The sequence below is a fragment of the Nocardiopsis algeriensis genome, from assembly GCF_014203695.1.
In the GTDB taxonomy this organism is placed as follows: Bacteria; Actinomycetota; Actinomycetes; order Streptosporangiales; family Streptosporangiaceae; genus Nocardiopsis; species Nocardiopsis algeriensis.
The window spans coordinates 114,922-172,592 of record NZ_JACHJO010000003.1 but is presented as its reverse complement, the minus strand read 5'-3'; the positions used below and the strand labels follow the sequence as shown (position 1 = coordinate 172,592).

Annotated in this window: 42 protein-coding genes (2 of these 42 only partly in view); 19 read left to right on the top strand and 23 right to left on the bottom strand. The window is 71.6% G+C overall.

The window, feature by feature from the left end; all coding sequences use genetic code 11:
• Both FHS13_RS05285 and FHS13_RS05280 read right to left on the bottom strand, forming a co-directional pair.
• Nucleotides 1–202, bottom strand: the 5' portion of a protein-coding gene (locus tag FHS13_RS05285; protein ID WP_184288388.1) for a DUF5998 family protein. The gene continues 392 nt to the left of window position 1, outside the view; the window shows 202 of its 594 coding nt (coding positions 1–202); the start codon lies at nt 200–202; its stop codon lies beyond the left edge, outside the window.
• A gap of 68 nt (nt 203–270) precedes the next feature.
• On the bottom strand, nt 271–2,991 hold the full coding sequence (locus FHS13_RS05280; protein WP_184288385.1) for a GNAT family N-acetyltransferase: 2,721 nt from the start codon (nt 2,989–2,991) through the stop codon (nt 271–273).
• A gap of 269 nt (nt 2,992–3,260) precedes the next feature.
• On the opposite strand from FHS13_RS05280, the gene FHS13_RS05275 reads away from it, so the two are divergent.
• Nucleotides 3,261–4,196, top strand: a complete 936-nt coding sequence (locus FHS13_RS05275; RefSeq protein WP_184288382.1) for a PfkB family carbohydrate kinase — start codon at nt 3,261–3,263, stop codon at nt 4,194–4,196.
• Nucleotides 4,197–4,353: 157 nt separating this feature from the next.
• Here FHS13_RS05275 and FHS13_RS05270 read toward each other — a convergent pair whose 3' ends face one another.
• Nucleotides 4,354–6,516 carry a RecQ family ATP-dependent DNA helicase gene (locus tag FHS13_RS05270; RefSeq protein WP_184288379.1) on the bottom strand — a complete coding sequence of 721 codons (2,163 nt, stop codon included), beginning with the start codon at nt 6,514–6,516 and terminating at the stop codon, nt 4,354–4,356.
• Nucleotides 6,517–6,711: 195 nt separating this feature from the next.
• Here FHS13_RS05270 and FHS13_RS05265 point away from each other — a divergent pair, with 195 nt between their 5' ends.
• From FHS13_RS05265 to cds1, 5 genes are all read left to right on the top strand, one after another.
• On the top strand, nt 6,712–9,555 hold the full coding sequence (locus FHS13_RS05265) for a glycosyl hydrolase (protein ID WP_184288376.1): 2,844 nt from the start codon (nt 6,712–6,714) through the stop codon (nt 9,553–9,555).
• A 191-nt stretch (nt 9,556–9,746) separates the two neighbouring features.
• Nucleotides 9,747–12,233, top strand: coding sequence for a DNA gyrase/topoisomerase IV subunit A (locus tag FHS13_RS05260; protein WP_184288373.1), 2,487 nt, complete (start codon nt 9,747–9,749; stop codon nt 12,231–12,233).
• A 79-nt stretch (nt 12,234–12,312) separates the two neighbouring features.
• Nucleotides 12,313–12,840, top strand: coding sequence for a carbonic anhydrase (locus FHS13_RS05255; RefSeq protein ID WP_184288370.1), 528 nt, complete (start codon nt 12,313–12,315; stop codon nt 12,838–12,840).
• 152 nt (nt 12,841–12,992) lie between these two features.
• Nucleotides 12,993–13,319, top strand: coding sequence for a tetratricopeptide repeat protein (locus tag FHS13_RS05250; protein ID WP_184288368.1), 327 nt, complete (start codon nt 12,993–12,995; stop codon nt 13,317–13,319).
• A 59-nt stretch (nt 13,320–13,378) separates the two neighbouring features.
• On the top strand, nt 13,379–14,503 hold the full coding sequence (gene cds1 / locus FHS13_RS05245) for an L-cysteine desulfhydrase Cds1 (protein ID WP_184288365.1): 1,125 nt from the start codon (nt 13,379–13,381) through the stop codon (nt 14,501–14,503).
• A 46-nt stretch (nt 14,504–14,549) separates the two neighbouring features.
• Here cds1 and FHS13_RS05240 read toward each other — a convergent pair whose 3' ends face one another.
• Nucleotides 14,550–16,655 carry a DNA gyrase subunit B gene (locus FHS13_RS05240; RefSeq protein ID WP_184288362.1) on the bottom strand — a complete coding sequence of 702 codons (2,106 nt, stop codon included), beginning with the start codon at nt 16,653–16,655 and terminating at the stop codon, nt 14,550–14,552.
• Nucleotides 16,656–17,157: 502 nt separating this feature from the next.
• Here FHS13_RS05240 and FHS13_RS05235 point away from each other — a divergent pair.
• Entirely contained in the window at nt 17,158–17,361 is a 204-nt protein-coding gene (locus tag FHS13_RS05235) for a DUF7455 domain-containing protein (RefSeq protein ID WP_184288359.1), read from the top strand.
• Between the two features lie 67 nt (nt 17,362–17,428).
• On the opposite strand, the gene FHS13_RS05230 is transcribed toward FHS13_RS05235, so the two are convergent.
• Entirely contained in the window at nt 17,429–18,100 is a 672-nt protein-coding gene (locus FHS13_RS05230; RefSeq protein ID WP_184288356.1) for a GNAT family N-acetyltransferase, read from the bottom strand.
• 129 nt (nt 18,101–18,229) lie between these two features.
• Here FHS13_RS05230 and yaaA point away from each other — a divergent pair, with 129 nt between their 5' ends.
• Entirely contained in the window at nt 18,230–19,021 is a 792-nt protein-coding gene (gene yaaA, locus FHS13_RS05225) for a peroxide stress protein YaaA (protein ID WP_184288353.1), read from the top strand.
• 399 nt (nt 19,022–19,420) lie between these two features.
• Here the strand turns inward: yaaA and FHS13_RS05220 are convergent, their stop codons facing one another.
• Together FHS13_RS05220 and FHS13_RS05215 are read right to left on the bottom strand one after the other, a co-directional pair.
• A complete protein-coding gene (locus tag FHS13_RS05220) occupies nt 19,421–21,112 on the bottom strand; it encodes an RNA polymerase sigma factor (protein WP_184288350.1) in 1,692 nt (563 codons plus the stop codon).
• A 303-nt stretch (nt 21,113–21,415) separates the two neighbouring features.
• Complete coding sequence (locus FHS13_RS05215) at nt 21,416–23,470, bottom strand: SpoIIE family protein phosphatase (protein ID WP_184288347.1); 2,055 nt, start codon at nt 23,468–23,470, stop codon at nt 21,416–21,418.
• 544 nt (nt 23,471–24,014) lie between these two features.
• Between FHS13_RS05215 and FHS13_RS05210 the strand changes: the two genes are divergently transcribed.
• Together FHS13_RS05210 and FHS13_RS05205 are read left to right on the top strand one after the other, a co-directional pair.
• A complete protein-coding gene (locus FHS13_RS05210) occupies nt 24,015–24,302 on the top strand; it encodes a hypothetical protein (RefSeq protein WP_184288344.1) in 288 nt (95 codons plus the stop codon).
• A 195-nt stretch (nt 24,303–24,497) separates the two neighbouring features.
• Nucleotides 24,498–26,099 carry a hypothetical protein gene (locus tag FHS13_RS05205; protein WP_184289160.1) on the top strand — a complete coding sequence of 534 codons (1,602 nt, stop codon included), beginning with the start codon at nt 24,498–24,500 and terminating at the stop codon, nt 26,097–26,099.
• A 581-nt stretch (nt 26,100–26,680) separates the two neighbouring features.
• Here the strand turns inward: FHS13_RS05205 and FHS13_RS05200 are convergent.
• The 4 genes from FHS13_RS05200 to FHS13_RS05185 all read right to left on the bottom strand — a co-directional run bounded on the left by FHS13_RS05200 (nt 26,681) and on the right by FHS13_RS05185 (nt 31,544).
• Nucleotides 26,681–27,478, bottom strand: coding sequence for a tyrosine-protein phosphatase (locus tag FHS13_RS05200; protein ID WP_184288341.1), 798 nt, complete (start codon nt 27,476–27,478; stop codon nt 26,681–26,683).
• Between the two features lie 23 nt (nt 27,479–27,501).
• Nucleotides 27,502–28,233 carry a nucleotidyltransferase family protein gene (locus tag FHS13_RS05195; protein ID WP_184288338.1) on the bottom strand — a complete coding sequence of 244 codons (732 nt, stop codon included), beginning with the start codon at nt 28,231–28,233 and terminating at the stop codon, nt 27,502–27,504.
• Between the two features lie 35 nt (nt 28,234–28,268).
• Nucleotides 28,269–30,695, bottom strand: a complete 2,427-nt coding sequence (locus tag FHS13_RS05190; protein WP_184288336.1) for an AAA family ATPase — start codon at nt 30,693–30,695, stop codon at nt 28,269–28,271.
• A 150-nt stretch (nt 30,696–30,845) separates the two neighbouring features.
• Entirely contained in the window at nt 30,846–31,544 is a 699-nt protein-coding gene (locus tag FHS13_RS05185) for a ribonuclease HII (protein WP_184288333.1), read from the bottom strand.
• 447 nt (nt 31,545–31,991) lie between these two features.
• Between FHS13_RS05185 and FHS13_RS05180 the strand changes: the two genes are divergently transcribed.
• Nucleotides 31,992–32,648 (top strand): hypothetical protein, encoded by a 657-nt coding sequence (locus FHS13_RS05180; protein ID WP_184288330.1) that lies wholly within the window; start codon nt 31,992–31,994, stop codon nt 32,646–32,648.
• Between the two features lie 141 nt (nt 32,649–32,789).
• Nucleotides 32,790–32,981, top strand: a complete 192-nt coding sequence (locus tag FHS13_RS05175) for a hypothetical protein (protein WP_184288328.1) — start codon at nt 32,790–32,792, stop codon at nt 32,979–32,981.
• A gap of 71 nt (nt 32,982–33,052) precedes the next feature.
• On the opposite strand, the gene FHS13_RS05170 is transcribed toward FHS13_RS05175, so the two are convergent.
• The gene (locus FHS13_RS05170; RefSeq protein ID WP_184288326.1) at nt 33,053–34,501 is read right to left on the bottom strand and encodes an SPFH domain-containing protein; all 1,449 of its coding nucleotides are present in this window, start codon (nt 34,499–34,501) and stop codon (nt 33,053–33,055) included.
• Nucleotides 34,502–36,196 (bottom strand): SPFH domain-containing protein, encoded by a 1,695-nt coding sequence (locus tag FHS13_RS05165; RefSeq protein WP_184288323.1) that lies wholly within the window; start codon nt 36,194–36,196, stop codon nt 34,502–34,504.
• A gap of 286 nt (nt 36,197–36,482) precedes the next feature.
• On the opposite strand from FHS13_RS05165, the gene FHS13_RS05160 reads away from it, so the two are divergent.
• A complete protein-coding gene (locus FHS13_RS05160; protein ID WP_184288320.1) occupies nt 36,483–36,788 on the top strand; it encodes a hypothetical protein in 306 nt (101 codons plus the stop codon).
• A gap of 138 nt (nt 36,789–36,926) precedes the next feature.
• Here FHS13_RS05160 and FHS13_RS05155 read toward each other — a convergent pair whose 3' ends face one another.
• Nucleotides 36,927–39,752, bottom strand: a complete 2,826-nt coding sequence (locus FHS13_RS05155) for a vitamin B12-dependent ribonucleotide reductase (RefSeq protein WP_184288317.1) — start codon at nt 39,750–39,752, stop codon at nt 36,927–36,929.
• Nucleotides 39,753–39,903: 151 nt separating this feature from the next.
• Nucleotides 39,904–40,386, bottom strand: a complete 483-nt coding sequence (gene nrdR / locus FHS13_RS05150) for a transcriptional regulator NrdR (RefSeq protein WP_184288315.1) — start codon at nt 40,384–40,386, stop codon at nt 39,904–39,906.
• Nucleotides 40,387–40,921: 535 nt separating this feature from the next.
• Here nrdR and lexA point away from each other — a divergent pair.
• Together lexA and FHS13_RS05140 are read left to right on the top strand one after the other, a co-directional pair.
• Nucleotides 40,922–41,614, top strand: coding sequence for a transcriptional repressor LexA (gene lexA, locus FHS13_RS05145; protein ID WP_221442443.1), 693 nt, complete (start codon nt 40,922–40,924; stop codon nt 41,612–41,614).
• A 157-nt stretch (nt 41,615–41,771) separates the two neighbouring features.
• The gene (locus FHS13_RS05140) at nt 41,772–42,836 is read left to right on the top strand and encodes an alpha/beta hydrolase family protein (RefSeq protein WP_184288309.1); all 1,065 of its coding nucleotides are present in this window, start codon (nt 41,772–41,774) and stop codon (nt 42,834–42,836) included.
• A 107-nt stretch (nt 42,837–42,943) separates the two neighbouring features.
• Here the strand turns inward: FHS13_RS05140 and FHS13_RS05135 are convergent, their stop codons facing one another.
• The 3 genes from FHS13_RS05135 to leuS form a co-directional block, all read right to left on the bottom strand.
• The gene (locus FHS13_RS05135; RefSeq protein ID WP_343064910.1) at nt 42,944–43,597 is read right to left on the bottom strand and encodes a hypothetical protein; all 654 of its coding nucleotides are present in this window, start codon (nt 43,595–43,597) and stop codon (nt 42,944–42,946) included.
• A complete protein-coding gene (locus FHS13_RS05130) occupies nt 43,594–44,172 on the bottom strand; it encodes a hypothetical protein (protein WP_184288306.1) in 579 nt (192 codons plus the stop codon). Before FHS13_RS05130 ends, FHS13_RS05135 begins: the two co-directional genes overlap by 4 nt.
• Nucleotides 44,173–44,254: 82 nt before the next feature.
• A complete protein-coding gene (gene leuS / locus FHS13_RS05125; RefSeq protein ID WP_184288303.1) occupies nt 44,255–46,753 on the bottom strand; it encodes a leucine--tRNA ligase in 2,499 nt (832 codons plus the stop codon).
• 338 nt (nt 46,754–47,091) lie between these two features.
• On the opposite strand from leuS, the gene FHS13_RS05120 reads away from it, so the two are divergent.
• Nucleotides 47,092–48,669, top strand: a complete 1,578-nt coding sequence (locus FHS13_RS05120) for a long-chain-fatty-acid--CoA ligase (RefSeq protein ID WP_184288300.1) — start codon at nt 47,092–47,094, stop codon at nt 48,667–48,669.
• Nucleotides 48,670–48,824: 155 nt separating this feature from the next.
• Here the strand turns inward: FHS13_RS05120 and FHS13_RS05115 are convergent, their stop codons facing one another.
• The 3 genes from FHS13_RS05115 to FHS13_RS05105 form a co-directional block, all read right to left on the bottom strand.
• Complete coding sequence (locus FHS13_RS05115) at nt 48,825–49,301, bottom strand: hypothetical protein (protein WP_184288296.1); 477 nt, start codon at nt 49,299–49,301, stop codon at nt 48,825–48,827.
• Between the two features lie 120 nt (nt 49,302–49,421).
• Nucleotides 49,422–50,708: a class I SAM-dependent methyltransferase gene (locus FHS13_RS05110; protein ID WP_184288294.1), complete on the bottom strand. Its 1,287-nt coding sequence runs from the start codon at nt 50,706–50,708 to the stop codon at nt 49,422–49,424.
• A gap of 61 nt (nt 50,709–50,769) precedes the next feature.
• Nucleotides 50,770–52,221 (bottom strand): FAD-binding oxidoreductase, encoded by a 1,452-nt coding sequence (locus FHS13_RS05105; RefSeq protein WP_184288291.1) that lies wholly within the window; start codon nt 52,219–52,221, stop codon nt 50,770–50,772.
• 225 nt (nt 52,222–52,446) lie between these two features.
• Between FHS13_RS05105 and FHS13_RS05100 the strand changes: the two genes are divergently transcribed.
• A complete protein-coding gene (locus FHS13_RS05100; RefSeq protein ID WP_184288287.1) occupies nt 52,447–53,253 on the top strand; it encodes an aspartate/glutamate racemase family protein in 807 nt (268 codons plus the stop codon).
• 218 nt (nt 53,254–53,471) lie between these two features.
• Here the strand turns inward: FHS13_RS05100 and FHS13_RS05095 are convergent, their stop codons facing one another.
• Entirely contained in the window at nt 53,472–55,007 is a 1,536-nt protein-coding gene (locus tag FHS13_RS05095) for a hypothetical protein (RefSeq protein ID WP_246404573.1), read from the bottom strand.
• 167 nt (nt 55,008–55,174) lie between these two features.
• Here FHS13_RS05095 and FHS13_RS05090 point away from each other — a divergent pair, with 167 nt between their 5' ends.
• Entirely contained in the window at nt 55,175–55,522 is a 348-nt protein-coding gene (locus FHS13_RS05090; protein WP_184288284.1) for a hypothetical protein, read from the top strand.
• 153 nt (nt 55,523–55,675) lie between these two features.
• Nucleotides 55,676–56,200, top strand: a complete 525-nt coding sequence (locus tag FHS13_RS05085) for a DUF6315 family protein (protein ID WP_184288282.1) — start codon at nt 55,676–55,678, stop codon at nt 56,198–56,200.
• Between the two features lie 51 nt (nt 56,201–56,251).
• Here the strand turns inward: FHS13_RS05085 and FHS13_RS05080 are convergent, their stop codons facing one another.
• Nucleotides 56,252–57,671: the 3' portion of an ATP-dependent DNA helicase gene (locus tag FHS13_RS05080; RefSeq protein ID WP_343064909.1), read on the bottom strand. Its footprint extends 644 nt past the window's final position; only the last 1,420 of its 2,064 coding nucleotides appear in the window; the start codon falls outside the window, past its right edge — the gene reads right to left on this strand; the stop codon is at nt 56,252–56,254.

The following is a 57,671-nucleotide window of genomic DNA, read 5'->3' as shown; positions in this document are numbered from 1 at the left end:
GGGTCCCGGTCAGCAGCATGACCGTGATGTGCCGCCTCATCTCCATGGCCGGGTCGAAGGTCGCCTCGTGGTGCACGATGAACGCCTCGGCGTTCTCGCCTCCCAGGGCCGCGGCGACGGCGTCGATCACCAGGGCGGGGTAGTACCCGCTCCGCTCGATCTCCAGTCGCCAGTCCGTGGGGACGGTGCGTGTTTTCCTCATACCCCTATCCTGCCTCTTCCTCCCGGTACTTCGCGACCACGGGGTGAGACGGGAGAGCCGGTCCCGGATCAGAACGTCACCCCTCGCAGCCTGCGGGGACCGGCGTCGGGCCGCACCTCGGGTGCCTCGCGCAGCCACATGCGGGCGCCCAGGACGTGGGCTCCGGTGGCGTTGACCAGAACCGGGTCCAGGTCGACGTAGCCGATCTCGGGGAAGGCCTCGACCATGCGGGACACCCGGATGAGGAGTTCCTCCAGGGCCTCCACGTTGGGCTGGTCGGCGAGCGAGGTCGCTCCGGCGGGCAGGCCGAAGAGCAGCGGCGCGGCCCGCACCGCGTGGATGAGGTCGGCGGCGTCCACGTCGGTGAGCGGGGCGAGGCGGAAGGACCGGTCGTCGAGGAGCTCGGCGGTGACGTCGGCCAGGCCGAAGGAGATGACCGACCCGAAGGACTGGTTGTCGCCGGCCCGGACGACCGTGGGGACGCCGGGCGCCACCATGCGCTGCACGACGAGTGTGGCATCGGCACCGAAGCGGTCGTCGAGGGACAGGAAGGCGCTGCGCACGTCGTCGGGGGTGCGCAGGTCGGCGCGGACGAACGTGCCCCCCGAACGCACCCGCAGGTCCGGGGAGTCGGCCTTGACCACGACGGGGTAGCCGAGTTCCCCGGCGGCGACCACCGCCTCCTCCGGAGAGGTGACGCGGATGTCGGGGTAGGCGTCGATGCCGTAGCAGGCGAGCAGCTCGCGGGCGTCCTCGCCCGAGACGGCCGTCTCCTCGTCGTAGCGGCGGTCGCCGCCGAACCAGGCGACCTCCTCCGGGTCGTGGTCGGCCTTCCCCAGTGCCCGGGCGATGGTGGCGCGGGCGCGGGCGCGGTCGATGTCGGGCAGCTCGGGGTGGCGTCCGGCCTTGCGGTTGCGCCACTGGGTGTAGCGGGTGGCGTAGGCCAGGGCGCGCACCGCGTCCTCGGGTGCGGGATAGGAGGGCACCGAGCCGCGTAGGGTCTCCCCGCGCTCGCCGACGTGCCGCAGCTCCTCGGGGATGCCCTGGCGGGCCAGGTAGGTGGTGACGATGGGCTTGTCCGACTCCAGGGAGCGGGCCCGCAGGACACGGGCGACGTCGTCGGAGATGGGGTGCAGCGCGGGGACGAACACGACGACGACCGAGTGGACGCCGTCGTCGGCCAGCGCCGCCTCCAGAGCCCGGTCGAAGTCCTCCGCGGTGGCCTGGGGGCCGAGGTTGACGGGGTCGTGGGGACGCAGGCCCTGCCGGACGGCGGCGTCCTTGACCAGCAGCTCCAGGGAGTCGGAGTTGCCGATGATCCCGACCCGGGGCCCCAGCGGCAGGGGCTGGTAGGCGAACACCTGGGCGGCGTCGAACATCTGGGTGATGTCGTCGACGCGCACCACCCCGGCCTGCTGGAACAGGGAGGTGACGGCGTAGTCGGGCAGCGACAGCCCGCCGGCGGCGTGCCCGGTGGGGGTGGTGCGCGAGGAGCCGCCGCTGCGCACCGCGACGACGGGCTTCTGCTTGGCCAGGCGGCGGGCCAGGCGGGTGAACTTGCGCGGGTTGCCCAGGGACTCCAGGTACTGCAGGACGACCTCGGTGGCGGGGTCCTCCTGCCAGTACTGCATGAGGTCGTTGCCCGAGACGTCGGCGCGGTTGCCCGCCGAGACGAACGTGGACAGCCCCATGCCGCGTTCGGCGACGCGCTGCAGGATGGCCCGGCCCAGGGCTCCCGACTGGGAGAAGAAGCCGATGGGGCCGCTGCGGGGCAGGTCGGGGGACAGCGTCGCGTTGAGGGACACGCCGGGGTCGGTGTTGGCGATGCCCAGGCAGTTGGGGCCCACGACGCGCATGCCCGCGGCGCGCGCGGTGCGCACCAGCTCGTCCTGGCGTTCGCGCCCCTCGGGCCCGGTCTCACCGAAGCCGGAGCTGACCACGACCAGCCCGTGCACACCCTTCTCCGCGCACTGCTCGACCACGTCGACGACCGCGTCGGCGCGCACCGCGACGACGGCGAGGTCGACCTGGTCGGGGATGTCGAGGACGGAGGGGTAGGCGCGCACGCCCACGACGGCCTTGGCCTCGGGGTGAACCGGGTAGACGGGCCCCTGGAACTCGCTGTCGAGCAGGTTGCGCAGGGCGGTCTGGCCGATGGTGTGGGCGGTGCGGCTGGCGCCAATGACCGCGACCGACTCGGGGAAGAGCAGGCGGGCGATGGAGCGCGACTCGGCGCGCTGCTCACGGGCCCGCATGACCTCGTTGGACACGTCGGTGGGCTGGATGTCGAGCGTCAGCCGGATGACCCCCTCGTCGAAGGTCTGCTGCGCCGTGTATCCGGCCTCGCGGAAGACGTTGATCATCCGCCGGTTCTCGGGGAGCACGTCGGCGATGAAGCGCCGGATGCCGCGCTCGCGGGCGGCCGCGCCGATGTGCTCCAGGAGCACCGAGGCCAGGCCGCGTCCCTGGTGGGCGTCCTCCACGACGAAGGCGACCTCGGCCTCCTCCGGAGCCACCTTGTCGTAGCGCACCACCGCGACGAGGGCGTCGGAGATGGTGGCGACCATGCCGACGCGTTCCTCGTAGTCGACGGTGGTGAAACGCCTCACGTCGCGGTCCGACAGCTTGGGATAAGGAGCGAAGAACCGGTAGTAGATGGTCTCCGGTGAGAGCCGGGAGTGGAACTCGCGGAGCAGGTCGGCGTCGTCGGGCGTGATGGGGCGCAGGTGCGCGGTGCCTCCGTCGGTGAGGACGACGTCGGCTTCCCAGTGGTTCGGGTAGGACTGCACGAGTGCGAGACTAGACGACAAACGGTCGATTCCGGGGAAAGTCCATGCGGTATGCGCGAAATCGCCCGAAGAGTTCTCGCGTGGCGTACACGGGAAGGCTCGCCGGGCGGCGGTGCACCCTATAGGAAGGACCCCGAACACTCATCAGGATCGGTCGCCGTGTGGCCGTGGTGCTGTCAGTTCGTTACACGCCGCTGGCGCTGCACCTGTTAACGTCGTGCGGGCACAGATTCTCATAACCCTCGGTGGTGGCTGGCGAAATGACACGAGTGGTCGTAATCGGTGACCTCATGACCGATGCCGTCGCACGCGCGTTCCACCCGTTGGCCCGCGGCAGCGACACCCCCGCGTCCGTCGTGATGTACGGCGGCGGGTCCGGCGCGAACATCGCCGCGTGGCTGGCAGTAGAGGGCGTCGAGACGACCTTCGTCGGCCGGCGCGGCTCCGACATCACCGGACGCACCCGCGAGATGGAGCTCATGGGCTACGGCCTGGACTCGCGCACGGTGATGGACCCGGAGCGGCCCACGGGCACCTGCGTGGTCATGATCACCCACAAGGGCGACCGGACGATGCTGAGCGACCCCGGCGCCAACGCCCGGCTCCAGCCCGAGGACCTGCCCCGCGACGTGTTCGGCCCGGACGGGCACCTGCACGTGTCGGGGTACACGCTGATCAACGCGGACTCGCGGCGTGCGGCGCGCGTGGCGCTGCGCATGGCCCAGGACTGCGGCATGTCCATCTCGGTGGACGGCGGGTCGCACGCGCCGCTGGAGCGCGCGGGCGCGGAGAGCTTCCTGGACTGGACGCAGGGTGCCCGGCTGCTGTTCGCCAACCTGGACCAGGCCAAGGTGCTGACGGGCCGGGACTCCCCGGAGGCGGCGGCCAAGGTACTGACCGCCTGGTACCCGAACGTGGTGCTCAAGCTGGGCGACAAGGGCGGCCTGTGGGCCTCCAAGACACGCGAGGACGTCGTGACGGTCCCCGCCGAGCCGGTGGAGCCCTCCCCGGGCTCCGTGGGTGCGGGCGACGCGTTCATCGCCGGTTTCCTCCCCTTCTGGCTGGCGGGCCGCCACCCCAAGGAGGCACTGTCCCACGCCCAGCGCCTGGCTGCGCGCGCCCTGCACCAGCCGGGCGCCCGCCCCGACCTGGGCGACGGCCAGCCGGTCCGCCGCGGTGCCCCGCGGGGGCAGCGCCTCCGCTGACCCCGGCCCCGGCCGAGGGCCCGGTGGCGGTCTCCCCGCCCGCCACCGCCCCGAGGGACGCCCCGGCGCTCTCAGCCGTCCCCTTTTCTCCCGGGGCCCTCGCGTCCCCGCACCCTTCCGAACGCCCGGCTCCGCGCCGGGCGTTCGGTGCTTCCCGTCAGCCGCCGGTGGTGGCGAGGGTGAGGGGCAGGACCGCGGGGGCGCCCAGACCGCGCAGGAGAGCTGCGCCGACGGTGAGGGACCATCCGGTGTCGGTGAGGTCGTCGACGAGCAGCACCGGGCCGGGGTTCTCGGCCTGGAGGGCCGCCATCGCCTCGGCGAGGCCGGGTCCGGGGACCAGGGCGGCGTACACCTGGGCCAGGCGCATGGCGCTGTTGTGCCTGCGCTCCCCCGGGCCGCGTCCGTCGCGGTAGGCGAGCGAGCCCACGGGTGCCAGGCGGCCCAGGCGCGCCACGCGCTCGGCGAGGTCGGCGATCATGGCCGGGCGCGTGGTCGAGGGCATGGCCACCACGCCCACGGGCCGCTCCCGCCAGTCCCAGGCGGCCAGGACGCGCACCACCCCTTGCAGGACCCGGTCGTCGACGGGGTGGTCGGGGGCGTCGGCGGCGAGGACGCGGCGCAGCTCGCCGCCCCATCCGATGTCGGTGATGCGGCCCAGGGCGCGCCCCTCCTCGGCCATGAGCTCGGGCTTGACCCGTCCCGAGAGGGGGACGCCCAGGGTCTTCATCCCGGTGGGCCACTGGCGGCGGGGCGCGAGGGGTGTGCCGGGGCGGTCGAGGTGGGCGGCGGCGGCCTCGCGGCGCACCGGGTCGGCGTCGGCGGGCCAGTACCGGCCGGTGCACACGTCGCACCTGCCGCAGGGGGAGGCCGCCGGGTCGTCGAGCTGGCGGCGCAGGAACTCCATGCGGCAGGTGTCGAGGGCGATGTAGTCGAGCATCGCGCGCTGTTCGGCCTCGCGGGCGCGGGAGACCGCGGCGTAGCGTTCGGCGTCGTAGGACCAGGGCCGCCCGGTGGACTCCCAGCCGCCGCGCACCCGGCGGACGGCGCCGTCGACGTCCAGGACCTTGAGCATCTGCTCCAGGCGGGAGCGGCGCAGGTCCACCCGGGTCTCCAGGTGGGCCGGGGACAGGGGGCGGCCCTCCTCCTCCAGCACCGCCAGGGTGCGGCGCACGGTCTCCTCCGGGGGGAAGGACAGGCTCGCGAAGTACTCCCAGATGCGGACGTCCTCGCGGCCGGGCAGCAGGATCACCTCGGCGCGCTCGACACCGCGTCCGGCGCGGCCGACCTGCTGGTAGTAGGAGATCGGTGACTGCGGGGCGCCCAGGTGGACGACGAACCCCAGGTCGGGCTTGTCGAAGCCCATCCCGAGGGCGCTGGTGGCGACCAGCGCCTTGACCCGGTTGGCGAGGAGGTCGTCCTCGGCCTCGCGGCGCTCGTCGGGGTCGGTCTGCCCGGTGTAGGCGCGCACCGCCATCCCCTGCTCGGAGAGGAAGCGCGCGGTGTCCTCGGCGGCGCTCACGGTGAGCGCGTAGACGATGCCCGAACCCTGGATCTCGGGCAGGTGTTCGGCGAGCCAACCGAGCCGGGCCGTCGGGTCGGGCAGGTCGACGACGGCCAGGTGGAGGCTCTCCCGTTCGAGGGAGCCGCGCAGGACCAGGGTGTCCTCGCGCTCGGCCCCCGCCCGGAGCTGCTCGGCCACGTCGCGGGTGACACGCTCGTTGGCGGTGGCGGTGGTGGCCAGGACCGGGATGCCGTCGGGCAGGTCGTGCAGCAGCGAGCGGATGCGCCGGTAGTCGGGGCGGAAGTCGTGCCCCCAGTCGGAGACGCAGTGCGCCTCGTCGATGACGACCAGGCCGGCGCCGGCGGCGAGCCGGGGCAGCACGCGGTCCCGGAACTCGGGGTTGTTGAGGCGCTCGGGGCTCACCAGCAGGACGTCGACCTCGCCGGCGGCGACGTCGGCGTAGACGGTCTCCCAGTCGGTGGTGTTGGCGCTGTTGACGGTGCGGGCGCGGATGCCGGCGCGCTCGGCGGCGGCGATCTGGTTGCGCATGAGCGCCAGGAGCGGGGAGACGATGACGGTGGGTCCGGCGCCGACCTCCCGGAGCAGGGCGGTGGCCACGAAGTAGACCGCCGACTTGCCCCATCCTGTGCGCTGGACGACGAGGGCCCTGCGGCGCTGGGCGACCAGGGCGCGGATCGCGGTCCACTGGTCCTCGCGCAGCCGTGCGGATTCCCCGGCGAGTGCCCGCAGGCGCGCCTCGGCGCTCTTGCGCAGCACCTCGTCGGCGGGGGTCTCGGGGGCGGGGTCGATGGCAGTCATGGGTCCTTGCTATCAGAGGCGGGCGACGTGCGGGGACCGTCCGCGGGCCGGGTCGCCCCGATAACAGTAAGGAAACTTTCCTTTTACCCGCATTGGCTTTCCCCGTGTGCGCATGAACACTTCTGGTCACAGAGCCCGGCTCCATGGGAGCGCTCCCGTCCGGGCTCCGCACGTAACCCCGACGGAAGGCACACCATGCCCGAACCCGGTACTCCACCGCACCGCCGCAGGAGACGCGGTCTCCTCTCGGCCGCCGCGGCGTTCGTCTGCGGCGCGACCGCCCTGGCCGGCGCGGTCGTCCTCCCCGACCGCGAGAGCGCGGCCGAGAGCTCCGCGACCGTCCCCGTCGGCACCGGCAGCTACACCGACGCCCTCCCCGCCGGAGCCACCGGGCCCGTCGACGCCGACGGCAACCCCGTGGACCCCAAGGTCACCGACGACTACGAGGGCCCCGCCCCCACCAACGAATGGTGGTCCTCGCTCATCTTCCAGCGCTACCCCGGCAACCCCTACGGCGAGAACCTCTTCGCCCACCCCGCCAGCTACCGGCCCCACGCGGGCGGCCTGGAGATGGGGTACCCGGACGAGCCCCAGCTGGTCGCCGACGGGCTCAAGTACGAGTACCCGCACACCGCCGACCTGTCCCTGGGCGCGGCCGGGCTCGACTCCCCCGACACCCGCGTGGCCGACAGCGACGACTGGACCGTCACCGCGCAGTGGCAGGGCGGGCCGACCCTGCGCGTCACCATCGGCCAGGGCCTGCCCTTCGCCCACGCCGAGGCCGAGGGCGGTGACGCCCGGGTGGAGTTCCTGGCCGCGCCGCAGGTCTGGCACGAGGCGGCAGGGGTGGTGGGCGCCACCGCCAACGGCCACCACTACGCGCTCTTCGCCCCCGAGGGCACCTCCTGGGCCCGCTCGGGCGACACCTTCACCGCCCCGGCCGGGCACTACTCGGTCGCCCTGCTGCCCTCCCCCGAGGACCTGGACACCTTCGCCCCCTACGCCCACTCCGCCGTCACCGGCTCGGAGGTCGAGTACGACTACGACGAGGCCGCGGCGACCCTGACCAGCACCTACCGGGTGGAGACCGAGGACTCCGGCGGCACCCCCGTGGCCCTGTACCCCCACCACTGGGACAACGCCGTCAGCGAGGTCACCGGCATGTCCTACGCCTCCCCGCGCGGCGAGATGCGGGTGGCCCTGGGCGGCAGCTTCACCACCGAGCTGGCCACCCACGGCATCCTGCCGAGCCTGCCCACCGTCGACAGCGCCGACCACGACCGCATGCGGCAGCTGATCGACGAGGTCCTCGCCGAGGAGGCGCACTTCCCCTCCCCCGGCGACACCTACTGGGACGGCAAGGCCCTGGGACGCCTCGCCCAGCTCGTGCCGATCGCCGACTCGATCGGCTCCACCGAGGCCCGCGACCGGCTGCTGGAGCTGCTCAAGGCGCGCATGGAGGAGTGGCTGACCGCGGGCGGCGACCGCGGGTTCTCCTACGAGGAGCGCTGGGGCACCCTCTTCGGCTACCCCGACAGCTTCGGTGCGGCCACCGAGGTCAACGACCACGACTTCCACTACGGCTACTTCGTCACCGCCGCTGCCACGATCGCCCGCTACGACCGTGGATGGGCCGACGAGGACGCCTGGGGCGGCATGATCCGCCTGCTCATCGACGACGTGGCCTCCACCGAGGAGGGCATGTTCCCCCGCCTGCGCTCCTTCTCTCCCTACGCGGGGCACGGCTGGGCCTCCGGACACGCGGGATTCGCCGCGGGCAACAACCAGGAGTCCTCCTCCGAGGGCATGCACTTCGCCTCCGCCACCGCGCTGTTCGGCGCCCTGACCGGTGACGAGGAGCTGCGCGACCTCGGTGTGTTCCTGCACACCACGCAGGCCTCCACGGTCACCCGCTACTGGCAGAACTCCGACGGCGGGACCTTCCCCGAGGGCTTCGAGCACGACGTGGTCGGCATGGTCTGGGGCAACGGCGGCGACTACCGCATCTGGTGGGACGGCGGCGACGAGGAGCACTACGGCATCAACTACCTGCCGATCACCGCCGGGTCGCTCTACCTGGGGCACGACCCCGAGCACGCCGCGGCGGCCCACGAGTCGCTGCTCGAGCGCCTGGGCCGGCAGCCGCAGATCTGGCGGGACATCCACTGGGCGCACCGGGCGCTCTCCGACGGCGACGAGGCCCTGCGCCTGTTCGAGGAGCAGTGGCGGTCCTACGAGCCCGAGGCGGGAGAGTCCAAGGCGCACACCTACCAGTGGGTCTCCACCCTCGCCGAGGCCGGCACGGTCGACACCTCCGTCACGGCCGACACCGCACACTACGCGGTGTTCACCAAGGGGAACGAGCGCACCCACACCGCCTTCAACCCGGGTACCGAGCCGATCACCGTGTCCTTCTCCGACGGGACCGAACTCGAGGTGGCGCCGGGGACACTGGCCTCCACCAGGGGCGAGGGCGGCGGCGGTGGCCCCGGGGAGCCGGGCGAACCGGGTGAGCCGGGTGAGCCGAACGAGCCGGGTGAGCCGGGCAGCGGTGTGGGCGACGGCCTTCTGTACCTGTCCCCCACCTCGCTGTCCACCACTCCCGGTGACGCCGAGGGCTCGGTCTCCGTGGCCGCGGGGAACGGCGCCAACCACGACGGCACCCCGCCGGCGAACGCGACCGTGCTGGAGCTGGACGGGCTGACCGGAGCCTTCGACGGCGGCGGGACCTCCTTCACGCTTCCGGTGGACGCCGGCAGCGCGGTCGGCAGCGCCGTGCAGGTGCGCGTGGCCTACGACTTCGAGGGCGACGGCACCGACGACCGCGTGGAGACCTACCGGTACTTCGCCACCGATGACCTGCCCGGATGGGAGTCCTACACCGAGGGACAGGGGATGCTCGACGCACAGGGCTCCTTCGCCGACCTGGACGGCGGCTCGGTGCGCGTGACGCTCTGGAGCGCCCTGGGCACCGGGGAGTCGAAGGTCCGCACCGGCACCGCCGAGGGCGCGACGGTCACCGTCCCCTTCACCGGCTGAGCGGATCCGCCTCCGGGGTGCGCCCCCGTCCCGCGCTCGGGGCGGGGGCGCACCCCGGTTTCCGAATCCCTGACACGTACGGCCGTAAACCCCTCCAGACAGCAACAAAAGCCGCCAGTTACACGGCTCACACCCGCTCGACCACGCGTTCGCGTTCGTTTCAGTCCTTGGTACAGGCCAGAATTACGGACATGGCCCGTACAACTTCCCGTCCCCCCGAGGATCTCGCCGAGAAGATCATCGACATCGACGTCTCCGAGGAGATGCGAGGCAGCTTCCTGGAGTACGCGTACTCGGTCATCTACCAGCGCGCCCTCCCCGATGCACGCGACGGCATGAAACCCGTGCAGCGACGCATCCTCTACCAGATGAATGAAATGGGACTGCGTCCCGACAAGGGGCACGTCAAGTGCGCCCGCGTGGTGGGCGAGGTGATGGGCCGCCTGCACCCCCACGGCGACAGCGCCATCTACGACGCCCTCGTCCGCCTCAGCCAGCCCTTCGCCATGCGCGTCCCCCTGGTGGACGGCCACGGCAACTTCGGCTCCCTGGGCGGCGACGACGCCCCGGCCGCCATGCGCTACACCGAGGCCCGCCTCGACTCCGCCGCCGAGCTGCTCGTCTCCGGCATCGACGAGGACGTCGTCGACTTCCGGCCCAACTACGACGGCCAGGAGACCGAACCGGAGGTCCTTCCGGCCGCCTTCCCGAACCTGCTGGTCAACGGCGCCTCCGGGATCGCGGTCGGCATGGCCACCAACATGGCGCCGCACAACCTGGGCGAGGTCATCGCCGCGGCCCGGCACCTGATCGCGCACCCCGACGCCACCCTGGAGGAGCTCACCGAGTTCGTGCCGGGGCCCGACCTGCCCACCGGCGGCGCCATCGTCGGCCTGGACGGCATCCGCGACGCCTACCGCACCGGCCGCGGCACGTTCAAGACCCGGGCGACCGTCTCCATCGAGAAGGTGTCCGCGCGCCGGACCGGCCTCATCGTCACCGAGCTCCCCTACAACGTCGGCCCCGAGAAGGTCGTCAGCCGCATCAAGGAGCTGGTGCAGTCCAAGAAGCTCCAGGGCATCTCCGACCTCAAGGACCTGACCGACCGCACCCAGGGGCTGCGGCTGGTCATCGAGCTCAAGAACGGCTTCAACCCCGAGGCCGTCCTGGAGGAGCTCTACCGGCTCACGCCGATGGAGGAGTCCTTCGGCATCAACAACGTGGCCCTCGTCGACGGCCAGCCCCAGACCCTCGGCCTGCGCGAGCTGCTCCAGGTCTACGTCGGCCACCGCCTGGAGGTCGTGCGCCGCCGCAGCGAGTTCCGCCGCCGCAAGCGCCGCGAGCGCCTGCACCTGGTCGAGGGCCTGCTCACGGCCCTGCTCGACATCGACCGCGTCATCTCGCTCATCCGCGAGGCCGACGACACCGCGGCCGCCCGCGAGGCGCTCATGTCGGCCTACGAGATGTCGGAGATCCAGGCCCGCTACATCCTGGAGACCCCGCTGCGCCGCCTGACCCGGTTCGACCGGATGGAGCTGGAGGGCGAGCGCGACCAGCTCAACAAGGAGATCGACGACCTCACCGCCGTCCTGGAGTCGGACAAGAAGCTGCGCCGGATGGTCTCCAAGGAGCTCGGCGAGGTCTCCAAGAAGTTCGCCACCCCCCGCCGCACCCAGCTGCGCGAGAGCGACGGCGCCTCCCGTGCCGCCGTGATCCCGCTGGAGATGGCCGACCAGCCCTGCCACGTGCTGATGGGTGTCGACGGCACCATCGGCCGCACCAAGGGCGCCGCCGTACCGCCCGTCTACGACGGCCTGCGCACCAGGCACGACGCGATCGCCGTGTCGGTGCCGACCACGTCGCGCTCGGACGTCGGCCTGGTCACCGACCTGGGCCGGATGATCCGCGTCCCCGTGGTGGAGCTGCCGGAGCTGCCCGAGGAGGCCGGCGAGCGGCCGCCCCTGGCATCGGGGCTCCCGGTGACCGAGTTCGTACAGCTCGACGGCGACGAACGGGTGGTGTCGGTGGTGTCGATGGACTCCTCCGGCCCCGGGTTCGCCGTGGGCACCGCCGGCGGCGTGGTCAAGCGGGTCTCCCCCGACTACCCGCCCAACAAGGACGACTTCGAGATCATCACCCTCAAGGACGGCGACCGGATCGTCGGCGCCTCCCAGCTGTCCACCGGCGAGGAGGACCTCGCGTTCGTCACCTCCGAGGCGCAGCTGCTGCGCTTCGGTGCCTCCGCCGTGCGCCCCCAGGGGCGCCTGGCGGGCGGTGTGGCCGGTGTGCGCCTGTCCGAGGAGGCCCGCGTGCTGTGGTTCGGGGCCGTGCACAGCCCCGAGGACTCCGTGGTCGTCACCGTGTCCGGTTCCTCGACCGCCCTGGCGGGGACCGAGGCCGGCTCGGCCAAGGTCACGCCGTTCTCGGCCTACCCGACCAAGGGGCGGGCCACCGGCGGCGTGCGCTGCCACCGCTACCTCAAGGGCGAGGACACCCTGCTGTTCGCGTGGATCGGGCGCGCACCCGCCCGGGCCGCCCGCGAGGACGGGAAGCCGGTGCGCCTGCCCGACGCGAGCAGCCGCAGGGACGGGTCGGGCGATGCGCTTCCGCGCGCGATCGTTACGGTGGGGACCGGGCAGACCGACCTGGGCGTCACCGCACCCGCCGCGAGTTCCTGAGCCCGTCGCAGCGTGCCGTGCACACGAGCCTGGTCCGCTGTGCACGGCACTGTTGTGAGTACGACCGAGAGAGACACCAGTGAGCGACAACAGCACGTCCCCCGCGGGGGGAGCCTTCGACGACGTGTTCGCGGCCAACGCCGCCTATACCGCGAACTTCTCCCTGAAAGGCCTCAAACCCATCGCCGGCCGCGGTCTGGCCCTGGTGACCTGCATGGACTCCAGGATCGAGCCCCTGGACATGCTCGGCCTCGTGCCCGGTGACGCCAAGATCCTGCGCAACGCGGGCGCCCGCGTGACCGACGACACCCTGCGCACCCTCGTCCTGGCCGTCTACCTCCTGGGGGTGGACCGCGTCCTGATCCTGCCGCACACGCGCTGCAAGATGGCGTCCGTGCCCAGCGACGACGCGGTGCACGACCTCATCCAGCAGGAGTACGGGGTGGACACCAGAAGCCTGGAGTTCCACACCAACAACGACCAGCTGGGTGCCCTGCGCCACGACCTGGAGCGCATCCGCCACCACCCGCTGCTGCCCCACGGCCTTCCCGTGGCCGGCGCCGTCTACGACGTCGACACCGGCGCGATCTCCCCCGTCGACTTCTGAGCCGCAGGGACCCTCCCGCCGCGCGTTCGCCGTCCGGCGGGTCAGGTGACGGGTGGACACCTCCTGGCGGGGGGATGAAGAGGAAGGAATGCGGCCATCTCCCCGGCCGTTGTGATCCGAGGACGGTCCTTGCGGCCGTCGGAAGGAGCACCGTGGCAGAGAGCACCTACGACACCTACAACCGCGCCCGCATGTTCCTGGAGCTGGGGGACCCGATCTACGCGGCCAAGACATTGGAGCCCGCGCTGGAGAGCGAGCCCGACAGCCGCTCCCTCCTGGAGCTCCTGGGCCGCGCCTACTTCCACTCCGCCCAGCTGGGCAGGGCCGAGAGGACGTTCCGGCGCATCATCGAGCTGGATCCCGTGGACAACTGGGCCCACATCGCCCTGGCCCGCACCCTCGAGAGGCAGAGCCGCCACGACGAGGCGGCCGTCTACCGCCGCATGTACGCGGTGATGACCGGCGGATCCCTCGACTGACCAACCGCCCCCGGGGGGAGTTCTTTCCCCGGGGCACGCGCCACGACTACCCTCGGTCCATGGCACCCTCAACCGATCCGGACGACGTCCCGTGGGTGGACCGCAGCAGCGAGAAGGCGCGGTCCTGGGCCGACGAGGCGGTCCGCAAGGTGACGGCCGACGCCAACCGCTCGGCCGACACCCACCTGCACGTGTACCCGCTGCCGCCGGAGTGGGGCATCGACCTGTACCTCAAGGACGAGTCGGTGCACCCCACCGGCAGCCTCAAGCACAGGCTCGCCCGGTCCCTGTTCCTGTACGGCCTGGCCAACGGCTGGATCCGGGAGGGCACCACCGTCGTGGAGGCGAGCTCAGGCTCCACCGCGGTGTCGGAGGCCTACTTCGCGCAGCTCCTGGGGCTGGACTTCATCACGGTCATCCCGCGCGGGACCAGTCCGGAGAAGATCGCCCTCATCGAGCGCCACGGCGGCAGGTGCCATTTCGTGGACACACCGCCCGACATGTACACCGAGGCGGAACGGCTGGCCGCGGAGACCGGCGGCCACTACATGGACCAGTTCACCTACGCCGAACGGGCCACCGACTGGCGCGGCAACAACAACATCGCCGAGTCGATCTTCGAACAGCTCGCCCTGGAGCGCCACCCGTGCCCCGAGTGGATCGTGGTGGGGGCGGGTACCGGGGGCACCTCCGCCACGATCGGCCGCTACCTGCGCTACCGCAGGCTCAGTACGCGCCTGGCCGTGGTCGACCCCGAGAACTCGGCGTTCTTCCCCGCCTGGGCGACCGGCGACCCCGGCCACACCACGGGTATGTCCTCGCGGATCGAGGGCATCGGCCGCCCCCGCATGGAACCCAGCTTCGTTCCGTCGGTGATCGACCTGATGATGCCGGTGCCCGACGCGGCGAGCATCGCCGCCATGCGCCAGCTGAACGACCGCACCGGCCTGTGCGCGGGCGGCTCCACCGGCACCAATCTGTGGGGGACGTGGCACCTGATCGCCAGGATGCGGCGCGAGGGCCGCACCGGCAGCGTGGTCACCCTCATCTGCGACGGCGGCGACCGCTACCGCCACAGCTACTACGACGACGAGTGGGTGGCCGCCCGGGGGCTGGACCCCCGCCCCTACCGGGAGGCCGTCGACCGCTTCCTCGACGAGGGCGTGTGGGCGCCCCCTGCCTGACGGGGCCCGCGGGCACACCGGGGTTCCCGCGGCCCCCGACCGCGGGTCAGGCGTCGATGCGGGCGGCGTCCAGCTCCTGGGCGCCCTGCTGGATGAATCTGCGGCGCGGGGCCACCTCGTTGCCCATGAGCAGGTTGAACACCGCCGCGGCCTCCTCCGCCTGCTCCACCCGGATGCGGCGCAGGGTGCGGTGGCGCGGGTCCATGGTGGTCTCGGCCAGCTGGTCGGCGTCCATCTCGCCCAGACCCTTGTAGCGCTGAATCGGCTCCTTCCACGAGATGCCGCGCTTCTCCAGGTCCAGCAAGGTGCGCTGGAGCTCGGCGTCGGAGTAGGTGTAGATGTACCTGTCCTCCGCCTTGGCGCCGCGCTTGCGCCGCGTGGTGGTCAGCTCGATGCGGTGCAGCGGCGGCACGGCCGCGAAGACCCGGCCGGCCTCCAGCATGGGGCGCATGTAGCGGTAGATGAGTGTGAGCAGCAGGCAGCGGATGTGCGCGCCGTCGACGTCGGCGTCGGCCATGAGGATGATGCGTCCGTAGCGAGCGGCCTCGATGTCGAAGGTGCGGCCCGAGCCCGCACCCACGACCTGGATGATCGCCGCGCACTCGGCGTTCTTGAGCATGTCGGCGACCGACGACTTCTGCACGTTGAGGATCTTGCCCCGGATCGGCAGCAGCGCCTGGAACTCCGAGTCGCGGGCCAGCTTGGCGGTACCCAGCGCCGAGTCACCCTCGACGATGAACAGCTCGCTGCGGTCCAGGCCCTCGCTGCGGCAGTCCACCAGCTTGGCGGGCAGCGCCGAGTTCTCCAGGGCGTTCTTGCGGCGCTGGGTCTCGCGCTGCTGGCGGGCGGCCAGGCGGGCCTTGGCCGCGCCCACCACCTTCTCCATGACGCTGCGGGCCCTGGCCTTCTCCAGCTTCTTCGTGGAGGTCAGGAACTCGCGCAGGCCGCTGCCGACCACCTGGGAGACGATCCGGGCGGCGGCCGAGGTGCCGAGGATCTCCTTGGTCTGCCCCTCGAACTGGGGTTCGGGCAGACGCACGGTGACGACCGCGGTCAGCCCCTCCTGGGTGTCGTCCTTGGTGACGGGGTCGTCGCTGTTCCTGAGCAGCTTGGTGGCGCGCAGCTGGTCGTTGAGGACCCGCACCAGGGCGCGTTCGAAGCCGTTGATGTGCGTGCCGCCCTTGGGGGTGGCGATGACGTTGACGAACGAGCGCACGGTGGTGTCGTAACCGGTGCCCCAGCGCAGGGCGACGTCGACGTCCAGGCGGCGCTCCACCTCGGCGGGAACCATGTGCCCGGCGTCGTCCAGCACGGGCACGGTCTCGCGGAAGGTGCCGCTGCCCTGGAAGCGCAGCACGTCGCTGACCGGCTCGTCGGGTGCCAGGAAGGTGCAGAACTCGCCGATGCCGCCGTCGAAGCGGAACTCCTCCTCGTAGGCCTCCCCGTCCTCGACGCGCTCGTCGCGCACGGAGATGGTGAGCCCGGGTACGAGGAACGCGGTCTGGCGCGCCCGGTCCAGGAGGGACTCGCGGGCGATCTCGGCGTCCTTGAGGAAGATCTGCATGTCCGGCCAGAAGCGGATCCGGGTGCCGGTGACCTTCTTGGCCACCTTGCGGATCTGCTCCAGCCCCGAGGCCGGGGTGAACTCGGCGTCCGGACCGGCACCGGCGAAACGGCCGGGGATGCCCCGGCGGAAGCTGATGGCGTGGGTGCTCCCCTGCCGGTCGATCTCGACGTCGACCCGGGCGGAGAGGGCGTTGACCACGGAGGCGCCGACACCGTGGAGGCCGCCGGAGGCGGTGTAGGAGCCGGAGCCGAACTTGCCGCCGGCGTGGAGCTTGGTCATGACCAGCTCCACACCCGAGAGTCCACTCTTGGGCTCGACGTCGACGGGAATGCCGCGGCCGTCGTCGGCCACCGACACCGAGCCGTCGGTGTGCAGGATCACGTCGATCCGGTCGCAGTAGCCGCCGAGGGCCTCGTCGACGGAGTTGTCGATGATCTCCCACATGCAGTGGGTGAGGCCGCGGCTGTCGGTGGACCCGATGTACATGCCCGGACGTTTGCGCACCGCCTCAAGACCTTCGAGGACCGACAGGTGCCGGGCGGAATAGTCCTCGGGGTCGTGGACAGCTGCGGTCAAGGCGGTCACTCGGACATCTCCTGCGTCTTGGGGGCCATCGGGGCTCTGTTGCGGTGCGTGCTCTTTGTACCGCGCGGCACCGACGAAAAGGTCCAGGCCACAGCGTACGGAACGGATTTCCTCGCACACCGCCGGCGAAGGGCGGGCGCACCTGCCGCGCGGACACTGCCGCGGCCGGCGGGGGCCCGGGCGAACTCCTCGGCCGGGATCCGGCCCCGTTCTCGGGGATCCGGCTCGGGAAAGGCTCTGCCCCGCGCGAGACTACCACCTCTGATGGGTGCGCTCCGGTGGGTGCGCCCCGGATACTCCCCTTTTCCCTGGGATGGAGAGCCTCCTGAGGGGTACAACGAATACAAGAGACGACTTCGAGCCAGAAAGGCCCCCACCTCCCCCCGCACAGGCATCAACCAGGCAGATTCCGCTGTCGGCGTACACGGGATCCGGTTGGGAACGTCTGGACCGGGTTAGATGTTGTCAGAGGTGACTGACGCCGAGTACTGAGGATGGCGAAGTGACTGGAACCCTTGCCCCCACCCAGCCCCTGACGGCTGCTGACCGTTGCGACCGCTGTGGTGCACAGGCCTATGTCCGGGTGCTCCTGAACTCCGGCGGCGAACTCCTGTTCTGCGCTCACCACATGCGCAAGCACGACGATTCGCTGCGCAAGATCGCTTCGGACATCCAGGACGAGACGGACAAGCTCAACAAGAAGTAGCAACTCGGCCCCACAGGCACACAGCGGCGGCTCCCTCCGGGGGCCGCCGTTCGCGTGTGCGGAGCCTTCAGCCCAGGACCCGGTAGTGGTAGCGCGACACCTCGCGGAAGCCCGCGCGCCGGTACAGGCGCAGCGCCGGGGTGTTGTCCGCCACAACGCACAGATAGGCGCTCCGCGCTCCTCCGTCGTACGCCCGGCGGAGCAGGTCCGCGAGGACGGCCGCCGCCACCCCGCGCCCCCGCTCCCGGGGTGCGGTGGCCATGGCGCAGATCGCGACCGAGCCGCCGTCCAACACCGCGCAGCCGCGGCCGGCTCCGCCGGGTGCGGCCCCGTAGGCGGTTCTCACCCGGCCGAGGATGCGCGCGGTCCCCTCCGCCGAGTCCGGCTCGGGAACCCTCCAGTCGTCGGTCGGCACGTCGGAGACCGCGGTGGTCCCGGGCGCCTCCGGGCGCCGGTCCAGTTCCCGGGCCAGGACGAGACTGGGTTCGACGACCTCGTAGCCGTGCCCGGCCAGCCGGGCGTCGGCGCCCTCCTGCCCCGGCCACACCTGGGCGCACGGCCGCAGACCCAGCGCCCCGTAGTAGGCGGTGACCTCGGCGGCGTCCGCGGCGGGGTCCAGCAGCAGGGCGCTGTTGGCGCGCTTGGTCACGCCCTCCGCGAATCCGAACCGCCAGCCGCCGCGTTCCTCCACGCTGAACGCGGGCCAGTCCCGCGCCACCCGTGACGCCCACACGTGCATCCGCCGCACGCCCCTCTCCCGCCGCCGCTCTCGCGGAACCGACGATGCCACACGTCCCGGCACCGTGCGCGAACGCCCCCGCACTACGATGTGGGATCATCCCGCGTACAACCCTGGAGTCAACGACACATGCTCGTCCTGCTGCCGCCGTCCGAGGGCAAGGCCACCTCCGGCGAGGGGCCCGCGCTCGACCTGGGCACGCTGACCCTTCCCGAACTGGCACCGGCCCGCGAAGAGGTCCTGGGAGCGCTGACGGAGCTGTGCTCGGGCCCTGAGGAGACCGCCATGGACGTGCTGGGGCTCACCCCCGGCCAGGCGGACGCGCTCAAGCGCAACCTCGACGCGGCCGATGCTCCCACCCTGCGCGCCGCCGACCTGTACACGGGCGTCCTCTACGACCGGCTCGGCCTTCCGGACCTGCTGGAGTCGGTGCCGGACCGGGTCCGGGAGCGGGTCCTGGTCTTCTCCGGCCTGTGGGGCGTGGTGGGCGCCGCCGACCGGCTTCCCCCTTACCGCCTCTCGATGGGGGTCCGACTGCCCCCGCTCGGCGGTCTGGGCGCCTACTGGCGCCGGGTCCTCGCCGAGCCCATGGGCGACCTGGCCGGGGACCGGCTGCTGGTGGACTGCCGCTCGTCGGCCTACGCGGCGGCCTTCAAGCCCCGCGGACGAGCCGCCGAGCGGCTCGTGTCGGTCCGGGTTCTGCGTGAACGGACGGTGGACGGCCGGGTCCGCCGGTCGGTGGTGAGCCACATGGCCAAGGCCACCCGCGGGGACATCGCCCGCTCCCTGCTGCTGGAGGGCGTGGAGGCAGCCACCCCGGAGGAACTGGCGCAGGCCCTGCGCGACCTCGGCCACACGGTGGAACTGCCCGAGGGGCGTCCGGGCAGCGCCCGTGTCCTCGACGTCGTCGAGACCGGCTGACGCGGCAGTCCCGGAAGTTCATCGGCCCGGCGCGGCCGTCCCGCCCATGACGGCACCTCCGGGCATCCGGCGGGGCTCCGGGGCAGGATCCCCTGGGCCGCGGCAGGCGGCTGCCGCGAGGTTTTCTCCGCGACACACCACACGGACACCCTGCGTGATGTAACAGATCTGCATCGCGACTTTATCCTGTACCTACAGGGTTCTCGGCATCATGAGCCCTGTCGGATGGACGACGAACACCTGGGAATTCTCGTACGGGGCGTCCTGGACCGCAGGTGGGGCAAGCGGGCGTCGCCACACCCGCCGACCTGCGGGGCACGGAAAAGCCCGGTGCGCCACCCCGTCGTGGGGCAAGGTGGCACACCGGGCCGATCCTGTCCGAGCAGAGCGGCGAGCCGCTCAGTCCAGGTAGTCGCGGAGCACCTGGGACCGCGACGGGTGGCGGAGCTTGGACATGGTCTTGCTCTCGATCTGCCGGATGCGCTCACGCGTCACCCCGTAGACCTTGCCGATCTCGTCTAAAGTCTTCGGCTGTCCGTCGGTCAGGCCGAAGCGCATCGAGACCACACCCGCCTCGCGCTCGGAGAGGGTGTCCAGCACCGAGTGCAGCTGCTCCTGGAGCAGGGTGAAGCTGACCGCCTCGCCCGGCTGGATGGCCTCGGAGTCCTCGATGAGGTCACCGAACTCGCTGTCGCCGTCCTCGCCCAGCGGAGTGTGCAGGGAGATGGGCTCGCGGCCGTACTTCTGCACCTCGACGACCTTCTCGGGGGTCATGTCGAGTTCCTTGGCCAGCTCCTCCGGGGTGGGCTCGCGGCCCAGGTCCTGGAGCATCTGGCGCTGGACGCGGGCCAGCTTGTTGATGACCTCGACCATGTGCACCGGGATGCGGATGGTGCGGGCCTGGTCGGCCATCGCCCGGGTGATGGCCTGGCGGATCCACCACGTGGCGTAGGTGGAGAACTTGAAGCCCTTGGTGTAGTCGAACTTCTCCACCGCGCGGATCAGACCGAGGTTGCCCTCCTGGATCAGGTCCAGGAAGAGCATGCCGCGGCCGGTGTAGCGCTTGGCCAGCGACACGACCAGACGGAGGTTGGCCTCCAGCAGGTGCTTCTTGGCGCGGCCGCCGTCCTCGGCGATCCACTCCAGTTCCTCGCGCATCTCGTAGGCGAGGCTGTGGCCCTCCTCCGCCAGCTTCTCCTCGGCGAACAGGCCGGCCTCGATCCGCTTGGCGAGCTCGACCTCCTGCTCGGCGTTGAGCAGCGGAACCTTGCCGATCTGCTTGAGGTAGTCCTTGACCGGGTCGGCGGTGGCGCCGGCGGCGACGACCTGCGCGGCAGGGGCGTCGTCGTCATCGTCGTAGAGGACGAAGGACTCGTCCTCGTTCGCGGGCTTGACCGGGGAACCGACCGCCTCGGGCTTGGTGCTCTTGACCTCTTTGTCGGCGGAGTCGTCACCGGTGTCCTCGACCAGCTCCAGCTCGGCGCCGGTGTGCTCGAGGTCGTCGAGCTCCTCGAAGTCCTCCTCGGGCCCGGAGGCCAGCTCCAGCTCCTTCTTGGCCGCCGTCTTGCGGGTGGCGGTCTTCTTGGCCGCAGGATCCTTGGCCGCGGTGGTCTTCTTGGCCGCCGTCTTGCGGGCCGCGGGTTTCTTGGCCGCGGTGGTGGTCTTCTTGGCCGCGGTCTTGCGGGCGGGTGCCTTCTTGGCGCCGTCCGCGGAGTCCTCGGCGGCGTCGACCACCGCGGTGACCTTCTCCGGCTGCTCCTGAGCGGCGGCCGCACGCGCGGGCTTGGCGGCCCGCGTCGTGGTGGTGGTCTTGGGCTTGGTCGAGGTGGACCGCGAGGTCGCCGTCTTGCGCCGCGTCGTCTTGCGCCGAGAGGATGCCGACTCGGGCACGAGTACGGTGACGCCCTCCTTCGCGAGGCTGCGAAGCACTGACTGCGCCTGCGACATCGGGATCTCGGCCTCCTCGAAGGCACGGCGCACGTCCTCGGGCTCAAGATAGCCCTGGGACCGCCCACGCTCGATCAGCTGCTGAATGACGGGCTCTTGCAGTGACTCGGACTGCTTCGAGCGAGTCGAACTGGCAGATGACACAAACACCTCTCGAACGGACGTGTGGCGGGACTGTCGGACCCGGCGGCCCGCCTGGTCGGGGCCGGGTGCCGTCACCCTCTCCCGCCTGCGGCCTGGGAACAGTCCCGCCGGGGCGGGGAAGCCGTTGTCTTTCAAGCGTATGCGCTCTGGGAGGTCACCCGGAGGAGAGCCGACAGGGGGTTCCCCCCTGCGTACTGTCCGGGTTTCCCCGTGCGGGGCGGAACGGCTTCTTCACTTTAGGCAAGGCAATGGACTTGTTCGTACGGACTACGGCTTCCTCACGGTCGATCCCCCTCCGCGCTTTCACCGATCGGCGGCAGAGTCGATCACCGGGAGCTGAACGGCGAGCAGAGTGACGTCATCGTCCTGCTCATACCCTTCGAGCATGCTCTCAACAAGGTACTCCAGCATCTGCTGTGGATCGCCCACGATCTCCGGGGGAGCCGAGGACGCCACACCGACGAGCTCGTCGAGCCCGGTGTCGACGGATCGTTTGCGGTTCTCGACAAGTCCATCGGAGTAGAGGGCGACAGTGTTACCGGGTTGGACGAAGAATTTGTGGTGTCCTCTCGGAGAGCTGACCCCGAGCGGTGTGTCGGGGTCGGTGTCCAGGAGCCAGGGGCCGGCGTTGCCCGCCACGACCAGCGGCGGGAGGTGGCCCGCATTGCTGAGGTCGAGCTGCCCGGTGACCGGGTCCAGGACGAAGTAGACCAGCGTGGTGACCTGGTCCATACCCTCCGTGGCACTGAACATGCGATCCAGTCCGGTGAGCACGTCGGCGGGCTCGGGCATGGAGAACGCCAGTGCCCGCAACGCGTTGCGGATACGGCTCATTCCCGCGGCCGCCGGGATCCCCTTGCCCATGACGTCGCCGAGCACTCCGGCCACACGGCCGTCGGGGAGCGGGAAGGCGTCGTACCAGTCGCCGCCCACCTGCACGTGCTGGGACCCGGAGCGGTAATAGGCGGCCAGGCGCACTCCGCGCACCTCGGGAAGTTCTTCGGGGAGGAGGCTGCGCTGGAGCTCCTCGGCCGTGCTGTGCTCCTGCTCGTAGAGGGTGGCCCGGCCGATGGCCAGCGCGCACTGCCCCGCGAGCGCCTCCAGGAACACGCGCTCGTCGTCGGTGACCTCGCGGGGATGGCGGAAGGCGAAGCGCAGGGCACCGATCGGACGTCCGGCCACCATCATCGGCAGGGCCACCCAGGAGCGTTCGGGGGTGTTCTCGACCAGCTCCCGGACCTCGGGGGCGTCGTCGAGCAGCACAGCGAGCTCGGCCGGGCTCGCGGCCAACTGCGGAGCGCCGCCGCTGACCGCCAGGGCCGCGATGTCGGGGTGGTCGAGGGGGAAGGCGGCCCGGAGCGGCTGGTGGTCGTGCTCCGCCGCGACGGCCCGCAGCCGGAGCCGGTCGCGGTCCAGCAGGACCACGCTCGTGTGGTCGGCGCCCACCCCGGAGCGGCCGATCTCGGACATGGCGCCGGCGACGTCGGCGGCCGTGAGCGCCTCGGCCAGGTCGGAGGTGGCCTTCTGCAGGCGCGCGGTGCGCATGGCGGCCTCCCCCAGCTGCTGGTGGAGGCGCTGACGCAGCTCGTCGGCCTCACGCTCGTTGGTGACGTCCGTGAGGGTGCCGACCCACTCGGCCGGGCCCGGACCGCCGTCCATGACGGGATCGGCCCGGAACCGGTAGTGGCCGTAGCCGCCGGAGAGGGTGCGGACGCGGCACATGGCGTCGAAGGGGGTGACGTCCAGGACCGCGTCGTCCCAGGCCCGCGCGACAGCCGGCCGGTCGTCGGGGTGGACGGCCTCGAGCCAGCCGCGGCCGAGGAACTCCTCCGGGCTCTGGCCCGTGACGGACCGCCACTGCGGGCAGTCCTCCAGGACCTCGCCGTCGGGGTCGGCGGTCCAGAAGATCTGGTTCCCGGCCCGGAGCAGGGCGCGCAGGCGCTGTTCGTCCTTGCGGGCGGAGCCGCCGTCGCGGACGGCGATGAGAGCGACGTGCTCCTGCCCGCTCCCCGGGTCGGTGGCCGGGAACCAGGTCAGGTCCCAGACCTGCCCCGGGGAGACGCGGTGCCGGCTGCGGACGGTGTGCCCGTTCGCGCGCACGTCCTCCAGGGCCCGGCGGTGCTCGGCCGCGGCGGACCGGCCCCCGCTCTCCTCCAGAAGGTCCCCGGGACTGCGGCCCAGGCACTCCGCCGGGGTGCGCCCGAGCAGTTCGGCCATGCGCCCGTTGACCGTGCCGAAGGCGTCATCGGGACCCAGCAGGGCGAATCCGATGGGTGAATCGGTCAGCAGGGTCCTCACCGCTTCGGGAAGTTCCGCCCTGCTGACCGGGGATTGTGGGACGGACGTCTCGGCGCTCAACTGCTCGACACCTCCGAATAACACTCGGATTCCCCATCCGCGTCTCGCTGGGGCTTCCTGCCTGGACCACGCGGCGCCGAATGCCGTCGGGGGGCTCCGCGGCTCTCGGGAGTCACGCTCCACGACTCCTCTCGGCCGCTGTCACGGACCAAGCATAAGACACACCCGTCGGGGCGCAACGATCGTCGTCCGGTACGGGATCGTCGGCCAGGACACGGACCGCGGGCACAGGAGGTAAACAGGAGGCCACCTCCGGCCATCGAAAGGGAAGGGCACTTCCTTTTCCCGGAGCCCTTCCCTTTGTTTCTCCCCATCCGGACCATCCGTCACGTTTGATCTCATAGCTTAGAAATAAGACTGTTATACGCCCGAAACGCCCCATTTGTACGGGTGACCTGCGAGGATGGTGAGCTTCCGGTAAACAATGCATCGCGCAGGTTTTATCGGCAGCGCACCGGGAGAGGGGTTGACACCCCGCCGAGAACAAGTGAAATGGGGGGAGGTCACCGTCCAGGCCATCTTTCATCTAGGGGTGTGAGCGAGAATGCTCCAGACCTTCCCGGTCCAGGATCTTCGACAGATCTCCGCGCGGCTCCACGACGAGTTCGTCGGACTGACCCGTCGCTGCGTGGAGAGATGCGTCAGCGACACCTGGAACTGCCTCGAACATCTGGGCATCACGGTCACACCGCACCTCGTCGAACGGGTGGCCCGCGAGCACCTCGCGGCGATGGTGAACTCCGTGCCGCCCTCCCAGCTCCCGGCCAAAGCTGCACGCCGCGCGGGCGCCGCCCTGTTCACCGGCCACCGGATCGTTCCCGAAGCGCACTGACCGGACGTACCGGCACGCCGCGCGGGCGGAGCCCGCCGGCGTGCCCGTCGCCGTACGGACGCGGTGAAGAGGACCACCCCGAGTCGCGGGGGTGGAGCCCCACACGCGCGGCTGTCATACGCTCGGACCGTGCCCTCCCCTATGTCTCCCTCAGCCTCGGGACCCGAACCCGTTCCCGGCGCCGTCTTCGAAGAGATGCTCCGCGCCGCCCGGGCCCTCCTGGCCATGCGGCACGCCCTGGACGCCGAACTCGCCTTCAGCGAGATGCTCGGCGCCTGGTGGGGCGAGAACGTCCCCGGGCTCGACGTCGAACGTCTGCTCGGCGAGGGCCTGATCACCCACGCCGCCGCCTCGGGGAAGTCCGCGGGACTGGGCGTCCTCGCCGCCGTCGCGGCCCTCGGCACCTCCCCGGAGCAGCGCGAACTCGCCGAGCAGGGCATGATCGCGCTGCGCGAGCGCGGCCTCCAGGTCCCCGAATGGGCCTCCCAGCTGGGCCGGGTCACACCCCTCGGCACCTACGTCAACAGCGACCTGTTCGGCGACACCGACGACGTGGTGTGCGTCTTCGGCCGCGGCACACCCGACTCCGCCACCGGGCCCGAGCACGCCCTCATCCTCGTGGTGGACCACAACGGCGGCGGCGTTCTGCGCGATGCCTGGGTCACCACCAAGGTCGAGCGGTTGCTGGCCCAGTGCCGGGAGCGCGCCGCCGCGGACGAGTTCACCCGCTTCTCCGAGCTGGACCCGGCCCAGGCCCGCGTCCTGCTGGAGAGGGCCCTGCACACCACGGAGCAGATCGTGGCGGGCTCCTCCGACCCCGCCTCCGCACCTCCGGCCGAGGCGGTCGCTCCGAGCGCCTCGGAACTGGTGGAGGGCTCGCTGGCGGCCCACCTCGCCCTGGCCGAGTCCCGGATCCGGTCGCTGCCCCTGCCTCCCGAGGGGGCGGACCTCTCCCCGGCACCGGTGTGGCGGCGCGACCGCCGGGCGGTCCTGGCCGCGCGGTTCCTCTCCTCGGAGGAGGCGGCGAAACTGTCGGACTCCTATGCGGCGAGCCGGTGCGCCGACCACATCATCGCCTACGGCTGCGACGTGGACGGCGGCCGCCCGATGCGGGTGAGCCCGCGCAAGGTGGAGTCGTTCCTGCTGCGGTGGCTGCCCGGACGCGTGGTGCTGCTCTCCGAGGAGCAGGAGGCCATGCCGCACGTGCTGGCGGCATGGGTGCGCTGGGCCGGGCCGCGCCAGGGACTGCCGGAGGTGGCGGTGGGAGCGACGCTCGACGCGGTCTGGGAGTGCACCGCCGAGTTCGCCCGGACCTACCGGGACCCGGCCCGGCCGCTGGGAATGCGCCAGGAGGCGGTACGCAGGCTGCTGCCCGACGGGGACTTCTCCGCGCTGGCCCGGCGCATGTTCGCCTTCCCCCTGCTGGCCAGCGAGATCGTCTCGTGGGCCCCCGAGGAGTTCGACCCGGCCACCCCGAAGGGGCGGCGGGCCCTGCTGCGCCTCGACCACTACGGCGAGTACGAGGCGGCCGTCCCCCACAGCGGCCGCCACTCCAGCGGGCAGGACCGCTGGTACCGGCCGGCCACGCAGGACACCCCGCAGCGGCGCCGTGAGCTGGAGCGCCACGAGCGCCTGGCCGAGCGCCTGTGGTTCGGACGCCCGGCCGGGCTGTGGGCGGCGGCCCGCCGCCTGCTCGACCGGGGAGTGGACCGGACCGACGTGCTGGCCGCCCTGGGCGAGGCCCTGGACGCGGCCTCCGACGAGGCAGATCTCCGCCGCCGGCTCGACGGGCTGTAGTCAGTGCCTCTTGGGGCCTCCGCTTCGCTTTGGCCCCTGCTCGGGCGCCTTCAGGGCGCGGTTCTTCGTCGCTGCGCTCACATCCTCGTACCTCGGATGTTCGCTCCACTCCTGCAGAACCCCGCCGGCGCCCTCACGGCACACCCCCTGGGGCGCGGGTGGACTTGAGGGGAACCGGCGCTTCGCTCCACTCCTGCAGAACCCCGCCGGCGCCCCTGTGCTTGCTTTGGGCTTCCGCTGCGCTTCAGCCCGGTTCGGGCGCCTCTCGGGCGAGGTTCTTCGTCGCTCGCTCACGCCCTCGTTCCTCGGGCGTTCGCTCCGCTCCTGCAGAACCCCGCCGGCGCCCTCACGGCACACCCCCTGGGGCGCGGGTGGGCTTGCGGGTGACCGGCGCTTCAGCCCGCCCGTCACCCGCCACCACCCTCAACAGACGGCCTACGGCCGCAGCCTCCCTGCCCGTCACCCGCCACCACCCTCAACAGACGGCCTACGGCCGCAGCCTCCCTGCTCATTGCCCACAGCCCTCGACGGAGGGCCTACGGCCGTGATCCCCTTGCCGGGGTGTTCCGGGGCGGGTGGGGTCAGGTGAGCATGCGGTGGCGGAGGCGGTCGACGGTGTCGGTGGAGAGGCCGAGGCCTTCGGTGACGTAGGTGTCGAAGGAGCCGTAGATCTCGTCGGCGTGCGCGAAGGCGGTCTCCAGGTACTCGGCGCGCACGCGCGTCATCGGCGCGACCTCCTCCCAGGACAGGCCGCTGTTGGCGGCGAGCAGGCGCATCCACTTGTCGGTGTTCTCCTGGCGCTCGTTGCTGGCCAGGTAGTCGGAGACGACGGTCGCGCGGTCCACGCCGAGAAGGGTGAGCAGCAGGGCCGCTCCCCACCCGGTGCGGTCCTTGCCCGCGCTGCAGTGGAAGACCAGGGCCGTGGGCCCCTTGGCCGCACGCTCGACCAGGTCGCGATAGCCCTCGAGGGCGGTCGCGTCGGCCACCAGCTCGCGGTAGACGCCGAACATGAAGCGTTCGGCCAGGCCGTCGGCGAACATCGCGCGGGCCTTCTCCGGATCGGCGAGCGCGGCGCTGAAGTTGGCGCCGTCGGCCTGGGGGCCCTGGACGGAGACGGCGGCGTAGTCCGCGCCCTCGGGGGTGACGTCGGGCAGGGTCTCGCGCTCGTGCTCGGTACGCAGGTCGACGAGCTGGCGGATGCCCAGGCCGTTGTAGACCGGCAACTCCTCCTTGTCGATCGTGTGCAGGGCGTCGGATCGGTAGAGCAGGCCGGTGCGGACGGTGTGGCCCGAGGAGGTGCGCAGGCCGCCGAGGTCACGGAAGTTGGGGGCGCTGGAGAGGAGAAAGCCGTTGTTCGTCACAAATGCGACCCTACCCATCCGCGTCCAGCGCCCCGGGGCGGTCAGGCGTCCTGGCGCATGGCGGTGATCGCCTCGCCCGCCTCCTTGACGTCCTTGGCGGTGTCCACGCCCCGCCAGAAACCGCTGATCCGGTACGCGGTCAGCCGGCCCTGCCCGGCCAGCTCCGGGAAGGTGGAGGACTCGTGGTCGCCCTTGACCGGCAGCAGCGGGGTGATCCCGGGCTCGAAGAGGTAGACACCGGCGTTGATCCACACCGGCAGCAGCGGGCTCTGGGTGAAGCCCTCGATGCGGTCCTCGCCGTCGACGTCGACGATGCCCCAGGTGGTGCGGAACTGGGCCAGGGCCAGGGTGGCCAGACCGCCTTTCTCCCGGTGGTGGACGGTCATCTCGTCGAGGGGGAACCAGGTGAGCACGTCACCGTTGAGGGCGAAGTAGGGGGCGTCCTGGTCGCGCAGGCCGCTCGAGGCGTAGCGCAGCGCCCCGCCCCGCCCCAGGGGCTCGTCCTCGACCAGGACCGTGGTCTCGGGCCCCTCGGTGCGGGCGGCCAGGTGCTCGCGCAGGACGTCGGCCTTGTAGCCGCAGGAGACGACGACGTGCTCGACGCCGTGACCGGCGAGCCACTCCAGCTGGTAGTCGACGATCGGCCTCCCCGCCACCTCCACCATCGCCTTGGGGCGGGTGTCGGTGTAGGGCCGCAGCCGGGTGGCCTGGCCGCCGGCCAGGATGAGCGCCTGGGTGACGGGGGACGGGGATGGTGACGGTACAGCGGTCATGTGTCGGACATTAGCAGCACGGCCCCGGCGGCCGATCAGTTCTGCTGCGTGGCCTCGGCGTAGGCCCTGCGGACGTCGGCGCTGGTGACCAGGGTGAGCTCGGCGGCCGTCGCGGCCTCACCGATCTCCCGGGACACCCGCAGGTCGCGCTGGGAACACGCCTTCTCGAAGAGGGAACGCGCGAAGCGCCCGTTGCCGAGGGAATCGATCCAGCCTGCCTCGCACACGTGCGTGAAGATGCTGTGCAGGTCCTCGCGGGCGGTGCCGTCGAAGGTGTCACCGGTGCGGGCGGCCAGTACCTCGGCGATCCGCGTGAGCTCGTCGGCGGTGTAGGAGGGAAAGCGCACCCGCACGTTGAAACGGGAGGCGAGGCCGGAGTTGGAGGCCAGGAAGCGCTCCATCTCGGCCGGATACCCCGCGAGCACGACCACCAGGCGGGAACGGTCGTCCTCGGCCCGCTTGAGAAGGGTCTGCACGGCCTCGGCCCCGAAGGCGTCGCCTCCGCTGTACCCGGGGTTGACCAGGGAGTAGGCCTCGTCGACGAACAGCACCCCGCCGAGGGCGCGGTCCACGAGCCGGTCGGTCTTGACCGCGGTCGCGCCCAGGTGTTCGCCGACCAGGTCGGCACGCTGGGCCTCGACGACGTCGGCGCGGCCCAGCAGGCCCAGCGCGGCGAAGACCCGGCCCAGGATCCGGGCGACGGTGGTCTTGCCGGTGCCCGGTGGGCCCGTGAAGACGAAATGCCGCATGGGGGCGTGTCCCGGCAGACCCTGCTCCTCGCGCAGCCGGGCCACCTGGAGCTGGGCGACGATGGAGCGCACCTGCTCCTTGACCGGCTCCAGGCCGATCATGCCGTCGAGCTCGGCCAGCGCCTCGTCGATCCCCGGCGTCTCGCCGAAGCCCGGCAGCCGCGAGGTCAGTTCACCGTAGGCGGTCTCGACATCGGCGGCCCGGACCGTGACGAGGTCCTCGGCCTCCGGCCGGGGCGCGGGCTCCCCGCCACCCGCCCCGGCGGTGACCACGCGCACGTCCCTGGCCTGCGCGGCCTTCTCCACCAGGGAGCGGGCGAAGCGGCCGTTGCCCAGCTCGTCCACCGCCTCGCGTGCGACCGCCTGGTCGAGTCTCCGCCTGAGCGTGCGCTCCGCGTCGCTGTCGAGGACGTCGCCGCGCCGGCGGAAGAGGGCCTCGGCGATGCGGAACAGCTCGTCGGCCGAGTAGCTGGGAAAGGTGATGCGCGTGGAGAAGCGCGAGGCCAGGCCGGGGTTGGAGGACAGGAAGGCGTCCATCTCCTTCTCGTACCCGGCCAGGACCACGACCAGCCGGTCCCGGTCGTCCTCGGCCCGCTTGAGGAGCGTCTGCACGGCCTCGTTGCCGAACCGGTCGGTCTGGCCGTCGCCCTCGTTGACCAGGGAGTAGGCCTCGTCGACGAACAGCACCCCGCCGAGGGCGCTGTCGACGACCTCGTTGGTCTTGATCGCGGTGGCACCCAGGTACTCCCCCACCAGATCGGCGCGCTGGACCTCCACCACACGGGAGGTCGGCAGGAGCCCGAAGGAGTGCAGGATCGTGGCCAGGGTGCGGGCGACACTGGTCTTGCCGGTGCCGGGCGGGCCGGAGAAGACCAGGTGGCGCAGGGGGCGCTCGACGGGGAAGCCGGCGTCGGCGCGCAGGCGGGCCGCCTCGATGGAGGCGGCGATCCCGCGCACCTGCTGCTTGACCGGGTCCAGGCCGATCATGGCCTCCAGCTCGGCCAGGGCGACGTCGACGGGTACCGGTTCGCCCTCGTCCGCCGTGCCCCTGCCGCGGGCGGCCCGCGGTGCGCCGTCCGCCCGGGCGCGGGTCCTCGGTCCCGACCGGGCCGCTCCCCCGGGCTCGGGGCGGGCAGGGGGCGCGGTGGTCTCGCGTGCGGCCGCGGCTTCCTTCGTGATCTGGTGGGAGGCGGAGAGCCGCCACAGCAGGCAGGCGCCCGCCCCCGCGTAGAGCAGCGCGATGCCCCAGGAAGCGGCGAGGGGCGCGACGATCATGCCTGCCAGAGCCAGGGAGAAGCCGAGGAGGAGGCCGGCCGTGAGCGCCAGGGCGGCGGTGTGCCAGACGGGGAACTCGCGCACCCGGGAGGCGGCCAGGACGGTGAGCGGCGGCAGGGGCAGGACCAGCAGGGTGACGGGCTCACCGGTCAGCGGGATCTGGAACAGGGGGACCGCGACCGCGAGCCAGGCGACGCAGACCAGCACCGTGGCGAACGCGTCGACGGAGCGCATGAGCGCGGAGAAGGCGACGAGGAGGACCAGGACCGCGGTCGCCGTGCCCAGGACAGGCGCTCCGACGACCGGGGCGGCAACCGCCGCCACCGTCAGCAGGACCAGGGCGGCGACCAGGCGCCTGGCCGGGGGGATGGACCGGTAGCGGGCACGGAGGCGGTCGAGGCCTCCGGATCCGGCGGCGGGACGCGTGTCGCGCGTCATCGGTGCCCCTTCCTGCGTGGGGGTCCGTGGGAGGTCTGCTCTCCGGCCGTCGGGGACCGGAACCGAAGGGCTCGGGATCTGGGCACAAGCCTTGCCCCAACCGGGGCCGGATGTCCAGTACGGGCAGGCGTGTTCCCCCGGGGGAACCGGTCAGAGGAGGGGAATCTGGCCGCCGGGCGCAGGGCGGGCCCGGCGCAGGTGGCGCCAGCGCGGCAGGGCGTCGAGGTAGGACCAGCTCATACGGTGCTGCGGCGTGGGCCCGTGCTCGGCCAGGGCCGCGCGGTGGACGGGCGAGGGGTATCCCGCGGCCTTCTCGAAGCCGTAGCCGGGGTGCTGCTCGGCGAGCTCGGCCATGAGGGAGTCGCGCCGCACCTTGGCCAGGACCGCCGCGGCGGCGACGCTGACGCAGGTGAGGTCGCCCTTGACCTGGGTCCGGACGTTCCAGGGGCGGCCGATGAAGTCGTGGCTGCCGTCCAGGACGACCGCGTCGGGGCGGACGGAGAGGCCTTCGAGCGCGCGGCGGGCGGCACGGCGCAGGGCCTCGGTCATGCCGACCTCGTCGATCTCGGCGGGCTCCGACCATCCGAAGGCGTGGTCGGCCACCCAGGGCTCCAGCTGCCCGGCCAGGACCGTACGGCGCCGCGGGGTCAGGCGCTTGGAGTCGGTCAGCCCGGGCGGAGGATCACCCTCACCGGGCACGGCGGCGCAGACCAGCAGGGGGCCCGCCCAGGCCCCGCGGCCCACCTCGTCCATCCCGGCGACGACCCGCGCCCCGGCGGCGCGCAGTTCGTCCTCCACCTCGAAGGTGGGCGCGGCGGGCACGGTGTGCGGAGGGGAAGTCGTCGTCACCTGCCCAACACTAGGGTGTGTTCGCACGGCATCCGTCGCGGGCGGCACCCCGGTGCGTCCGGCCGGGGAAGGGGCCGGGGTCTTCGCCTCCGGCGGGGAAACACGGCGGGAGACGTGCCCGGGCACCGCGCGGCGGAGCGGGCGGTCACCACGCCCCGGATCCCCGATCCGGGCGGTCGTCCCCGTCACCCGCACATTCCCGGCGTGGAACTGGTCACACAGCTGCCAGGATCCCGCCGGTCCCGGCGTTGCGGACCGGTCGCACCCGGGAGAAAACACTCCGCCGATTGCGTGCACAGCCCCGAAACCGCTCTCCCACTGCTCTATCCTGTGGGGCAGGCCGCAGCACGTCGGCCGTATCGACTCTGACGCGGCCGGCCGCGGCCGTCGTGCCGCGCTCTTCCGCTCCGCGTCAGCCACAAGCAGGGATTCGGTGGGGGGAACACCATGTCCGCCGCAGGTTCCGGCGCGGGCCCCGAGGGGCCCGTGGCCAAACTGATCGAGATCGCGGAGAAGCCGACCTTCGGGCAGCGCTTGATCAGCTGGGCGTCGCGTCCACCCGGTCGCCTCTACATCCCCGCGTGCGCGGTTGTGGCCGCGGCCGTCCTGTTCGAGGACAGCGTCCCCGCCGGGCACCTGCCCACCTTCGCCTTCGCACTGGGCGGTGGCCTGCTGCTGGCGGGGATGGGCGCGCTGCGGATGGGTATCGCCCTGGCCGTGGCCCGGCCGATGATCCGCAACTACTGGCTGCGCTGGCTCTCCGCACCGCTGATCGCCGCGGCGGCCATCGGTCTGGCCGTCGCCGACGTTCCGCTCCAGGCGCGGGTGCAGGCCTCCGCGGACGACCTGGTCGCGCTGGGCGCCACCACCAACGACTCCACCTCGATCCCGCTCGGCGGCGAGCGGACGGGCCTCTACTCGCTGAACAGCGTCACGGTGGCGGAGGAGGTCGTCCACTTCGAGGTCGAGGGCGCCGGCCTGTTCTACCCGGCGGGGCTGGCCCACAGCCCCGAGGAGATCCCCGAGGGCGTCTTCGTCCCGGGCCAGGGCGCGCGGGTCTACGAGCACGTGGACGGCGACTGGTACGTGTGGGTCGAGCACTGATCCCGGGCTGCCGCCCCCTCTTCGACACGTTCCCACCTTCCTCCAACCCTTCCTTCACCTGCCGCGGGTAGACCGTGGAGTGCCTCCCCCCCCGGGAGCGGTCCCCGACCCTCCCTCCGGAAGCCCTGAGGAAGAGGACACATGCGCGAATTCGCCCTGACCCTTCACCTGCGGATCCACGACTCGGTCACCGCCCTGCGCCGCGCCCACGCCATGGGCGACGACGACCTGGCCGTCACCCAGGTGGGCGAGATCCAGGACCTGGTGGAGATCGCCGCACGCAACGGCATCGACATGGGGTCGGGGTACGCGGAACTCTCCGCCCTCGGCTGAGGATGCGCGAGGGCCCCGGGGCGGCCGACACGGCCGCCCCGGGGCCCTCACCGTTCCGGAGATCGCCCGCCTCAGCGGCGGCCCCGGCCCTCGTAGCCGTCTCCGCGCTGGAACTGCTCGCGCATCGCGTTCTCCTGGAGGGCCACGTAGCCCTCGGCCATCTCCTGCTGGCGGGCGGCCGCGGCGGCGACCGAGCCGCGCACCGGGTCCGGGGCCTCGCCCGCGGCGCCCGGGGCACGGGAGCCCGCGCCCCGCTCCAGGACCTGGGGCAGCAGCTGGGCGGTGAGCAGGGTGGACAGGGCCGAGGTGTCCCCCGTGCCCGCCTCCGTCTGCACCACCACGGGACGCGGGGCCCGCTCGGCCAGCGCGGCGCCCACGTCGAGGCGGCGGCGGGCCAGCTCGTACTCCAGCACCGCACGGTTGTCGCGGTAGGCGGTCGCCAGGCGGTGCTGGGCCTTGGCCTCGTTCTCGGCGGCCACCAGGTCGGCCCGGCCCCGTGTCTCGATCTCGTAGCGCACCCGCTGCGCCTCGGTCTCCTGCTCCTGGAGCATCTGGGCGACGTCCTTGCGGGCCTTGTTCAGGGACGCGTTGACCTCGACGATCTTGGCGTCGCGGACCTTCTTGGAGCGCTCGATGTCCATCAGCAGGGTGTCGATGCGGCGCTTGCGCGTCAGCTCCCACTCCTGCTCGTAGGCCACCAGCTCCTTGGACACCCGCTCCCGGGTGGCCAGGTGCTGCTGGTACTGGTTGGGCAGCTGCACGTCGGGGATGTTGCAGCCGGTGATGGACACGCCGTACTGCTGCTCCAGCTGCTGGTTGAGCAGCCGGCGCATGTCCTCGACGTTGGATCCGCGCAGGTCGTAGGCGGACTCGGTGCGCACCTGGCGGCTGCGCTGGCGGATGGCGTCCTGCACCGCGCTCGACAGGACGAGGTCGAAGTTGCTGGCGCCGATGGTCAGCACGAACTTCTGGGGGTCGACGATGCGGAACTTCAGGAAGAACTCGATCGACTTCAGCGGCACGTTCTCGCGGGTGGGGCAGGCCAGGACCGGCGCCGTGTAGGGGATCTCCGTGCTGGTGTCCACCACGTAGTCCACGCGCTTCCACGGATGCCACAGGTAGTGGCGGCCGGGTCCGATGACACCCGTGACCTCGCCGTACTTGCTGAGGATGCCCGTCGTGCCGTGCTCGATCTCGATGATCGAGCCGCGCCACCACCACAGCACCGCGACGACGACACCGAGGACGCCGACGAGCAGGGTGGGGACGGCCAGGAAGGGATAGACGGCCTGGAGGGGACCGCCGACGGCGGCGTTGACGGTCATCATCAGGGCCGAGGCGAGGGCGTACAGGCCGAACCACACCAGTACCGTCCACCGCAGGCCGCGGTTGTCCTTGGGAATGACGACGGGCACGAGGGCGCCCTGTTCACCTCCGCGCAGCAGGGCGGCGAGGTCGCCCCAGGAGGCGAGGGACTCCTTGATGCTGGATCCACCGCCGCTGTTCACCGGCTGGCTCATCTACTGACCTCCCTGATCGGTTCCGGGTCCCTGCGGCCACTCCGGCACGTCCTGGGTCTGCGGCTCGGCGCCCTCGTTCCCGGAGATCCCGGCCAGGCGCTCGTCGACGGCCTCGTCGGAGACGGACCGGCGGATCTCCTCCACGGAATCGCTGTCGGAGGCGCGGGGAGCCTCCGCCGTCTCGGGGCCGCCCTCCGCGAGCAGGGCCCCGATCTCCTCCTCGCGCTCGGCGATACGCGCCTTGATCTCGTCCAGCCGGGAGCGGATGGCGTCCATGTCCTCCTGGGAGAACAGGGCGGTGTCGGACTGGCCGATGATCTCCTGGGCGATGCGCAGGTAGTCGACGCTGGCGGCGTCGCCCGAGCCGATCCGCAGCACCTGCGGAAGGCTGTCGGCGACGTCGGCCAGCTTCTCCAGGAGGCTCTCGCGGAAGCGGTAGTTGAGGATCTCGGGGGCCTCGGCGGCGCTGACCGCACGGATGTCCAGGGCCTGGGCCTGGAGGAGCGCCGCGTTGGCGTTGGCCTCGGACTCGGCCTCGACGAACCGCTGGCGGGCCAGGGAGCGGGCCCGGTTGGTCTCGCGCTCCAGGGCGGTGTCCATCTGGGCCTGGTACTGGGCGATGTCGGCCTGGATCGCCGAGAGGGTCTCGTTGAGGGTGGCCAGTTCCTTGTTCAGGTCGCCCTCGTTCTGCTCCTTGCGCAGCTGGAGCTCGTACTCGAAGGTGTAGGCGTCCTTGGCCACCCGCACCATCTCGGGGGCGGCCAGGTCCATCCGGTACTCCTGGTTGGAGGGCTCGGCGTGGGTGATGTTGGCACCGGTCAGCTCGACCATGCCGCCGAACTGCCGGTTGAGCTGGTCGAGCAGGACCTGGGTGCTCTCGCCGACCAGGTCGTAGATCGCCGAGGCCTCCTGCTCGTAGATGAGGCTGCGGGTGGTCTCGCTGATGGCGTTGTTGAGCTTCTCCTGGAAGCCGTTCACCCCGCCCAGTGTGTAGACGAAGCCCTCGGCGTCGCTGATCCTGAACTGGACGAACAGGTCGACGGAGGCCTGGACGCCGCTCTTGGTGGGAGCGGAGCGGATGGGTGCGTTGAACGGGTACTCGCGCGTGGTGTTGACGATGTAGGAGACGCGCTTCCAGGGGTTGAAGAGCGTCACCAGGCCGGGCGTGCAGATCCTCTCCATCTTGCCGAAGTGGGTGACGATCGCGACGCAGCCCTGAGGCACCATGACCATGCCCTGGCGCCACCACATGAAGGCGGTGACGGCGAGGGTGATGAGCCAGTAGTGGATGCCGAAGAAGGGGTTGATCAGCGGGTTGCCGCCGGCCACCGCCTGCAGGGGCAGGACGGTCACCGCACCGATGACGCCGAGCACGATGAGCGCGATCGCGGGGAGCATGGTCACGAAGGTGCGGCCCCGGGGGATGACCATCGGGCAGACCACGTGGACGGGGCCGCCCTGCCCGCGCTCGTAGTAGCTGCGGTTGATGGCCTCGCCGGCGTTGTCGAGGGAGGTGGTCTTCTGTTCGATGCGGGTTCCGACGGAAGCGCCCTGCTCCCGTGCGGCGACGAAGTCCCGGGGATCGAGTCCACCGCCCTCGGTGGCCTGTTGCAGCGCGTCGGACACGGCCTGGCGCGGATCGCCTCCCTGGGCGACCGCGCTCGCCGCGCCGCGCACGGTCTGCGCGAACGACATGGGCAGAACTCCTTGGTGGGAGATATAGGGAAATGTGCGGAACTGAAGGGTGTGACGCCGCGTACCGCGCCGGGGTTCCGGGTGACAGATGGTCCGCGCACGTGGAAGGGGGTAGCGGACACCACCAACCTTGGCACAGCCAAGGGCCGAAACCCAGGGGGAAAGGCCCCGAACCAGGAAAAAATGTGCCCTGCGCCACAGGGAATCACGCGCGCCGGTGGGCAGGCCGACCGCGGACGGGGATAGCGTCGTCTCCACACACCGGTTCCGGTCAGGGGAGAAAACGATGCCGGCAGTTCCCAGTGCAGTCCTCACCACCGCGGGCCTCGTCGGCGGCTACTCCGTGGCCCGCGCCACCGGCAACCGCCCTCTGGGCGGCGCGGTCCTGGCCGCGTTCGGCGCCGCGGCCTTCGAGTCCTGGCGCCGCGGGCAGGGGCTGGGCACGGCGGTGGCCCTGACGGGCGTTTACGTGGCGGCCTTCGGCCTCTCCCACCCGCTGGCGAAGAAGATCGGCGCCTGGCCCTCCGTGCTGGGGGTCACGGCCGCCACCGCGGCGGTGGCGGCCGCTGTGACCGACCGCGACCGCGTCTGACCCGCTCGCGACCGCGGGCGGCACAGGCAGAGCGCGGCGGAGGCGCCGGCCGGAGATTCCGGCCCGACCCGTACGAACGAGCGGCGGCCCGGCATGTGCCGGGCCGCCGCGGTGTCTCATCCCTCAGGGGTCACACGGTCAGCTGCAGCCGCTGGTGGCGCCGCAGCCCTCGCAGGCGTAGCAGCTGCCGGACGGGCGCATCTTGGTGCCGCAGGTGACGCACAGCGGGGCGTCGGCGACGAAGCCCTGGGTGGACTCCAGCAGCTCCGTGGTGGAGTGCGCCTCGGTCGGCTCGGCGGCAGGTCCGACCGAGGGAGCCGACGGCTCCTGCGTGGCGGCCGACTGGGCGTAGGACTCCACCTGCGCGGCGACCTGGGCGGGGTCCTCGCCCGCCACCTGGGCCTCGCGCTCGGAGGCGGACAGCACACCGAGGGCGGCGCGCTCCTCGTAGGGCAGGTGGTCCAGGGCCAGGCGGCGGAAGATGTAGTCCACCACCGACTGGGCCATGCGGATGTCGGGGTCGTCGGTCATGCCGGCGGGCTCGAACCGCATGTTGGTGAACTTCTCCACGTAGGTCTCCAGCGGGACCCCGTACTGCAGGGCGATGGAGATCGCGATAGAGAAGGCGTCCATCACCCCGGCCAGGGTCGAGCCCTGCTTGCCGAGCTTCATGAACACCTCGCCCAGACCGTCGTCCGGGTAGGAGCCCGCGGTGATGTAGCCCTCGGCGCCACCCACCGAGAAGGAGGTGGTCTCGCTCGGGCGCTTCTTGGGCAGGCGGCGGCGGACCGGGCGCGGGACCTCGACGACGCGCGTCTCGGGCGCGGGGGCCTCGGCCTTCTTCTCCTCGGTCTTGGCCGTGGACAGGGGCTGTCCGACCTTGCAGTTGTCGCGGTAGACGGCGAGCGCCTTCAGGCCCAGCTTCCAGCCCTGGAAGTAGATGTGCTCGAAGTCCTCGACGGTGGCCTCCTCGGGCACGTTCACCGTCTTGGAGATCGCGCCGGACAGGAAGGGCTGCACCGCGGCCATCATGCGCACGTGGCCCATGGGCTCGATGTAGCGGCGGCCCATGGCGCAGTCGAACACCTCGTAGTGCTCCGGGCGCAGGCTCGGGGCGTCCACCACGTGGCCGTGCCGGGACACGTGGTCGACGACGGCCTCGATCTGCTCGTCCTGGTAGCCGAGGTTGCGCAGGGCGCGCGGAAGGGCCTGGTTGACGATCTGCATGGAGCCGCCGCCGACCAGCTTCTTGAACTTGACCAGCGAGAAGTCGGGCTCGATGCCGGTGGTGTCGCAGTCCATCATGAAGCCGATGGTGCCGGTGGGAGCGAGCAGGCTGGCCTGGGCGTTGCGCCAGCCGTTGCGCTCGCCGACCTTGAGGCACTCGGCCCACTCGCGGGTGGCCGCGGCGTGGATCGGCTCCTCCAGGGTGCCGACGGTGCGCAGGTCGTCGTTGGCGGCGGCGTGCTTGCGCATGACGCGCTTGTGGGCGGCCTCGTTGCGCTTGTAGCCGTCGTAGGTGCCGACGACACCGGCGAGCTCGGCGCTGCGCCGGTAGGCGGTACCGGTCATCAGCGAGGTGATGGCGGCGGCGACGGCGCGGCCGCCGTCGGAGTCGTAGGCGTGGCCGGTCGCCATCAGCAGGGCGCCCAGGTTGGCGTAGCCGATGCCGAGCTGGCGGTAGGCGCGGGTGGTCTCGCCGATCTTCTCGGTCGGGAAGTCGGCGAAGGTGATGGAGATGTCCATCGCCGTGATGACCAGCTCGGTGAGGCGGGTGAAGGACTCGACGTCGAAGGTGTCGTCCTCGCGCAGGAACTTCAGCAGGTTGATCGAGGCCAGGTTGCAGGAGGAGTCGTCCAGGGACATGTACTCGCTGCACGGGTTGCTGGCGCTGATCCTCCCGGTCTCGGGGTTGGTGTGCCAGTCCTGGATGGTGCCGTCGTACTGGATGCCCGGGTCCGCGCACTCCCAGGCGGCCTTGGCCATGCGCCGGAACAGGGACTTGGCGTCGACCTTGTCGACGGTCTCCCCGGTGGTGCGGGAGACCAGCGCGAAGTCCTCACCGCGCTCGACCGCGCCCATGAACTCGTCGGAGACGCGGACGGAGTTGTTGGCGTTCTGGTACTGGACGCTGAACATGTCGGCGCCGCCCAGGTCCACGTCGAAGCCGGCGTCGCGCAGGGCGCGGATCTTGTGCTCCTCGCGCGCCTTGGTGTCGACGAACTCCTCGATGTCGGGGTGGTCGACGTCGAGCACGACCATCTTGGCGGCCCGGCGGGTGGCACCGCCGGACTTGATGGTTCCGGCCGAGGCGTCGGCGCCGCGCATGAAGGAGACGGGGCCGGAGGCGGTGCCCCCGGAGGAGAGCAGCTCCTTGCTGGAGCGGATGCGGGAGAGGTTCACCCCCGCGCCGGAACCGCCCTTGAAGATGATCCCCTCCTCCTTGTACCAGTCGAGGATCGACTCCATGGTGTCGTCGACGGAGAGGATGAAGCACGCGCTGACCTGCTGCGCGGAGGTGGTCCCGACGTTAAACCACACCGGCGAGTTGAAGCTGAAGAGCTGGTGCGCCAGGGCGTACTTGAGCTCGTGGTCGAAGATCTCGGCGTCCTCGTCGGTGGCGAAGTAGCCGTGGGTGCGACCCGTCTCGGTGTAGACGCCGACGACCCGGTCGATCAGCTGCTTGAGGCTCCACTCGCGCTCGGGGGTGCCGAGGGCGCCCCGGAAGTACTTGCTGGTGACGATCTGGGTGGCGTTCATCGACCAGGTGGTGGGGAACTCCACGCCGCGCTGCTCGAAGTTGACCGACCCGTCGCGCCAGTTGGTCATGACGACGTCCCGGCGCTCCCACTCCAGGGAGTCGTAGGGGTGTACACCCTGGGTGGTGAAGACCCGCTTGATCTTCAGGCCCTTGCGGTTCCCCTTGCCCTTGCGTCCCGTCGGGCCGCTGGCGGTTTCCGTCATGTGCGGAGTTCTCCCCAGTACCTTGTGGGCACGGCCATGAGGCCGTGCTCGGCGTCCTTGCTTCTGGGCGGCCGGTGCCCGGCGCTGCCGCGCCGTACGGCACCTCCGCCCTGGAACAGAGGTGTCCCGTGGCCGCGTGCGGCCACCGGAGCTACCCCGTGGTCTTGAGTTCGGCCCGCGCCTCGGCCTCCCGGTCGCGGCGCAGGCTGGCGATCTCGGCCTCGAAGTCCGCGAGGCTCTCGAAACCGCGGTACACACTGGCGAAGTGCAGATAGGCGACCTCGTCGAGGTCGCGCATCGGGCCGAGGATGGCCAGGCCGATCTCGTGGGCGGGCACCTCGGCGACACCTCGGCTGCGGATCTCCTCCTCGACCTGCTGGCCGAGCTGGGCGAGGGCGTCCTCGGAGACGGGCCGGCCCTGGCAGGCGCGCCGGACCCCGGCGATGACCTTGGACCGGCTGAAGGGCTCGGTGACCCCGGAGCGCTTCGCGACCATCAGCAGGACGGTCTCCTGGGTGGTGAAGCGGCGCTCACAGGCGGGGCAGGAGCGGCGGCGGCGTATGGCCGCGCCGTCGTCGGTGGACCTGCTGTCGATCACCCTGGTGTCCGGATGGCGGCAGAACGGACAGTGCATCCCTGTTCACCTGCTTCTCTCGCCGCGTGGACGTGACCTGTGTCTCTTACCCTGATTTCGCTGAACCACAACTTCTGGGCCGATGCCCGCTCGGCAACACCAGATGTTGTGCCAACCTAGACCCCGGGGAGGCAGGACGCAACTTCGCCCCAGAGGCGTGTCACGGGCACCACGGACGGTGTCAGGGCTTTCGGACAGACCGGTAAAGGCACCGCCGACCGACCGCACCGCGGCCGGAATCGGCCGCCCGGACACGAGTTCGTCCATTCTCCGGAACACTCGGAGTGCGCACGTGTACACAGTTGAGCGAGAGCGGAAATTGCCCTCGGAACAGGAGGGGGAATTGTCCGCAATCTCGAACGCTTGTTTGATATCACCGTGCGCAACGGCTAATGTTGACCTTGATTTCATGCCGGTTTCGCCCTCCCGTGAACCCAGGTCGGCGAGGCCGCGCACCGGTGGTGGCCACACAAGCAGGCCCTGACCGAACCGAACGCCGAGGAGGCCGGCCGTGCCGGAGAAGAATCCCGTGGCACTGGATTCCGCAACCACCACTGTCCTCGCCGCTGCGGGCGGAGCGAGCGAGGGAAACCCCAAACTCACCGCGCGCCAGCAGAGCGTCCTGAACTGCATCCAGAGGCATGTGCGTGAACGCGGTTTCCCGCCCTCGATCCGGGAAATCGGCGAAGCCGTCGGCCTCTCCAGCCCTTCCAGCGTCGCCCACCAGCTCAAGGTCCTCCAGCGGAAGGGCTACCTGCACCGGGACCAGAACCGGCCGCGGGCGGTGGAGTTGCGCACACCGGGCCGCGTCAGCGGCCAGGAGGTGACCTCCGAGGACCTGGACCCCTCCCGCGCCGCCGCGGTGCCCCTGCTGGGCCGGATCGCCGCCGGCGGGCCGATCCTGGCGCAGGAGTCGGTGGAGGACGTCATGGCGCTCCCCCGCCAGCTGGTCGGCGAGGGCCGCCTGTTCATGCTCACGGTGGTCGGTGACTCCATGACCGACGCCGCGATCGCCGACGGCGACATGGTGGTGGTCCGCCAGCAGCCCGACGCCGACAACGGTGACATCGTCGCGGCACTGCTGGACGAGGAGGCGACGGTCAAGGTGCTGCGCCGCGAGGACGACGGGCACGTGTGGCTGATGCCGCGCAACGACGCCTACGAGCCCATCAACGGCGACAGCGCCACCATCCTCGGCAAGGTCGTCGCCGTGATGCGCCGTATCTGACCTCCCCCGCTCCCCCGACGCCTCCGAGGCGTGCCGGGGATCCCACGGCGGGGAACGCCGCCCGGTCGGTCTCGCACGCCCTTCCGGCGCGGCAAGGGGGCGCCTGGCCGACCGTGCGGCCCGAGATGACCCGAAGAACAGGGTCTAGTCTGTGGTCATGCCCAGAACCTCCGCCCCGCTGCGCCGTCGAGCCCTGGCCTGCGCCGCGGCCTTCGGCCTCCTGCTGCCCACCGCATGCGCCTCCGACGAGGACCGCACGGCACCGCTTCCCGGCGCCGACGGGGCCGAACGGGACATCAGCTTCACCGTGGACGGCACCGAGGTGTTCGCCACCCTCAGCCTTCCCGAGGGCGCCTCGGAGGAAGTTCCGGGCGCACTGATCGTCTCCGGCAGCGGTCCCACCGACCGCGACGGCAACAGCGAGCTGCGCCCCTCCGCCGACACCAACCTCAACCTCGCCCGGGTGCTGGCCGAGGCCGGGGTGGCCTCGCTGCGCTACGACAAGCTGGGCAGCGGGGAGACCGGTCTGGGCGGCCACGACCCCGAGGAACCCGTCGACCCGCAGGTGTTCGACGACCAGTTCGCGGCGGCCTACGAGCAGCTCCTCTCCCAGCCGGAGATCGATCCCGGGCGCACTCTGGTGGTCGGCCACAGCGAGGGGGCGCTGTATGCGCTGCGCGCCCACGAGCTGGTGCGGGACGAACCCGCGCTGGTCCTCGTCGCCCCGCCCGGCACCCGCTACCTCGACCTCGTCGACCGCCAGCTCACCGAGCAGGTCCGCTCGGCCGAGGCCGTGGGGCAGATCTCCGAGGAAGAGGCCGTGCTGGTGCTCTCGGACGCCCGTGCCGGGCGCGCGGCCCTGCGTGGAGGCCACGCCATTCCCGACGACCTCGGCGACGTCGCCGGTTCCCTGTACTCGGAGCAGAACGCCGAGTTCCTCACCCGCATGGACGCGCTGGACCCGGTGGAACTCGCCTCCGACCTGCCGCCGCGGACGCCGGTCCTGGTGCTGTGGGGCGAGGCCGACGCCCAGGTCTCGCGGGAGGAGGTCGACCGGCTGATGACCGGCCTGGCCGACGGCGAGCGTGTCGACATCCCCGAGACCGACCACGTCCTGCGCCACTACGAGGACAAGCCCGGCGCGACCGTGCTGGACTCCGAACGCCCCTTCGCTCCCGAGGTCTCCCCCGCCCTGGAGGACTTCGTCTCCCGGGCCTGGTAGGGCATGCGGCGGCCCCGCCGCAGCCTTCCCGCCCGGCCCCGGGGTCCGTGCCCGCCGGGCGAGGTCCCTCCCCGTCCGGGCGGGGCGGGTGCCGCCGCCCTCGGGAGTCAGTACGCCTGGTCCGGTGCGGGGAGGGCGGTGACGACGGAGCGGGCGTACTCCTCGGCCCTCTCGGTCGTACGGTCCTCGTCCCCGTAGCCGTAGGCGCTGTAGTCCGCCGCGGTGCCGTAGCAGGCCTCCGCGTACAGGTTGGAGACGCGGATCCCCACGCAGGCGAAGACGAATCTGTCGCGTGCCGTCCAGGCGACCGCCTCGTCGCCCAGGTCGGCGACCGGGGTGGTGTCCTGCCCGGAGACGGTGGCGTCGAAGGTGGCCTCGGCGATCGTCTCACCGCCGGGGTCGGGTGCCGCGACCACGACCAGGGTCGCGGCGGAGGGAACTTCCTCGCCGGGACCGCCGGGAATGGCCCAGCGGCACTGCCGACCGCTGCCGTAGGGGTCCTGGGGCGATCCCAGCGGCTCCTCGAACTCCAGCTCGTACCCGGGCATCAGCTCGTCGAGCACGTCGGTCTCCCCGACCGAGCACTCGGGTGCGGCGTCGTAGGCGCCGTTGTCGGGGGCATCGCGGTCCAGCACGTACCAGACGGCCCCCGCGGCCAGGAGGAGCAGCACCACCGCTCCCGCCACCAGGCCCGTGATCGCGCAGCCGCGGTTCTGCGGCTGGGCCGGAGGCACCGTTTCGGGGTCGTGGGGAAAGCTCACAGGGCCTCCCCGATCCGCTGGTCGAACGCCACCGCGGCCTCGCGGGCCCGTTCGTGGTCGACGGGCTCCCCGCCGGACACCCCGGTGTAGGAGATCCGTACGAGCAGGTTGTCGGAGGCCCGGGCCAGCTCGACGGCGCCGGGCTGCTGCCCGGCCCAGACCCGGGACCCGCCGTCGACCGTTTCGGCGCGGTCGGGAACCAGGGCGGCGTAGGCCTGCTGGACGCGCTCGGCACCGGTGACCGGCTCCTCGGCGGCCGTGTCGGTGAACAGAGCGGACACCGACACGCGCAGCACGGACCGCTCCGCGCCCTCGGACAACCCGCTCCACACGCACACCAGGGAGTCCCCTCCGTCCAGGGGCCCCTGCCGGGTACTCTCCCGGACGGCACCGGGAAGGTGCTCGGCCAGCACGTCGTCGGACACCGCGTCGCACCCGGTCGCCGCCGTGTGGACGTCGCCCGCGTGCGGCTCGCCCGGGTCGTCCTTGGCCAGCCACAGTCCGCCGCCGATGGCGGCGGCGGACAGCACCACCGCTCCCGCTCCGGTCACGGCCGCCCTTGCGAGGGGACCCACCCGGTCACCGCCTCCCTGTCGGTCGCGGCCGGGCCGGCGTGCGGCGGCGGCCGCGTCTCGCGGCCGCCGCCGCGGCACCGGGTCAGCCGACGACGATGTTCACCAGCTTCGGCGCGCGCACGATCACCTTGCGGACCTGCTTGTCGCCGATGAAGTTCTGCGCCTTCTCCGATGCCAGGGCGAGCCTCTCGAGTTCTGCCGGGTCGATGTCGGGCGCCACGGACAGCTTGTCACGAACCTTGCTCTGCACCTGCACCACGCAGGTCACGGACTCCTGGACCAGCAGGGCGGGGTCGGCCTCGGGCCAGTTGCCCACGGCGACGGTGCCGGTGCGGCCCAGCAGCTCCCAGCCCTCCTCCGCCACGTAGGGCGCGAACAGCGACAGGGCGACCGCGATGAACTCCGCGGCCTCGCGCACCGCCGGGTCGGCGGCACCGGGGCCGGAGTCGATGGCCTTGCGGGCCGCGGAGACCAGCTCCATGACGCGGGCGATGGCCACGTTGAACCGCTTGGCCTCCACCAGGGCGGTGATCTGCTCGATGGCCCGGTGGGTGGCCCGGCGCAGACCGGTGTCGCCCTGGGCGGGGTCGGTGCCGGGCCTGCTCGCCGCCCCGGCCTCGCTCATCACGCGGTAGGCGCGGTTGAGGAACTTCTGCGCGGCGGAGACGGACACGTCGGCCCAGTCGACGTCCTCCTCCGGCGGGCCGGCGAAGAGCATGGTCAGGCGGACGGCGTCCACGCCGTAGGCCTCGATCTCCTTGCCCAGGTCGACGCCGTTGCCCAGGGACTTGGACATGGCCCGGCCCTGGTTGATGACCTGGCCCTGGTTGGTGAGGCGGCGGAAGGGCTCGGTGAAGGACACCATGCCCATGTCGTGGAGCACCTTGGTGAAGAAGCGCGCGTACATCAGGTGCAGCGTCGCGTGCTCCTTGCCGCCGATGTAGTGGTCGACGGGGCCCCACTTGGCGACGGCCTCGGTGTCGAAGGGAGCGTCGTCGGTGCGGGGCGAGCAGTAGCGCAGGAAGTACCAGGACGAGTCCACGAAGGTGTCCATGGTGTCGGTGTCGCGCTGGGCGGGTCCGCCGCAGGAGGGGCAGTCGACGTTGACCCAGTCGGTGGCCGCGGCCAGCGGGGACACGCCCTTGGGGGCCAGCTCCGCGCCCTTGAGCTCGGGCAGGGTGACGGGCAGCTGCTCGTCGGGGACGGGCACCTCGCCGCAGGAGGGGCAGTGGATGATGGGGATGGGCGTGCCCCAGTAGCGCTGGCGGGACAGCAGCCAGTCGCGCAGGCGGTAGTTGACGGTGCCCCTGCCGGTGCCGCGCTCGTCCAGGACCTGGATGATGCGCTCGATGGCCTCGCTCTTGGACAGGCCGTCCAGAGGCCCGGAGTTGCGCAGGGTACCCTCTCCGACGGTGGCCACGCCGGTCTCGACCGGGTCGGGCTCGCCGGTCTCCACGACGACCTTGACCGGCAGGTCGAAGGCCAGGGCGAAGTCGAGGTCGCGCTGGTCGTGTGCGGGCACGGCCATGATGGCGCCGTGGCCGTAGTCGGCCAGGACGTAGTCGGCCGCCCAGACGGGCATGCGCTCGCCGTTGACCGGGTTGATCGCGTACCGGCCCAGGAAGACACCGGTCTTGGGGCGCTCGGTGGCCTGGCGCTCGATGTCGGAGAGCTTGGCGACGTCGGCGCGGTAGGCGTCGAAGGCCTCCCGCTGCTCGGGGGCGCACAGCTCCTCTGCCAGCTCGGCGTCGGCGGCCACGACGAAGAAGGTGGCGCCGTAGAGGGTGTCGGGGCGGGTGGTGAAAACGGTGACCGGCTCGTCGCGCCCCTCGATGGCGAAGTCGACGTCGGCACCGGTGGAGCGGCCGATCCAGTTGCGCTGCATGGCCAGGATCTCGTCGGGCCAGTTGCCGCCCTCGAGCTGGTCCATGTCGTCCAGCAGTCGCTGGGCGTAGTCGGTGATGCGGAAGTACCACTGCTCGAGGCCGCGCCGGACCACGTCGGTGCCGCAGCGCTCACAGCGGCCCTGGACGACCTGCTCGTTGGCCAGCACCGTCTGGTCCTTGGGGCACCAGTTGACCTGGCCGTCCTTGCGGTAGGCCAGCCCGCGCTCGAAGAAGCGCGTGAACAGCCACTGGTTCCACTTGTAGTACTCGGGGTCGCTGGTGTGCAGCCGGCGCGACCAGTCGACGGCGATCCCGTAGTTGCGGAACGAGGCCGCCTGGGTCTCGATGTTGGCGTAGGTCCACTCGGCGGGGTGGGAGTCGTTCTTGATCGCCGCGTTCTCGGCGGGCAGGCCGAAGGAGTCCCAGCCGATGGGGTGCAGGACGTTGTCGCCGCGCTGGAAGCGGTAGCGGCTGATGACGTCGCCGATGGCGTAGGCCTCGGCGTGGCCCATGTGGAGGTCGCCCGAGGGGTAGGCGAACATGTCCACGACGTAGGAGCGGGGGCGGTCGTCCGCGGGGTCCTCGCTGGCCTCGAACGGAAGCTCGGCGGCCCAGCGCGCCTGCCACTTGTCCTGGAGGGCGCGGGCGTCGTAGGTGTCGCCGCCCGTCGTCTGGTCGCCGTCTACCGCTGTCATCGCTGCATGCTTCCTTGCCGGTCCTCGGATGGGGTCACCCTCCTGGGTGAGCTCCCCTCAGGTTAGCGGTTGGCCGTCGCCGCCGACGACGTGTCACAGGCGGTCCCGCGGGGAGGTCCGGCACCGGGCCCGGGCGGAAACCACCCCTCTTTCACACTCCGTCACAGTGCGGACCCAATGCGCATGAAGTGATGTTTCGTGGGATTGCAGACTTCTTACCCCTCCACACCGACCGTCCGGTTTGTTACGCTTCCGCAGAAGTGGCGAAGAACACGCGACCCAGATCACACCGGCTCGCCGTGCCCACCTCGTGATCCATCTGCTTGCGGGAGGCCCCTATGCTCAACCTGTCCGTGATCCTGGAGGACGGTGCCCGTTCGACCCCCGAGAAGGACTGCCTGGTCTTCGGAGACCTCCGTCTGAACTACGCGATCACCGACATGATCGCCAACCAGGTCGCGAACCTCCTCGTCTCCCGCGGTGTCCGGCCGGGCGACCGCATCGCACTGGCCAGCCCGAACCTCCCCTACTTCCCGTTCGTCTACTACGGCGCGCTCAAGGCCGGCGCGGTCGTCGTACCGCTGAACGTACTGCTCACCCCGCGTGAGATCGCCTATCACCTGGAGGACTCCGGCGCCAAGGCGATCTTCGCCTTCACCGGCTCCCCGGAACTGCCGCTGGGCGAGCGCGCCTTCGAGGCCTTCGGCCAGGTGGACACCTGCGAGTTCTACGTGGACCTGCCCGCCACCCCGGGCGCCACCGAGTCCGCCATCGAGGGCGCCGAGACCCTGTGGAAGGCCCTGGAGGGGCAGCCCGGCGAGTTCGAGAGCGTGCAGACCAGCTCCGAGGACACCGCGGTCATCATCTACACCAGCGGCACCACCGGAAAGCCCAAGGGCGCCGAGCTGAGCCACAACAACCTGATGATGAACGCCGTCGTCTCCGCCGGCATGGTCAACCCGCACCCCGACGGCCGCGACGTCGCCCTGGTGGTCCTGCCGCTGTTCCACATCTTCGGTCAGACGGTCATGCTCAACGCCGCCCTGTACCGGGGGGCGACCCTGGTCCTCATGCCGCGCTTCGACGGCAACGAGGCCCTGGCCCTGCTCGAGAAGGAGGGCGTCACCGCCTTCGCGGGTGTGCCCACCATGTACTGGGGGCTGCTCAACGCCGCCCAGGCGGCCGAGGCCGGCAAGTACGACCTGGAGAAGATCGCGCACAACCTGGTCGACGCCGTCTCCGGCGGCGCGGCCCTGCCCGGCCAGCTCGCCGAGGACTTCGTCAAGACCTTCGGCGTCGGCATCAAGGAGGGGTACGGCCTGTCCGAGACCTCCCCCGTGGCCTCCTTCAACAACCCCAACGTCAAGGCCAAGACCGGCTCGATCGGCCGCCCGGTGTGGGGCGTGGAGATGAAGCTGATCGACCCCGAGTGGAACGAGGTCGTCAAGGAGGGCGACGAGGACCCCGTCGGCGAGATCGCCATCCGCGGCCACCTGGTGATGAAGGGCTACCACAACCGGCCCGAGGTCAACGCCGAGGTCCTGCGCGACGGCTGGTTCCGCACCGGCGACATCGCCCGCCGCGACGACGAGGGCTTCTACTTCATCATCGACCGCTCCAAGGACATGATCATCCGCGGCGGCTACAACGTCTACCCGCGGGAGGTCGAGGAGGTCCTGATGACCCACGAGGCCGTCAGCCTCGCCGCCGTCGTCGGTGTCCCCCACGACAGCCACGGCGAGGAGGTCAAGGCGTTCGTGATCCTCAAGGACGGCGCCTCGGCCACCGCCGAGGAGATCATCGAGTGGTCCAAGGAGAGGCTCGCGGGCTACAAGTACCCCCGTGAGATCGAGTTCCGCGACACGCTGCCGATGACCTCCACCGGCAAGATCCTCAAGCGCGAACTGCGCGCCTGAGCCCGGACCCGGGCCCGGCTCCCCTCCTCCCCCGGGGCCGGGCCCGTCCCGTGCCCGGACGGTCCCGGCGGTCGCGTGCCGCCGCGGCCGGGAGCGGAGCGCGTCCGGGGCACCGGCCCGCCCTCCGCCCCCTTCGCGGCTTCCCCCGGGAACGGCTACTCGGCGAGTCCCGTCACCTGGCGCAGGGTGGAGACGAGTTCGGCCCGCTTGTAGACGGCCAGGCCGATGGCGGCGCCGAACGCGGCGAGCATGTGCACGTAGACCATGGGGTCGCCGTTGGTGAGGCGCTCGGCGGCCTCCTCCTCGCCGACGGTGTGGGCCTCCCAGGCCGTGGAGACGGCGAACTCCAGTTCGGGAGGAAGCATCTCGGCGACGGTGCGGGCGACCGCCTCGCGCGAGTCGGCGGGCTTCCACACCACACCGGTGGCCTGTACGCGGCGGCTGAGGAAGGCGGCGACGACCCGCAGTTCGGAGAGGACCTCGTCGATCGCGTCGGCGGCCCTGGGGACGGCGCGCTCGAGCTCGTCGCGGTTGCGGTCGGCGTAGGCGGCGATCAGGTCGACCACGGTCCTCTTGACGTGGTCGGGCACGTCCGGTGCGGAGGGGCCTTCCCCGCCGGGGTTCTCGGTCACTGGGCACTCCTGGGTACGGCCGGTGGGTGAACGGGGTCCATCATGCCGTCCGACCGCCTCGGACGGGGGACGGGGAGAGCCCGTGTCCTCCGTTCGGGGAGGGCCGGAAGGCCGGTCGGGTCAGAAGGCGGGGCGCAGCGGCATGTGCGACTCGGTGCCGTCGGGCTTCACCCCGAGGATGTGGTGCAGCTGCACCACGTTGCGCTCGAAGCCGAGCACACACGCGGCCATGTAGAGCCGCCACACGCGCGCGGTGCCCTCCCCGACCTCGGCGACCGCCGCATCCCAGTTGCGTTCCAGGTTGGCGCCCCAGTGGCGCAGCGTCAGTGCGTAGTGCTCGCGGATGTTCTCCTGGTGGCGGATCTCGAACCCCGCGTCGTTCATGGCCGCCTGGATCTCGGCGGGGCCCTCCAGCTCCCCGTCGGGGAAGACGTAGCGGTTGATGACGCCGTCCGGGTCCATGCGGGGCAGGTCGTTGCGGGGGCGGGTGATGCAGTGGTTGAGCAGCCGCCCGCCGGGGACCAGCTTGCTGTGGAGCGAGGCGAAGTAGGAGGGCAGGTTCCTCGCCCCGATGTGCTCGGTCAGGCCGATGGAGCTGATCCGGTCGTAGCTGCCGTCGGCGACGTCCCGGTAGTCCATGTGGCGGACCTCGGCCAGGTCCGACAGACCCTCCTGGGCGATCCTCTTGGACGCCCACTCGGCCTGCTCCTTGGACAGGGTCACGCCCAGCGCGCGGACGCCGTGCTCGCGGGCGGCGTGCACGACCATGCCGCCCCAGCCGCAGCCCACGTCGAGCAGCCGCATGCCCGGTTCCAGACCGAGCTTCCTCGAGACCAGCTCGTACTTGCGGAACTGGGCGCTCTCCAGCGCCCCGTCACCGGCCTCCACCCGGTCCAGGCCGCTGTCGGTGTTGTCGAAGACCGCGCAGGTGTAGGTCATGGAGGGGCCCAGCACCATCTCGTAGAAGGCGTTGGAGACGTCGTAGTGGTGGCGGATGACCTCGGCGTCACGTTCCTTGGAGTGGCGCCAGCCGCGTCTGGCCAGGCGGCCGCGTGTCATCTCCTGCGGCGGAGGGGCGACCCGGTTGGCGAACTTGACCCAGCCGACCGAGCGGACGATGTCGGCGATGTCGCGCACCGAGATCCGGGGGCCCTCGGCGAACACGAAGTCGGCCATGCGCCGCAGGGCGGTGTACATGTCCCCCTCCACCTCCAGGTGGCCGGACACGTAGGCGCGGGTGAGGCCGAGCGGGTTCGGGGACTGGGCGAGGTAGTTGACAGCGACGGGGGTACGCACGTGGAGGCGTACGTCGCTGCCGGGATCACCGGCACTGCTTCCGTCGTAGGCGGTGAATCGGAGAGGCGCGTCGGTTCCCACGACGCGCTCGAAGATCTCGGCAAGCCGCACTGCTCTTCCTTCCTCTCGTGGAGCGGCCCGCCCACGGGTCGCGCCCCGTTGCTGTGTGCCCTCAGCGGTTGTGCACGCACTTGGCGTACAGGTCCAGCAGCCTCCCTCCGGGGTCGTAGGCCTCCTTGAGGCCCCGGTAGGCGGGACCGTTGTAGAGCCGCCAGAACTCGTCCTCCTCGTAGAAGGAGTCGGAGTACAGCGACTTGTGGCCGCCGAGCTCGGTGACGCGCTCCTCGATCCGGCGGTTGTGGTGGGCCCGGCGCTGGCCCGGTTTCATCTCCACCAGGCCCCAGAAGCCGAAGTTGACGTAGAGCCGGTCGTTCTCCAGGGGGTAGAGCGGCCAGACGTGCTCACCCTCGGCCGCGCCGGGGCGGCGGGGTTCGCGCAGGCGCAGCGGGCACATCCACACGGGGGACATGCCGATCTCCTCGTGGAAGAAGTCGAGGAACTCGGCGCCGCGCTCCACGCCCACCTCGACGTCCTGGATGAGGGGCTCCTTCGGGCGCCGCCCCCGGTAGTGGTCCAGCAGCCGGGAGAAGGAGGTGCGCCTGTCCCAGGCGACCAGGCGGCGGTAGACGTCGGAGCGCTTGAGCGAACGCGGCCACAGGGGGCGGACCAGCGGATGCTGGACGCCGAAGGCGCGCGAGCACCAGAACCAGTCGGTGTCCCAGCGCCACAGGTAGTCGTGCGTGGTGAGGTAGTCGCCGGGACCCGCGCCCGCGTATCTCGGGATGGAGCGGTAGTAGATCTCGTTGCCGGTGTAGTCGCTGGTCCAGGGCGCCTCGTCGGTGAAGCGGGCCAGGGTGAGGTAGAGCTCTCCGGGGCCGAAGGCGACGCCGTCGACGAAGTCCACGGGCCGGCCGCCGTACTCGCGGTCGGCGCAGATCCGGGCGAGGGCGTCCATGGCCTCGGACGCGTCGGAGAAGCGCAGGTGGCGCAGGTGCACGTACGGGGAGACGGGTTCGAGCTCGATGCGCAGGCGCAGAGCGTAACCGAGGGTCCCGTAGGAGTTGGGGAAGCCGTGGAAGAGGTCGCTGTGCGCGTTGTCGCGCGTGGCGGTGACGACCTCGCCCCCACCGGTGAGGATCTCCATCTCCTGGACGGCCTCGTGCGGGAGGCCGCTGCGGAAGGAGGAGGACTCGATGCCCATACCGGTGACGGCGCCGCCCAGGGTGATGGTGCGCAGCTGGGGGACGACCGTCGGCATGAGTCCGTGCGGAAGGGTGGCGGCGACGAGGTCCTCGTAGGTGGTCATGCCGCCGACGTCGGCGAGGCGCTCGACCGGGTCGATGGAGAGGACACCGGTGAAGGCGGAGACGTCGAGCGCCGGAGCGGAGCCGGACTCCCGGAACCGGAAGAGGTTGGAGGTGGGCTTGGCCAGGCGGACCGGCGTCCCCGGGGGCAGGGCCCGGTAGTCGCGGAGCAGGCGCCGGACCGCCGCGGTGTGCTCCGCCGGTTCGGCGGCACCGGTGGTGTCGGCGGTGCCGATCGTTCCCTGCTGTCGTGGAGTCATCCGCTCTCCCGTTTCCGGCGTCGGCGTGCACTCGGCACGGACCGGCCCCCCGAAGGCCGATCCCCTCAGTTCTACCTACGGGTAGGCGGGTTTGCCACCCCATACGCCCCGTGTTGCGCCGTACCGCGAAGGCTGTTGTGGCGCAAGAGTTTCCTGCTTCGCAAGTGATGGCTGCGGCGATGTGCCGAGGAGGTCGGCGCGCGGACGCGGATAGGATCAGGGGTCGTGCGCATCGCTCTCGTTGACTCCGGTATCGGCATGCTGTCCACCGCCGCGGCCCTGTTCGCGGCCCGTCCGGATGCCGATCTGCTCCTGTCCATGGACCCCGACCACATGCCGTGGGGCCCGCGTACCCCCGACGAAGTGATCGGACGCGCCCTGGCCGGGGCCCGGGCCGCCGCCGAGGCCGCCGGGGACGGGGGCCTGGACGCCGTGGTCGTGCCGTGCAACACGGCGTCGGTGCACGGGCTCACCGAACTGCGCGCCGTGTTCGAGCCGGGGATTCCGGTGGTGGGCACGGTCCCGCCCATCAAGCCGGCGGCCGCCGCGGGCGGGCCGATCGCCGTGTGGTCGACCGCGGCCACCACCCGCAGCAGCTACCAGCGCCGCCTGATCGAGACCTTCGCCGGGGACGCCACGGTCACACCCGTGGCCTGCCTGGGGCTGGCCGAGGCGGTGGAGTCGGCCGATCCGGGCCGGATCACCGAGGCGGTCGGCCGGGCGGCCGACGCCACCCCGGCCGATGTGCGCGGGGTGGTGCTCGGGTGCACCCACTACGACCTGGTGGGTGAGGAGATCACCTCGGCCCTGCGGAAGCGCCGGGGGCCGGGCACCGAGGCCCCGGCGCTGTTCACCGCCGCCCGCGCCGTGGCGGCGCAGGTGCTGCGCCGCATCGGGGACGTGCCCGTGTCGCACCGGTCGGGCAGCGTGCGCGTCCTGCACAGCGGCCGCCCCGGCCGGATGCCCGACGCCGCGCTGGCCTACCCGGCCGGCCGCGCCCTGGCCGCGGGTGAGGTCCCCCTGTCCCTCTGACCTCTCGACCGAGCGGGGTCCGGCCTCGGCCCTGCTTTTCGGATCGTCTCGGACCGCACGGCCGCCAGGCACCCCCTTGCCTCGCCGGAGAAGCTTGCGAGGCCGGGCCGAGCCGCGCTTCCTGCCTCGCAAGGGAGCGCCCGGCCGGCCGTTCTCCGGAGGATCGGCTCCGCCGACGCGGCGAGAGCACCCGGAGAACACGGCCTCGGTGCAGTGGCCTAGGAGGCCGTGCCCACCGGCTCGGGGGCGGGGGCCTCCAGCGGGGCCGGGGGCTCGGCGGGGGCGGGGGCGGTGAAGGCACCCGCCGCGAGGGTGCGCACGAGGTTGCGCACACCCGCCGTGTCGTTGTCGTGCAGGAGGGTCTCGAGCAGGGACAGGGCGGCGCGCTGGTCGCCGGGGCTCTCCTTGACGTGGCGCCACTGGGGTTCGGTGGCCGCGTCGGAGAGCATGAGCGTGCGGCCCACCTGACCGAGCGCGGAGAGCAGCATGCTGTCGTGCGGACGGTCGGCCAGTGCGGCGTTGACCTGCTCCGCCTGGCGTTCGGGGTCGACCTCCTCGGTCGGCTGGGCCTGCAGGAAGTCGAGGATGCGGTCGGGCGGGGCCAGCGGCTGGAGCGGCGGCATCGCGTCGACCATGGCACGGGCCTCGGCCAGGTCTCCCCGGATCTCGTCCGTGTTGCTCAGCTCGCCGATGAGCCGTTCGGCGCGCTGAGCCGAACAGCTCGCCACCCACAGGGCGCCGCGGCCCACGGCCAGCCGGGCGGCCGCCAGAGCCAGCTCCGCGCCGCGGCGGGGCGCACCCACGCGCTCGAAGTAGCGGGACCAGGTGGTGACCCGCACCCCCAGGCGCCAGTCGTTGCGGACGCTGCCGTGGCACACCAGGTTCTCCACCGCCTCGACCCATGCCGGGCGCAGGTGCGGGTGGGCCTCGGCCTCCTCCACCGTGGGCAGCGGCGTGATGGCCTCGCGCGGCGGGCACATCCCGAGGCGGGTGAGCCAGGACAGCAGGCGGGCGCGCTCGAAGCGGACGAGTCGGCGCAGCGCCGGGCGGCGGGTGTTGGCCCCGTCCAGGCCCAGCTCGGCCTCCATGCGGTCGAGGACCACGAGGGCGTCGGCGTGCCGGTCCTGGCGGCGCAGGGCGCGGACCATGGTGAAGACGCCGCCGGCTCCGAGCATCGCCGGCCCGGTCGCGGTGTGCTCGTAGCGGCGCAGTTCGTACTCGGCCCGGTCGGGGCGGTCCTCGTCGACGAGCAGCCCGATCCGGGCGAGGACGAGCGCGGGCCAGGCAGGGGTGCGCTCCCAACCGGTCAGGCGGCGGGCGGAGAGCAGTTCCCGGCGCGTCTGGGTGGTGCCCGCCGCGTCGATGTTGGCGTGGCATCGCGTCAGGGTCTCCAGCGCGGAGACCGGGAAGGGGCCGCGGTCGTACGGGCCGGTCTCCTCCTCGAGGGCCGCCGCGGCCTGGGGCAGGGCGCGCCGCCCCTCGGCGAGGGTGCCGACCCGGACGGCCAGGGGCCAGTGCGAGAGGAAGGCCAGTGTGGGCGGGCCGAGGACGTCGGGCACAGCGGTCCGGCCGTCCTCGGCCTCGGTGGCCAGGCGCCGGGCGATACGCGCGGCCGCGCGGGCCACGGCCTCCACCCGGGCGGTGTCGCCGGCCTCCGCGAGTTCGGGCAGCTCGGCAACGGCCTCGGCCAGGTCCTCCTGCCCGATGGACCTGAGCTGCCTGGCGGTCTCCCCCGACCATGTCCACATCGGCATCGTCTTCTCCCCTGATCGGATGCTGATGCACAGAAAGTAGCAGTGCGGTGACTCTTGCGTCCGGGGAATGCGGGAAACCGTCCGGCTCAGGGCTCGGGGAAAGACGTACTCACGTCCTAGACTGAACTTGAACCCTCAACCCCCGATCCCGAGGAAACGTGACCCGCATGGGATGGCGAGACCGCTTCGGACTGCGCAAGGCCAACCGCCAGGGCAAGACCCGCTTCGACCGGACCTCCGAGGACTCGGACGTCAAGGCCCTGATCGAGTTCGCCAGGAGCAGGGTGGGCGTGGAGTTCTTCGTCGAGCCCGAGACCTTCGCCACCCGGACCACCGCGGTCGCCGTCGCCGCCGACGGGGAGTGGATCCGGCGCCGCTGCGGCTCCCCCGAGGTGATGCGCAAGGTGGCCCGCAAACTGGCGGCGCCGGTCTACGACGCCCAGATCGTGGGCTATCCGCAGCGGATGCGGGACTGGAGCGCGCGCAACAAGCGGGGCCTGTCCCTGGACGAGTGAGACGGGACACCCGTGTCCCTGCTCCGCGGTGCCCGAAACCCGCGACCGGGTCATTTTGGGCATTGATGACGAGTCCTTGCCGCGACTTCCTCGCCGAACGGGTTCCCTAACGGGCTTCATCCGTCGCATACTCGCCTGGGAGGGGGGACTCTGATGAAGCAGGATCTCACGGCCCTGTGCTGCGAATGCGGCTCGATGCGCGAGGTGAGCGACTACCGGAGTGTCGGCGAGGCACAGTCCGCCTACGGGCTGGCCCGCTGCGTCGTCTGGCGCAAGTGCCGCACCTGCGGCTGCCGCACCTACCACGCCTACCTTCGCGGCGACGAGGACCGCGACGAGCTGGAGGACGCCCTGCGGCTGGACGGCGCCCTGGCGGCCGAGGCCCTGGACGAAGAGGTCGAGCAGCTCCGGCTGTGCGGGGTCGAGGTGGGCCACGCGCCCGTTCCCGCGATCTGGGGCGGGCAGTCCGTGGCCATGGTGACCCAGCGCCTGACCGACCGCTCCTATTCCATCGTGCTGGACCCGGAGGCGTCCGTCGTCTCCCGGCTCAAGCTCATCGACATGATGTGGAACGAGCTCCTGGTCGGCGAGCACGACGACCGCTGGTACATCCACGAGGCCGAGGACGACTCCCCCGGCTACGCGGTCCGCCTCTTCGGGTACCGCACACGGGGCTGACGGAAGCGGAGGCGGCCGGGCGTCCCGAGAGTGCCCGGCCGCCTCTCCCGGTCAGGCGGCGGGCTCGGGAGCGGACCGGCCCGAGAGCCGGCGCAGCGCGGCCCGCGCGACCGAGGGGTCGGTGGTCCCCCAGTAGGGCGGGAGCGAGGCACGCAGGAAACCGCCGTAGCGGGCGGTGGCCAGCCGCGGGTCCAGCACCGCGATGACGCCCCGGTCCCCGGTGGAGCGCAGCAGGCGCCCGGTGCCCTGCGCGAGCAGCAGCGCGGCGTGGGTGGCGGCCACCGACAGGAAGCCGTTGCCGCCGTGCGCCGCGATGGAGCGCTGGCGGGCGGAGGCCAGCGGGTCGTCGGGCCGGGGAAAAGGAATGCGGTCCACGATCACCAGGGACAGCGACGGCCCCGGGACGTCCACGCCCTGCCACAGCGACAGGGTGCCGAACAGGCACGCCCGCTCGTCGTCGGCGAAGCGGCGGACGAGCTGGCCGGTGGAGTCCTCCCCCTGGCACAGGATCGGATGGTCGAGGCGCTCGCGCAGCTCCTCGGTGGCCTGTTTGGCCGCGCGCATGGAGGAGAACAGGCCGAGCGTGCGGCCGTCGGCGGCCTCGATGAGCTCGGAGATCTCGTCGACGTAGGCCGGGAGCAGCCCGTCGCGGCCCGGCTGGGGCAGGTGCGTGGCCACGTAGAGGATGCCGCTGCGGGCGTGGTCGAAGGGCGAGCCGACGTCGAGCGCCCGCCATCGGGGCTCCCCCGCGGCGCGGTGCGGACCGTCCTCGTCGGAGGGGTCGTCGGGTTCGGCGCCCCGGGCGGCGCGCTCGGCGTTCTCCTCGGTGACCTCCCGGCCCAGTCCCCACTGGTGGGCCAGGGAGGTGAAGGAGCCGCCCAGGGTGAGCGTGGCGGAGGTGAGGACCACCGTGCGGTCGCCGAAGAGCTTCTCCCGCAGCAGCCCGCCCACACCGAGCGGAGCGATGCCGAGGGCGGGCTGGCGGCCGGGGGCCCGGGTGAGCCAGACGACCTCGGTGCGGTCGCGCAGGGCGGGTTCGAAGGACTCCAGGATCCGCACAGCGGTGTCGTGGACCTCGCCGAGAGAGGCCAGGGCCATGCGGCGCTCACTGGCGGTGTCGGCATCGCTCTCCCCGTTCGAGGGACCGATGGCGGTGACGCAGGCGGACGCGGCGTCGCGGGTGGCGGCGACGGCGCCGGCCAGGGCCTCGTCGATGTGGTCCAGGCGCCCCTCGGGGACGTCGGCGAACATGAGGGCGAGGCCGTCGGCGCACTCGGCGAGGCGCTCGCTCACCCCGGGTTCGACCAGTCGGGCGGCGCGCTTGGCGGCGAGGGAGACGGCGCGCTCACCGAGGGTGCCGGTGGCGACCGAGGTGGCGCGGTCGACGAGCTCGTGCGCCTCGTCGATCATGATCGTGTCGTGCTCGGGCAGGATGTGGTTGCCCTGGGTCATGTCGATGGAGAGCATGGCG

What these genes read in the sequence shown, in the direction of transcription:
- FHS13_RS05195 (WP_184288338.1), bottom strand. Translation starts at nt 28,233, where the DNA reads ATGACCGCTGTACCGTCACCATCCCCGTCCCCCGTCACCCAGGCGCTC.
- leuS (WP_184288303.1), bottom strand. Translation starts at nt 46,753, where the DNA reads ATGACAGCGGTAGACGGCGACCAGACGACGGGCGGCGACACCTACGAC.
- FHS13_RS05120 (WP_184288300.1), top strand. Translation starts at nt 47,092, where the DNA reads ATGCTCAACCTGTCCGTGATCCTGGAGGACGGTGCCCGTTCGACCCCC.
- cds1 (WP_184288365.1), top strand. Translation starts at nt 13,379, where the DNA reads ATGGCACCCTCAACCGATCCGGACGACGTCCCGTGGGTGGACCGCAGC.
- FHS13_RS05270 (WP_184288379.1), bottom strand. Translation starts at nt 6,516, where the DNA reads ATGACTGCCATCGACCCCGCCCCCGAGACCCCCGCCGACGAGGTGCTG.
- FHS13_RS05200 (WP_184288341.1), bottom strand. Translation starts at nt 27,478, where the DNA reads ATGGGTAGGGTCGCATTTGTGACGAACAACGGCTTTCTCCTCTCCAGC.
- FHS13_RS05265 (WP_184288376.1), top strand. Translation starts at nt 6,712, where the DNA reads ATGCCCGAACCCGGTACTCCACCGCACCGCCGCAGGAGACGCGGTCTC.
- FHS13_RS05160 (WP_184288320.1), top strand. Translation starts at nt 36,483, where the DNA reads ATGCCGGCAGTTCCCAGTGCAGTCCTCACCACCGCGGGCCTCGTCGGC.
- FHS13_RS05180 (WP_184288330.1), top strand. Translation starts at nt 31,992, where the DNA reads ATGTCCGCCGCAGGTTCCGGCGCGGGCCCCGAGGGGCCCGTGGCCAAA.
- FHS13_RS05205 (WP_184289160.1), top strand. Translation starts at nt 24,498, where the DNA reads ATGCTCCGCGCCGCCCGGGCCCTCCTGGCCATGCGGCACGCCCTGGAC.
- FHS13_RS05175 (WP_184288328.1), top strand. Translation starts at nt 32,790, where the DNA reads ATGCGCGAATTCGCCCTGACCCTTCACCTGCGGATCCACGACTCGGTC.
- FHS13_RS05085 (WP_184288282.1), top strand. Translation starts at nt 55,676, where the DNA reads ATGAAGCAGGATCTCACGGCCCTGTGCTGCGAATGCGGCTCGATGCGC.
- FHS13_RS05170 (WP_184288326.1), bottom strand. Translation starts at nt 34,501, where the DNA reads ATGAGCCAGCCGGTGAACAGCGGCGGTGGATCCAGCATCAAGGAGTCC.
- FHS13_RS05140 (WP_184288309.1), top strand. Translation starts at nt 41,772, where the DNA reads ATGCCCAGAACCTCCGCCCCGCTGCGCCGTCGAGCCCTGGCCTGCGCC.
- FHS13_RS05095 (WP_246404573.1), bottom strand. Translation starts at nt 55,007, where the DNA reads ATGCCGATGTGGACATGGTCGGGGGAGACCGCCAGGCAGCTCAGGTCC.
- FHS13_RS05090 (WP_184288284.1), top strand. Translation starts at nt 55,175, where the DNA reads ATGGGATGGCGAGACCGCTTCGGACTGCGCAAGGCCAACCGCCAGGGC.
- yaaA (WP_184288353.1), top strand. Translation starts at nt 18,230, where the DNA reads ATGCTCGTCCTGCTGCCGCCGTCCGAGGGCAAGGCCACCTCCGGCGAG.
- nrdR (WP_184288315.1), bottom strand. Translation starts at nt 40,386, where the DNA reads ATGCACTGTCCGTTCTGCCGCCATCCGGACACCAGGGTGATCGACAGC.
- FHS13_RS05260 (WP_184288373.1), top strand. Translation starts at nt 9,747, where the DNA reads ATGGCCCGTACAACTTCCCGTCCCCCCGAGGATCTCGCCGAGAAGATC.
- FHS13_RS05190 (WP_184288336.1), bottom strand. Translation starts at nt 30,695, where the DNA reads ATGACGCGCGACACGCGTCCCGCCGCCGGATCCGGAGGCCTCGACCGC.
- FHS13_RS05230 (WP_184288356.1), bottom strand. Translation starts at nt 18,100, where the DNA reads ATGCACGTGTGGGCGTCACGGGTGGCGCGGGACTGGCCCGCGTTCAGC.
- FHS13_RS05165 (WP_184288323.1), bottom strand. Translation starts at nt 36,196, where the DNA reads ATGTCGTTCGCGCAGACCGTGCGCGGCGCGGCGAGCGCGGTCGCCCAG.
- FHS13_RS05210 (WP_184288344.1), top strand. Translation starts at nt 24,015, where the DNA reads ATGCTCCAGACCTTCCCGGTCCAGGATCTTCGACAGATCTCCGCGCGG.
- FHS13_RS05105 (WP_184288291.1), bottom strand. Translation starts at nt 52,221, where the DNA reads ATGACTCCACGACAGCAGGGAACGATCGGCACCGCCGACACCACCGGT.
- FHS13_RS05155 (WP_184288317.1), bottom strand. Translation starts at nt 39,752, where the DNA reads ATGACGGAAACCGCCAGCGGCCCGACGGGACGCAAGGGCAAGGGGAAC.